Genomic DNA, 57,671 nt, shown 5'->3' with positions numbered 1-57,671 from the left:
AACGGACCATTACAACTTCGAGTTGCTCAATTTGCCAAAAGATCATCCTGCGCGTGATATGCAGGACACGTTCTATTTGACGGAGGAGTTGCTGCTGCGTACGCACACGTCGCCGATGCAGGTGCGGACGATGGAGCGAATGCGCGGCGAGGTGCCGATTAAAGTGATCGTGCCTGGACGCGTCTACCGCCGGGACGAGGACGATGCGACACACTCGCACGCGTTCACGCAGATCGAGGGACTCGTGGTGGATCGCGGCGTTCGAATGAGCGACTTGAAGGGTACGCTGGAAACGTTCGCCAAAGCGTTGTTCGGACCGAACCAGCAAGTGCGCCTGCGGCCGAGTTACTTCCCGTTCACCGAACCAAGCACCGAGGTCGACGTGATTTGCGTTCATTGCCAAGGGGACGGTTGTCGTGTGTGCAAGGGTACCGGGTGGATCGAAATCCTCGGCGCCGGGATGGTGCATCCGCGCGTTCTCGACATGTCGGGATACGACAGTCAAGTGTACAGCGGGTTCGCGTTTGGTATGGGCCCGGAGCGCATCGCGATGCTGAAATATGGGATTTCCGACATTCGCCTGATGTACCAAAACGATCTGCGCTTCTTATCGCAGTTTACTGGGGTGTAACCCATCGCCGTAACCCGGATTGACGGGAACAAGAGACGTGTGTGAGGAGTGGAAGCGTGAAAGTTTCCTATATGTGGTTAAGTGAATATGTCGATCTCGACGATCTTTCTCCACAAGCGCTGGCGGATCGACTGACCAAGGCCGGTCTTGCGGTCGACGGCGTCGAGTCGCGCAATCAAGGCGTTGAGGGCGTGGTGGTTGGCGAGGTGCTGTCGGTCGAGAAGCACCCCGACGCGGAGCGTCTGAACGTGTGTGCTGTGGATGCGGGTACTGGAGAAATTCTGCAGATTGTCTGCGGTGCGCCGAATGTTCGCGCGGGTATCCGGGTCCCGGTTGCCTTGGTTGGGGCCAAGCTGCCTGGGGACGTCAAAATCAAGCGCGCGAAACTGCGCGGCGTCGAATCCAATGGCATGCTTTGTTCGGCTGCCGAATTGGGTCTTGATACGCGCCTACTGCCGGCACACCAGACAACGGGTTTGTACATTTTGCCTGAGGGGACGCCGATTGGCACCGATATCGTGTCGTTGCTGCAACTCGACGACGCCGTGCTCGATGTGGACCTGACGCCGAATCGCAGCGATTGTCTGTCGATCCGCGGCTTCGCGTACGAGGTGGCCGCCATCCTGAAGCGGCCAACCACCTTCCCGACAACTGTCGATTCCTTGGAGTCAGACGGTCCGTCGCCACTCACCGTCCGCTTGGAGACAGACGGATGTTCGCGTTATGACGCGCAGGTGTTGGAGGGTATTGCGTCCAAGCCGTCGCCGCTGTGGATGCAGATGCGGCTGATGGCGATGGGGATCCGCTCCATCGATCTCGTCGTCGACATCACGAACTACGTCATGCTCGAGTGGGGGCAGCCGCTGCACGCGTTCGACGCCGACACCATCGCGGATTCGACCATCGTCGTGCGGCAGGCCCGCGAAGGCGAAGTTTTGGTGACGTTGGACGGCCAGAGCCGCACGTTGACCGGCGACATGATTGTAATTGCGGACCCAGACAAAGCGATTGGCCTCGCCGGGGTGATGGGTGGCGAAAACAGCGAGATTTCTGGGACAACGAAGCGCGTCGTGATCGAGTCTGCCCAATTTGCCGGCCGCGCCATCCGCAGGACTGGCCAACGTCTGGGATTGCGTTCGGAAGCGCAGCAGCGGTTCGAGAAAGGGATCGATCCGTCGGCGGTTCGCAACGCACTCGCCCGGGCGACGGAATTGCTCGTGCGATTGGCCGGCGCACAGCCGATTGGCTCCATGGTCACGGCTCATCGAGGAGACTTGCCTGCGACGGCGACCACGTCCGTTCGTTTTTCGCCCGATGCTTGTCGCGTTTCGCTTGGGCTCGATATTTCCGATGCCGACATGGCTGGAATTCTGGCAAGTCTCGGATTTGTGGTGACCATGCACAGCGACGACTGGACGGTTCAGGTGCCGTCTCGCCGACCCGATGTGGTCCTGCAAGCGGATCTGGTGGAAGAAGTGGCGAGGCTGTACGGTTACGACAACATTCCGTCGACTCATCTCGTTTTGCCCATCACGCCGGGGATGCGGGACGGCCGCCAGCGGTTGATCGAGCAAGTGAAAGACGTTTTGGTTGGGATAGGTTTGTATGAGGTTCGATCCTACGCCTTCACGTCGCCAGAAGCGCTTCGTCCGATGGGCATGAACGAGTCGCAGCCGCCGATCCCGCTCATGCACCCGATGTCCGACGAGCGTGGCGTCTTGCGCACGCATCTGTTGCCGTCGTTGGCGGAGATTGCGAAGCACAACCTCGCCCATCGCGTCGATGGCGGCGCCATCTTCGAAGTCGGTCGAACGTATCTCGCGGATGCGCTGCCGCTTACTAAGCAGCCGATCGAACGAGAGCAGTTCGCCTTGCTGTGGTTTGGCGAAACGGGCGAATCGTTGCGCGAGAAGTCGAGGCCGTACGATTTCTACGACGCGAAGGGCGCGATCGAGCGCGTTCTTGCGGCGCTTGGCGTCAAGGCGACGTTTGTGCGCCTGGAGCTGACGTGGCTTCATCCAGGGCGTTCGGCGCGCATCGTCGTGGGGGATGAGGAAATCGGCGTGATCGGCGAAATTCATCCGGCCATCGCCAACGACATGGGCGTGCCTGGCGGAATCTACGCGGAACTCGATGTGCAGCCATTGGTGAAGCATCGCACGATGGACGTCACTGTGGAGCCTCTGCCGAAATTCCCTGGATCCAGGCGGGATATCGCGCTGTTGGTGCAGCAGGAGGTACCTGTGGGCGAACTGCTGGAGACGATTGAGATGTCCGCGGCGTCGAGCGGGATTTTGACGGGCGTTCAGGTGTTTGATGTGTATATGGGTCAAGGAATTCCTGAAGGTCACAAGAGTGTCGCCATCGCATTGCACTTCCAGGATTCCGAACGGACCTTGACGGACGAGGAAATTGAAGACACCGTTCAGTTGGTTGTCACATCTGCGGCTGTCGCGCACGGTGCGCAACTTCGTTCATAGTGAAACGAAGACCGTTGCAGGAGATCAAGGTTGCAAAAGGGAATATGGAGCAGAAAGTTTCTGCTCAATTGGCTGACGGGAAAGGACGGAGCATAGATGGATGACCAATCAATCAATCGAGTAAAGGTAGTCATCCATGGCGTCGAGTACACCATACGCGGCTCAGCTTCCGAGCGCCACATCCACGAAGTGGCCAGGTTGGTGGATCAGCGCATGTCCGAAATTGCAGCGTCATCAGCCTACATGGATGAACGTCGAGTCGCTGTGTTGACAGCGGTCAATCTCGCCGACGAGTTGCATCGATTGCGACAGGAATACGAGGAACTGTTGGCCATGCTTGACGAGCGAACTCGAGGTGAAACGTCTACGTGAAGGGGATTGACACGCTCGATCTCATTTTTGCCGCGATTGTCCTGTTAGGGGCAATCAACGGCTATCGGATTGGTTTTGTACGCCAGGTTACGCGCTTGTTCGGCGCGGTTATCGCATATTTTGTTTCGTACTGGCTTCGGCCATATATCGCGCCAGTCATCCGGAATTTGCATATTGAAAATCATGTCAAATCGTCCGGCGTCGCTTCACTCGTGCTGGGCGATTTATCAGGAGCCATCGCGTTTGGGTTGGTGTTCCTGGTTACATTCTTGTTGCTTCGGTACGCGGCAGGGCTGTTGGACGCCTTGTTTAGTTTACCCGTTCTGTCGCTCGTCAATCGACTGGTGGGTCTAGTCGCTGGCGTTCTGCTCTCGGCCATTTTTGTGTACGTGGTTGCGTTAATTCTCCACTATGTCAACACGCCGGTCATCCAACATCAGGTTGCGCACTCGGCCATCGTGCACTGGTTGACCGGACAGAATGTGACCGCGAAGCTTGCGACATGGACTGCTTCGGCTCATGGACAACATGTGTAAAGGAAACTTTTCGGACAACCTATCGGATAACCGATAAAGAAGGACTGCCCTCGGGCAGTCCTTCTGTCCTGACATTCGATTAGTCATCGTGGCCGCGGGACTGTCTGAGCGTAGTTGGGACAAACAGGTCGATAATTCCGATGACAAGCGATGCCAAGAGAGCGCCAACAATGTTCGCGCGCATGCCCGGAACGAATAGCTGTGCCACGTAAATGACAATCGCGCCAGAGATAAAGCCAACGATGCCTCGCCCGTATGGCGATATGCGACGGCCGAAGATGGCTTCCATCGCGATGCCCAACAGCGTAATGACCACGGCTGCAAGGAGTGCGGACCAGAAGCCCATGACACCAAAACCGGGTACTAGATAGCCCACAAACATCAAGACAAGAGCGGATACGATGAAGCGGATGATATGACCAAGTACATGCATGCTTCAACCCTCCTCAATGCGTGTCTGATGGTATCGTTTCCGGATGCAGCGCGTCCGATGTGGTAAAATAGATGGGATTTTTGGAGTCATATTGATGATCATGGAGTGGACGAATGAACATACGAGCCCTGCAGGCTTTGGAATTTGATTATGTGCGCGAGCGCGTCGCGAAAGAGGCCATGTCCAGCCTCGGCAAACAAGCGGCCATGGCTATGCTTCCTTTTACGTCGATCGACGCGGCTGAACGTGAACTGGAAACTGTCGACGAAGCCCTTCGCTGCCTGCTGCGGGCAGGCGGGCCGCCGTTTGGCGGCATCACCGATATTCGAAACGATCTTCGGCACGCGCAAGTCGGCGGAACGCTGGGCGCGGATCGGATACTAGCCGTGGCGTTGTTCATCGCCGGTGGTCGCGCGTTCCGACAATATCTGGAGAATGCCGCGACCTTGACGGAGCTCGCGCTGCTGCCCGAGTTGGTTGAGCCGATGACCGACGCTCGCCGCACCGAGCAGGAAATTCGTCACGCGATTGGCGATGACGGCCAAGTGCTCGATCACGCCAGCGACGAACTGCTCAAGCTCCGCATCGAACGGCGCCGTCGCGAAGGCGAAGTGCGAACGGTGCTTGAACGTTTGCTGAGATCGCATCAAAAATTGCTCCAGGAACCCATCATCGCGATGCGCGGTCCATATTATTGCCTGCCCGTGCGCGTCGAAAACAAGAACATGATCCGCGGGATCGTGCGGGATGTTTCGTCGTCCGGATCGACTGTGTTCATCGAGCCGCAGGCGGTCGCAGACATCGGAGATCGCGTTCGAGAGATCCAGATTCTTGAGGAGCGCGAAATCGAACGCATCCTGTTCCGGCTCTCCGGCGTCATTGGCGAGGTTGCCGACGATTTGAAGGTGAACGTCGACATCCTGGAACGGATCGATCTCGTCTTCGCCAAAGCCGGATATGCCCGCCGCATCGACGCCAAGCGCCCGTTGCTCACGACGAACGTGTGGCGCCTGCGCGGTGCGAGGCACCCGCAGCTTTCGGCCGATGCGGTGCCCATCGATGTCGAATTGGGCGACGCGTACCACCTGTTGATGATTACAGGGCCGAACACAGGCGGCAAAACGGTTAGCTTGAAGACGGTTGGGCTCTTGACCTTGATGGCCAAGTGCGGCTTGTTCTTGCCCACGCGTCGGGAGAGCGAAATTGGGTTCTGCCGGGAAATCTTCGTCGACATCGGCGACGAGCAGAGCATCGAGCAGAGCCTGTCGACGTTCTCCTCGCACATGCGCAATATTATCGACATGCTGGCCCGGGTCGATCACGACAGCTTGGTCCTGCTCGACGAACTTGGCGCCGGCACGGACCCTGCGGAAGGATCCGCGCTCGCGATCGCCATTCTCGACAAGCTCTCGCGCATTGGCGCCCGCGTCATGGCGACGACGCACTACGCCGAGTTGAAAGGCTACGCGTTTGAAAATCCGGCCGCCATGAACGCAAGCATGGAATTTGACGTGGAAAGTCTGCGCCCGACGTATCGGCTGCTGATTGGCGTGCCGGGACGCTCCAACGCGCTGGCTATCGCGGAGCGGCTCGGCCTGCCTGCCGATATTCTGCGGGAAGCCCGGGAGCATGTCACGGAGACGAACATCCACGTCGAGGACTTGATTGGCAAGTTGGAACTCGCCAACCGCAACGCCGAAAAACTGCTGGCGGAGGCGGAGGCCGAACGGGATGCGGCAATTCGGATGCGCGACGAATGGGCGGCGAAGTCGGAACGCCTGGAGCGCGAAATCGAGGCGCTGAAGGAAGAGGCACGCAAAGAAGCTGCACGCATCGTCGAACGGGCACGGGAGGAAGCCGAGCGCATCATCCGCGAATTGCGCAGCATGCGAAACGCCGCCGGCGTCAAGGACCACGAGCTCGTGGAGCTTCGCAAAGGGTTCGAAGGGCTGGTGCCGGAGCGGGATCGGCCGAAAGCCAACTCGTCCCGCAAAGACAAACGTCAAACGGTCGCCGTCGGGTCGCGCGTGCGCGTGGTTTCGCTCGGTCAAAAAGGCGATGTCGTCGAGGTCTCGAACGATTCTTCGACCGCGACCGTGCAACTGGGCCTGATGAAGATGAAGGTGGACATATCGGACTTGGAAGTGCTGCAGGAGCGCGAGGAACAGGCCGCGGTTCGCCACTCCCGCCGCGGCGTTGCGACGAAGGACGTCCGCATGGAGCTGGACGTTCGCGGTGAATCCGTGGAAGACGCGATTCTGCGCATCGACAAGTACTTGGACGACGCCGTGGTCGCTGGCCTGTCCCGCATCGTGGTCATTCACGGCAAGGGCACTGGCGCGCTCAAGCACGCGATCCGGCGCCACCTGCAGGGCCACCCTCAGGTCAAGTCCAGCGAGCCGGGCGGCGCTGGCGAAGGCGGGGACGGAGCGACGATTGTCAGCGTGCGGATATGAGCGGTGGACTTGCCGCCGCTCCATCCAACTTAAAAACTCGCCTCAAGTTCGCTCACAAGGCTGCCGACGTAGGCGACCGCTTCGGAAATTGGTGCTGGCTTGGACATGTCCACGCCGGCCATTTTCATGAGGTCGAGCGGCGGCAGACTGCCTCCTGCTTTGAGCACCTCGATCCAGGTCTTCGCGGCAGGTTCGCCTTCTTCGCGAATCTTTTTGGCAATCAGGGTCGATGCCGTGAGACCCGCGGAGTACGTGTACGGATACAATCCCATGTAATAGTGCGGCTGGCGCATCCAGGTGAGCGCCGCGCCTTCGTCGATATGGACAGTATCGCCCCAGAAGCTGCTGAGAACTTCGCCCTTTTGTTCGGTCAACAGATTGGCTGTGATCGATTTGCCGGATTCGGCGAGTCGGTAGACGCGGCGTTGCAGTTCCGCTTCGAGTAGGTGCGTGACAAAGTTGTGGTAGTACGTGCCGAGCAGTTGGCCGATGACCCAACGGCGCATGCGTTGGTCGGACGTGTTCTTCAGGATGTGATCGGCGAGAAGCATTTCGTTGAGTGTCGACGGCGCCTCGATAAAGTACAGCGAGGGGCGCGTATTTGTCAGGCGCTGATACTTGTTTGCCAAAGCGAAGTGGCCTGCGTGTCCCAACTCGTGGGCCAACACGAACGCGCTGCGCATCGTGTCGCCCCAGGTGATGAGAATGTATGGGTGGACGCCGTACGGGCTCGAACAGAAAGCGCCGGTGCTCTTGCCGACGTTATCCAGGTAGTCGATCCAGCGGTTTTCCAGACCTGTTTTGATATTCGCCGCGTATTCCTCGCCGAGTACCTGCAGCGCGTCGAGAATCGTGCGACCCGCGTCCTCGATGCTCGTCTTCGGGCTGAAGGAGGGATCGAGGGGGATTTTGAGATCGCAAAACCGCATCTCGTCGAGCGCGAACAGGCGTTTGCGAAGGGCTGCCAAGCGGCGCATATGCGGCGCAAGTTCACGTTGAATGATGTCCAGCAAGTTGCTGTACATCTCCTCCGTCACTTTCTGCGGCTGCAGAAGCATCTCGGTCGTCGATGAGAAGTTGCGCAGCCGGGCCATGGTGATCTGACGATTGACTTCCTGGGCGTAGGCCGCCGCGAACGTGTGCTTGTATCGTTGCAGGGTTTGGACGAACGATGTGTACGCACTGCGGCGCAACGTGGTGTCGGGTGAAAATTCGTAAATATCTTCGTAGAGAGCGAACGACACAGGGTGCGACACGCCGTTGCTGTCGACGGCGGGATCGAACGACATGTCGGACAACTTGCTGCGTTGGTAGACGACGTATGGACCGCCGAAGACTCGGCCCAAGGCCGCGAGCGTGGCTTCCGTTTCCGGAGACAACATATGCGGTTTGAAGTCGATCACGTCGTTCAACAGATTGGCGAAGTCCCGCAGCTTCGGTTCGTTCGCGAGAAACGCTTGCAGGGTGGACTCTGGGAGCTGCGCCAGCTCCGAATCGATGAAAGAGAGCGTTTGTCCAACTTGTGCGGTCATCGCGGAGGATTGATCAGCCAGGGCCTGATTTGCGGGATTGGTTCCGTCCTCGGCACTGCGCAGCGAGGCGTAGGTCGTGACGCGGATCATTCGCACCTGCAAGTTTTCACGCGCCTCCAGGCACGCGAGCAGCGTGGTTGCGCTTTCTCCCAGCTTGCCCTGATAAGCCGTGACCTGTGACACATCGCGAAGGATGGCGTCCCGTTCGGATGCCCAGGCTTCGTCGCTTGGGAACAGATCGTTCAAATTCCACGTCAGTTCGGTTGGTACTTCGTGTCGTTGCCATCTCTCACTCATGTGTCCATCCTCCATCTGCGTTTCATCGTGTGTGGTGCTCACGGGCGCTGACTGATCAGCGCCCGCTGCCTCGACCGGAACTGTCCGTACCCGGACCGAGGCCTGGAATCCACGACTTCGCTTTGTTCGAATTCTGTTCTGTCGCGCCGTTCGTCATTCCGTTTTCATCCGACGCGCCGTTCGTCGAATTATGTCCGTCTGTCCCATTGTCGATCACGCCGTTCTGCGTGAGGACGTTGGAATCGTTGCCGAACAGATTGCCGCTGCCATTGTCGAACTCGTTCGACGTTCCATTGGTCGCGTTATTGCCTGTCCCGTTGTCAACCGGGTTCGGCGCAGGCAACTGCACTTCGACGACTTGGGACGCGGTGGACAAGGCCGTATTCGACTCCGCGAACACTTCGTAGTAGAGCGTGCCTCCATCCGCCGGCAGATTGGTATCCGTGTACGACGGTGTTTGTACGCTGCCAAGCTTCGTAAACGGCCCATCAGGCGACGTGGATCGATACACATTGTATTGTACCGCTTCGTCCACGGGCTGCCACGTCAGATCCACTTCGGTCCCGTCAAACGTCGCGGAGAGTCCGGTTGGCGGGTTGATTTCCGCCGGATTGGAGGCATCGGGCACGCTGCCTGCGTCCAGCACTTGGCCGCCGCGAGGATCGGGCTGCGTCGGCACCAGATACTGACTTTGATCCGTGATGCCTCCAGGAATCTTGTGGTCCCAATCAGGGATGCGATCCGTGGGCAATTTGATGAACACGCCGGTATGAACTTGCCAAGCTGGCGTTTTCGTCGTGGCCAAATATTTTTTGCCATCGATCACAACATATTTCGCTTCCACGTCGACATCGTCGTAGGTGGTTGGCTGCGTACCCTGAACATACGGTTCGGTGACGATGGAGCCATGCACAGTCGACAAGGACGTCGGCAAAAGTCCGCTCAACGAACTGACGTTGGCCGTGACGACGTCGCTCGGCTTCGGCCAAGGTGTCGTCGCCGGGGATTCCGCCAGGATGGGTTCCATAATGTCGCTCCAGAGGGTGAACTTCAAGTTGTAGTTTGCGGCATCGATCGGTTCGCGATAGTTGTAGCCCATCCAAATGCCCGCCGTGTATTGCTGCGTGTAGCCCATGAACCAGCCATCCGTCAGCGAGTCGGTCGTCCCCGTCTTGCCGGAGATGTATTGTCCCGGGAAATTCGCACCGACCATGGTCGCGGTTCCGCCTGAGTGATACAGAACGTTGTGCAGCATGCTCGTAATAATATAGGCCGTAGAGGGTGTAAACACCTGCTCTGTCTTGGGCGAAGCCTGATAAATCGGCCGGCCCGTCTGATCCTCGATGCGACTGATCATATAACTTTGATGCCATACTCCTTGGTTGGCAAACGTCGTGTAGGCACTTGTCATCTGTTCGACGGTCACGCCGTTGTCGAGGCCGCCGATCGCCGAGGCCAAATGGTTCTCGTCGTCCGCGACAATGGTCGGCTGGCCGTTGAGCGTCTTCGCGTCGGTGCCGAGACCCATCTTGGCCAGGTAGCCAAAGCCGACTTGCGGCGTGATCTCGTCGAGAATGTCGATGGCAGGCACGTTCCGCGACTCATACAAAGCTTCATCCGCCGTCATGAGACCGCCGAAGTCCGGTTCGTCGTCGTGTGGTTCATAATCCGCGCCTGACGTGGACGGAAACAGCGTCAGCGCGTCGTAGAGGATCGATCCCGCCGTCAACTTGCCCTGATCAATGGCAGGCCCATAGTCGAGCAGCGGTTTGATGGACGATCCTGGCTGCCGCGGAATGTCGGCGTGATCGATCTCGTCCTCCAAAAAGTTTCGACCTCCGCCAACCGCCAGAATGCCGCCCGTTTGGTTGTCGATCAGCGTAAAGCCAGCCTGATATTCGTCCTGAATGGTCTTGCCGTTGACCGTGATGGTCTTGTTCGTGCCCGCGAAGAGCGACTGGTTGGACAGGACTTTCTCGACGTCTTCCTGTTTGGAGAGATCGATGGTCGTATAGATGCGCAGCCCGGCCACCGGCAACGCGGATTCGGCGTCGTTGGCGTTGTCGTAGACGCCAGCGTTGACGAGCGCTTTGATCACACGAGGCTTGATTTCGTCCAACATCAGGTACGGATGCGCTGGCAGGCCATTTTCCGGCGCTTTGTGGATTTCTTTCAAGATATCGTAGTGATACGCCTCATTGTATTGAGCTTGCGTGATGAACTTGTCCGCCAACATCTGATTGAGTATGTAGTGCTGTCTGCTCAACGTGTGCTTTGGATACTCATACGGTGAAAAATACGAAGGATTGTTTGGCAGCGCGGCCAAAAACGTGGCTTCGGCCAAGTTGAGATTCTTCGGATCTTTGCCAAACAGAATTTCTGAAGCGCGTTTGACGCCATACACCGTCTCCGTACCCATGCGGCCCATATAGATCCAGTTCATGTAGTCGGTCATGATCTCGTCTTTGGTCAACTGATGGTTGACCTCGATGGCCAGAGCGATTTCCTGGATCTTGCGCTGCATGGTGCGCTGTTGTTCGGGAAATACGGCGAGTTTCACAGTTTCCTGTGTGATGGTGCTGGCGCCGCTTTCGATGGAATGACCAAGCAGATCCTGTACCATCGCGCGCGCCATCGATAGAGGATTGATGCCGATATTCGTAAAAAACGTCTTGTCTTCCGCTGCGATAAACGCGTTGACGAGGTCCGGCGAGACCTGTGACAAGCCGGAAATTGGCTGCCTGTCTCCGTCGCCCGAGAATTGTCCTATGACTCGTCCATTCCTGTCATAGACAACAGAGGGGGCAGAGTTGTTGACAAACGTTGCGGCACTCACCTTGGGCAAGCCCTTCAAGAGAGCGGAAACGTAGCCTGTACCTGCGGCTAAACCAAGGACGACCAAGCTGCCCACGCTGAACGCACCGATGCGAACAGCCCGCCAAAGGCGCGGATGTCCCTTCGCTTCCCGTTTTGCGGCTGGCGTTTGTGGGCGACCAGTCCGTATCACACGTGTGCGTTGGTCCACCCCATCACGTCTTTTGCGCATGCTGCCCCTCCTTCCGTCTCGAAAATTATAGCATACACCTGATTTCCCAACGTGAACGCTTTCTGAACACCGTCCACAAAAAGGACGGAAGCCAAGCGCTGTTTGTTACATTGACACGCCCAATGTCCTGAAGTTATATTGAGACAAATTGCATCCATCGATGCTCGTTGAAGCGGTTTTCGTAGGAACGGGAAACGAGTGAAGAGAGCCGGCGGTTGGTGCGAGCCGGTCCGTCCTGTCTCTGAAATTACACCCGTGGAGAGCGTTCGCCTGCGAGGCGAATCGGTCTAGTCCGTTACACTAGCGAAGTGGTCGCTCAAATCGCGAAGGTGGAACCATTGCGCGGTTTGACAGGCAATCAGGGTGGTACCGCGAGTGGCATCTCGTCCCGGAGTTTGGACGGGATTTTTTTGCGTCTTGGACGTGTGTAACGATTCCAGTGGGATCGCCGGCACCTCGGCCACAAGATGCTTCGAATGGCTTCTGATGTGACTTCTGATGAAAAAATGAAACAGAGATGTGGAGAGGATGATTGGCATGGAAGAATTGCAGTTGACACCTGAACAGGAAGCCGAAGTCGCTCGCCAACTGGACGTCATTCGCCGAGGCGTCGCAGAAATTGTGCCGGAGTCGGAGTTGGTGGAGAAGCTCCGTCATTCCGTCGCGACAGGCACGCCGCTTCGCGTGAAGCTCGGGATGGATCCGACTGCCGCAGACATTCACCTGGGTCACACCGTGGTCTTGCACAAAGTTCGGCAGCTTCAGGACTTGGGCCATCGGGCGCACCTCGTGATCGGAAATTTCACCGGTCGAATCGGCGATCCGACGGACAAGTCAGAGACACGCAAGCAACTCAGTGAAGATGAGGTGCAGCGCAACGCCCAAACCTATGTGACACAGGTGTACAAGATCTTGGATCCAAACAAGACCGATATCGTGTACAATGCCGACTGGCTCGGCCCGCTCAACTTTGCCGATGTGATCCGACTGGCGTCGACCTTGACCGTGGCCCGCATGTTGGAGCGCGAGGATTTTACGAAGCGGTTCCGGGAAAACCGACCCATCCACATTCACGAGTTTTTCTATCCTTTAATGCAAGCGTACGACTCTGTCCACCTTCACACGGATATCGAGCTCGGCGGTACGGATCAGAAGTTCAACCTGCTCATGGGCAGGACGCTGCAGAAGGAATTCGGAATGCCCATGCAAATTGCCATCATGATGCCGCTGTTGGAAGGACTCGATGGGGTTCACAAGATGTCCAAGAGCCTTGGCAACTACATCGGCGTCGACGAGTCGCCCAACGATATGTTCGGCAAAATGATGTCGATCCCGGACGATCTCATGTTCAAATACTACGAGCTGTTGTCGTTCCGGCGCACCGACGAGATCGAGGCGATGCGGTCGGCCGTTGCCAGCGGTCAAACCAATCCCCGGGACGTCAAGATGGCCTTGGCTGAAGAACTTGTCAATCGCTTTCTCGGACCGCAGGCCGTCAAAGACGCGGTCGCGCATTGGCACCAAGTGTTTCAATCTGGAGCCATCCCTGAAGATATCGAGGAAGTCCAGGTGCCTGCCGAACCGGTTTGGATCGTCAAGCTGCTTGTCGACTGCGGACTGGCCGCGAGCAACAGCGAAGCGCGCCGTTCGATTGGGGAAGGCGCAGTGAGGATCAACGGGGAGAAAGTGAAGGATGTCGATTTGAATTTCACGCCGGCCGACGGCGATGTGCTGCAACGCGGCAAGCGTCAGTTCAAACGTCTGCGGCTGCAATAGCGGCTGGCGGACCAGGTTGTCCTGCCGATTGGACATGACGGCGCCCCTCTGTGCGTACAGTGTGAACAGGGGGGAGCTATCATGGCACGCCGATTTGTGTCCAGACCAACGAGATCGATCCGATCCGCCCGCAGTGCCGGCCCGAGGCGGCGCCGACGCAATTGGATCGCGGTCGTGCTGATGTTTTTGGGTGTCGTCACCGGCATTCTCTTCTACATCGACTATCGGCTGCGCCCCATGGTGATTGCCACGTCGTCGACACTCGCCAAACGCATTGGATCGGAGGCCTTGGCGGAGGCGTTGACGGACGCGATCTCGCACTATCCCGACGCGCGGTCGCTCGTCGACACAGACCTTAGCCACCCTTCCCCGCGTGACACGCTCAGCGTCACGACTCTCGATATGGTGAAACTGACCGCGTTGCAGGGCATCGCCACGAGCGACGCGCAAAACCGATTGCGCGAACTGTCGACGCAGCGTCTTCGCCTACCCATCTTTCAAATGTTCACCGGATCCCTCTTGTCCGGCTACGCCATGACTGTTCCCGTTCGATTTTCCCTGCTCGGCTCCGTGCATTCGACTCTGGAGACAGATATCAAGTCCGAAGGCGTCAATCAAGTCGTTCACGTGATCTATTTGAATTTAACCGCCAACGTCATGGTCATGACGCCCTTGATCAACGTCCCAACCACCGTGCAGACCCGCGCACCCATCGTCTACCTTGTCATGAGCGGGCCTGTTCCAAACGCGTTTTACGGATCGAACGGGCAGCCAAACGTCACGGTGCCGCCACAGAGTTCCTCGTCGCAGAGCTCCCATTGAACCGTTCATACGTTCCGGCGAATCAGGTGCCGAGGGCCGCTTCATTGGCCGTCTCGGTCTGTGCCACTTCTTAGGCGGGCGCATATACTGTCGCAGTAGTTTGAGTGCCTTAGCCTAGGAGGGTTCCGTTTTGAAGAAATATGTGGTGAAACCTGGTGAGTCGCTCTATCAAATCAGCCGAAAAACCGGGGTCCGACTGCCGTTGTTGTTGGCTGCCAATCCGAACATCACGAACGCGAACGACGTGCTTCCGGGCACGACCATCGTCATACCCGAACTGGGGAAGCCTGCGAAGGGGCCGATCTCGAAATCGCATCCCAAGAAAAAATCGACCAGCGCTGCCAAAACTGCGGCCGCTGGAGCGGCTTTCTACAATCCGTCGACACCTTACTTCGGTTTCGTGTGGCCGCATCAGGTTCAGCCAGGCGAGACGTGGGACTCCATCGCGGAGAAGTACGGCGTCAGTCTCCAACAGTTGCAACATGTCAATCCACACCAATCCAATCCGCTCGCTCCAAATTCGATTGTGTACGTGCCTGCTACGGCCGCTTCGGGCATGCCGCAAGGAGCGGCACCAGGCTACGCGGGCGCGCCCAGTTATGGCGCGGCTCCGGGCGCCGATATGACACAAGGTTACGGACAACCAACGATTCCGCAAGCGCCAGGTGCTATCGTCGAAAATGGGTATGGGCCGCATACGCACAACCCCTATCGCTTGCAGGGCGGGACGTGGTTTGCTGAGGCTGACGACAACGATCCTTATTTGCGCTTCGAGGAACAGGATGGATCGGCACGCGACACGCGTTCCACCCCGAACGCCGCGGAGAGCGGCACGGCAGCGATTCCGCAGCAGGACGATGAAGGATGGTCGGCGCCATTTACCATCGACTTGAGTGAGGACTAACGCGGATGCTGGCTGACGCAACCTTCGTCGAGGCCATTGGGCAGTCGTACGACATTCGCGTCAGGGCGATCGTGCGCAAACGTTCGGTCATCGGTATCATCGCGGATCAGGGTCGTTACATCTGGAAACCGAGTCTCCCCGCCGACAGTGAGGCTCGGTTGCTCGCCCTGCGCAACATGAAGCGCGTGTATGAAACGACCGACGTTCGGTGCGCGCTGCCGCTGCCCGCCCGCGGGGGAACCATGTTGGTGAAGCTGCCGAATGGCGATCGCGGCTATTTGCAGCCGTGGATCGCAGGGCGGCACGTGCAGGTCGATCACGCTGTCGAGCGCTTGGCCGCAATGAGATCGCTCGCCGTCGTGCATGTGGCCGCCCAGCATTGCGGCCATCCCGGCTGGACCCAGTTGCGGCGTGGCACGCTGTTGCAGAAATTGCGGGCGAAAGAGCGTGCTGTGCTGCGGGTGTGGCCGCTTGCGGAAGAGGCGCAGCCGCTGCTTCGTCCCTGGCGATCCCATCTCGTCCGCTGGATGCAGGAGGTCCTGGATGACTACCAGTCCTCGCTGCCAAAGTCGGAAGCGGCATGGTTGGCGCGATCCTCGTTCTGCCACCGAGATCTCGCTCCGCACAATCTGTTGGTCGACGAGCGGGGGAGGATCGGCTGGATCGATTTCGATCACGCCGGATACGACGACATCCTGTCGGATCCCATCCAGTTCATGAGCCACGCGATGTTCCTCGCGAACCTGTCGGAAGACGCGTATTGCGACATGTTGGACACCTATGTGGCATGCGCGAATCTGTCCGCGGATCAGAGGGTGCTCCTGTTCCGGCTCGCCGAGTGGCCGGACATCTTGGTCCGGACCATCCTCGAATGGGTCCGCGGTGGTTGTCAGAAGGCGGGAGAAGCGAAGCTGCTCTACGCGCTCATGTGTGAGCGGCGGAGAAGGCGATATCACCAAACGCTCGCGATGTGACAAGGGGGCTCGAGGCAAGGTCGAGCCCTTTGTTTTCATCCGCCTGAAATGTATACTGATTTGGAGTATTGTACGGTCAATGGAGGAATTGTTTTGTCGACTCATGTCCACAAGGTTGCCATGGCCCAGTTTTCGCCCGTACTCGGCGATGTGGGCGCAAATTTGGACAAGCACCTTTCGTACGTTCGCGAGGCTGTGGAGGCTCGCGCAAAGATACTGGTCTTTCCTGAACTCGGACTTACCGGTTATCAGACGCAGGACCTGACGCTGGAAGTCGCGCGGCCCGTCCATCACCCGGAGATTCAACTGCTGGTCGACGCGAGTCGCGAGATCGATATCCTGTTTTCCTTCGTCGAGGAAGCGGAGGATTACCGATTCTACGTGAGCGCGGTGTACGCTTCCGGCGGATCGATTCTGCACATCCATCGCAAGGCGTATCTGCCGACGTATGGCATGTTTGACGAGCGCCGCTATTTCGCAGCGGGCGACTCGTTCGAGACGTTTCGAACGGCGCTTGGGAAAACGGGTGTCATGATCTGCGAAGACGCGTGGCACCTGTCGTCGCCCTACCTGCTGGCGATGAACGGAGCGACTGTGGTCTTCGTGCCTGCGTCGAGTCCATGGCGCAACGCCATGGCGGCGGAGGATCTAGGTTCGCACGCGTTTTGGCGTCAGTTGCTGCAGACGTACGCGCAGCTCCTGGGGCTGCACGTGGTGTTTGTCAACCGCGTCGGTTACGAAGACGGCGTGCACTTCTACGGCGGAAGCGGAGTGGTGGGGCCGGACGGATCGTGGATCGCGCAGGCGAAGTCGAATGAAGAGACCTTGGTGTTCGCCGAGATCGACGTCCGGGCGACGCGACGGGCTCGCTATACGACGCCTCTTGTCCGGGATGAGCGCATGGATATCGTGAAGCGGCAACTTGACGGGATACTGCGGAGGGGGTCGACACATGCGTGAGTCGGTAGCTGCTGCGCTGCAGGTCAATGAACCGTTGACCACATCCATTCTCGAAGGTTTTCTGCGGGAAGAGGTCCAGAAATCCGGATTCCACAAGGTGTTGTTCGGACTGTCCGGCGGTATTGATTCTGCCCTGTCCGCGTATCTGGCGGCACGGGCGCTCGGACCCAACCACGTGCACGCGGTGTTGATGCCGTATCGAACCAGCAGTCCCGCAAGTCTCGCCGACGCCATGGAAGTGGTGAAGGACTTGGGGATTCCGCACACGGTCGTCGACATCAGCGGATCGGTCGACGCGTATTTCGCTCAGATGGACGACAAGCTGGGCGAGCCGGCAAGCCCGCTGCGGCGAGGCAATCGAATGGCTCGCGAGCGGATGTGCACACTGTATGATTTATCTGCCGCACAGGGCGCGTTGGTGGTGGGGACGAGCAACAAAACCGAGCTGCTGCTCGGCTACGGCACGCAGTTCGGGGACATGGCGAGCGCGCTCAATCCTATCGGAGACCTGTACAAGTGCCAGGTCCGCCAATTGTCGGCATACGTCGGTGTGCCAAAGAGTATTCTCGAGAAGGCGCCAAGCGCGGATCTCTGGGAAGATCAGACGGACGAGAATGAACTCGGGTTCACGTACGACGACGCCGACGAGATCCTCTATCAATGGGTCGATTTGCGTTTGTCTCCCGCCGAGATCGTCGAACGCGGCGCGGATGCAAAGTTGGTCGATCACATTGTCAGGAGGGTCCAACGCAATCAGTACAAGCGCAGGCTGCCAATCATCGCGAAACTGTCCAGTCGGACCATCGGGATCGACTTCCGATATCTGCGCGACTGGGGACTGTAACCGAGACTCGTCCGAGGCGGGCGAGCATATCACGATGTTGCAAAGGGTTGAAACGCATGTCTGGACATTCCAAATGGCACAACATCCAGCGACGTAAAGGTAAACAAGACGCTGTACGCGGACAGTTGTTCACGAAATTATCCAAGGATATCTATCAGGCTGCGCGAGAAGGCGGCGGTAATCCAGACACAAACTTTCGTCTGAAGACGGCGATTGAACGCGCCAGGGCGAATAACCTGCCGGCTGAAAATATCGCGCGCACCATTGCCAAGGCGACGGGGACGCTCGAAGGCGTTACGTATGAGGAATTATTATATGAAGGATTTGGTCCGCACGGGGTCGCGCTTTTGATTGAAATCGTCACAGACAACCGCAACCGCACCGCTGCGGATGTACGTCACATCTTTCGGAAGCGCGGGGGCAGCTTAGGGGAGTCGGGATCGGTCGCCTGGATGTTTCAGAGGCAGGGCCAAATCACGGTGACCAAGGACGGGATCGACGGCGAAGAGCTCATGATGGCGGCCATCGACGCTGGCGCGGAAGACGTGGTGGAGCGCTCGGACGATTATCTGATTGTCACGCAGCCGGATCAATTTGTCGCGGTTCGCCAAGCCATCGAAGATGCCGGGATCGCGTACGAGGAGGCGGAGTTGACGTACGAAGCGGCAACGAAGCTGGAACTCTCCGAAGAGGCGATGGACGAGGTGTACGATCTCGTCGAAGCCTTGGAAGAGTACGACGACGTGCAAACGGTCTACACGAACGTACTTTTCCCGGAAGACGATGAAGACGACTGACCAGGTGGCGTTGATGGTTGAGGCATGGCCGAGACATGGTTGTATAAGTTGAACTTGGCGGCACACACTACCCTTGTACGCTAGTCCGCAGGACCATAGCGAAAAGGGTGAGGAAAGTGATGACGGTACGGTCAGTACGTGCAACCACCATAGCACAGTGTCTCTGGCGGATGGTGTTCGCGTCGCTATGTGTCGCCGTCCCTTGGTTGTCCATTCATGCGACGATCTCGGCGCAGACAATGACGGTTCCGGAAAATAGGAAACCATCGACGAGCGCACTGTTCGTCACGGAGGACAAGAACGGGGATGTGACACTGGAAGAACACCGTATCCGTGACGACGCAGTCGTACTACTGAAGACAGACTATTCTGCGTGGACGCTGAATGTCCCGTTGTCGTATTACTTCATGGAGCCGGTGTACGAGCGGCACGTTGAAACAACCGATGAAACGCGCCTCGGCGTGTAGTCGAATACCGTTGAAGAAACTTCGGCCGCTGCGTCGCGAGACTCCGAGAAATCGGGAACCTTGCGCTGCAGCGGCCGTGTCGTGATGCCTATGGTGACGGCGGAGGTTATTTGCCGATCCGCTGTCTGCGTCTCCTGGTAATCGTGTCAAACGTCACAGCCAACAACAGGATGCTTCCTTCGACGAGGTATTTTGTACTCGAAGGCGCACTGAGCAAGTCCATGCCGTTTTCGATGCTGCCAATGACGAGCGCTCCGGCCAAGGCGTTCCAAATGCTTCCGCGACCGCCAAACAGGCTCGTGCCGCCAATGACTGCGGCTGCGATGGAGTCCATCAACAGATCCCCGCCGCCAGCCTCGGTCGTCGATGAACCTAAGCGAGACGCGCCAATGATGCCGCCAGCCGCGCCAAGGACGCCGCTGAGCGTGAAGATGATGATCTTCATTTTCCGCACATTGACGCCCGCGCGGCGCGATGCTTCGACATTGCCGCCAATGGCGTACAGATGTCGGCCAAACGAAGTGGTTTGCGTCAGAATTGCGAATCCAGCGACGAGGATGAACAAGATGAGCCCAGCCACCGGGATTCCGTTGTACGAGTTGAGCACGTAGACCACGATGCCAATGCCAATCACGACGGCGACGATGCTTCCTATCGTCTTGGAATGACTCGGCAGCGTCAGTCCCATGCGCTTGCGGGCCGCCCGGTTATGCAGGACGCTCCATGCGTACAGCACGACGACGACAGCGCCCAGCACCCAGCCTTCCCAACGCCCCAGGTATGCGGACGCGATTCCCAGCAGCGTGTTGTTGCTGATTGGGATGGTGCCTTCTTGCCCGAGCAGCACGAGAATGAGCCCCTGATAGCCCAATTGCCCGGCCAATGTCACGATGAGAGCGGGAACGCCGATGATGGTGACCCAAAATCCTTGGAATAGTCCCAATGCCGCGCCGACCACCAAGGCTGCGAGAATACACAGGTAAGGATTGACGCCGTTTGCGGAGAGAAGGCCAAGGATAGAACCGCAGACCCCGCTCAACGCTGCGACGGACAAGTCGATTTCAGCAAGTAGCAAGATAAACGTCTCGGCGATGGCGAGTGTGCCAATTTCGGCCATCTGCAAGACGAGGTTCGACAGGTTGCGGCCGCTCAAGAAGTTCGGGTTGATGATCTCGAAAATCACCCAAATCAGGAGTAGCGAAAGGAGAACGGGCAGCAGAGAGAAATCTCCACCAATGACTCGGTTGATGAGTGACGAACTTTTCGGCGCTTTGTTGCCGGTGATAGGTGGTTGTGCTGATACGCCTGTACTCATTGGGAAACGACAGCCTCCTCTGATGCGCCTGTAATCGCTGCGATAACCTGTTCAGGTGTGACTTCGGATCGAATGAATGACGCGACGGATCTGCCGAGGCGAAGGACGATAATTCGATCAGCGATTTTGAACACGTCGCTCAAGTTGTGGGAAATGACCAAGACGGCCTTGCCCGTCGTTTTCAATCTCAGGATGAGGTCCAATACCGCTTTCTGCTGCGCGACGCCGAGCGCCGCGGTGGGTTCGTCCAGCATGACTAACTTCGATCCCCACAAAACCGATCTCGCGACGGCCACGGTTTGCCTCTGACCGCCCGACAAGCTCGCCACCTGCGTCGTCAGCGGCGGCAGGTTAATGCCGAGTTCTTTGAGAACAGGGATAGCCCGCTGTTCCATTTCGTTTTTGTTCATGACTCGAATGAGGCCGGGTATCAAGGTCCGGGTAATTTCCCGACCAAGGTATAAGTTGGAGACGATATCAAGGTTGTCGCACAAGGCCAGATCTTGATAAACCGTTTGAATGCCCAGTTTTTCGGCCATGGATGGAGAGGTCAATTTGACACTTTCGCCTTCGAATACGATCTCGCCTTCGTCTGGCTGTTCAACACCCGCGATCATTTTGATGGTCGTCGACTTCCCCGCGCCGTTGTCGCCAACGAGCGCCACGACTTCTCCTCTGGCAACTTCGAAGGTGACGCCGGCAAGCGCTTGCACTGCGCCAAAACGCTTTGTGATATTGCGCACTTCAAGGACGTTTTCTCCAGATTTTTCTCCCATGACAGAAATCCCCTCGCTTAAAAGAAGAAAGATCGAGGGGCACCCTGTGCGCGTGCCCCTTCTTGCTGTTCAGCGGCAACTTACGACGTTTTACCGGGGTTCTTGATGCGTGCCCAAGTGGTGTAGTGATCTTTGATCACCGTGCTTGCCACGTTGGCTTTGGTTACGACCACGGGCTTCAGCAGAACGGAAGGAACGTTTTCCATACCATTCTGGGTTGTGCCGTTCACCAAGCCTTTCGGTGGCTGCGATCCGGTTGCCAAAGCCACGGCGAGTTCAGCAGCGGCTTCCGCTTCCTTCGGAACGGCCTTGTACACCGTCATCGACTGCGTGCCTTGGTAATAAATCCGATTCAGGCCGGCGTCGGTCGCGTCCTGTCCGGTGACCGGGATGTTTTTGGTGCTGAGGTGTTGCTCGTTCATGGCCTGGATGCACGCGCCAGCCAGGTCGTCATTGGCCGCCAGGATCGCGTCGACTTTGTTGTTCAGTTTCGTGAGCGCCTGTTCCATCTCGCGCTGGCCAGTCGATGGATCCCAGTTTGGCGTGTAGGTTTGGTAGCCCAACTTCAGCTTGCCGCTGTTGAACAGCGGTTGTAGAACTTCGAGCGCGCCCTTTCTGAACAGGACCGCGTTGTTGTCGGTTTGCGCGCCGTTGATCATGACCACCGTGCCGCCCTTTTTCGTGTGGTCGGCAATCCATTTACCTTGCAGCTCGCCTACGAGCTCGTTGTTGAAAGAAACGTAGTAGTCCGGTTTAGAATCTTCGATCAGACGGTCATAGGCGATAACCTTGACGCCTGCTTGTTGTGCCTGTTTCACAATTTGAGCTGCGGCGACGCCGTCAATCGGATCGACGACGAGCACTTTGGCGCCGTTCGAGATTGCGCTTTCCGCTTGCTGCAGCTGGGTGTTGGTGTCGCCTTGCGCGTTTTGGTAATCGACAGTGGCATTCGGGTCGAGCTTCTTGACGTCCGCCGTGAAGTCTGGCTTGTCTTCCGTCTCATACCGCGGAGAAGACGTCGTGTCAGGCAACAGCAAGGCGATGGTGACTTTCGCCGTCGACTTTGCGCTGACTGTCGAAGTCAGGCTGGCGATCCCGGAGGTCAGCATGGTGGCCGCGAGGGCGACTCCGGATAGTGCAGCTCCTTTTTTCTTCCAGTTGATAGCCATTCTTGTGTATCCTCCCTTGTATCGTGCTCAATTTTGGAGTATTGCGAGTTTCTATTTCGCGTCTTTCGTCGCGACAACAAATGGACTGAACCCAGTTGCGCCACGCATACCCCCATCTCCAGCAAGTTTTTCTGATATGGTCCCGCAAGTCGCGAAACTCGTCGACGAGTCGATGCTGCCTTGCGAAACTTGCACGCAGTGGCCTTTCAACGACGATGTTGCAAAAGGCGCACTACGAATGCTGGTGTTCACAAAGTTTATCAACACAACAAAGTGATACTTAAAAATTGAATACATAAACTAAGTTGCGGGTGTGGTTGAATTTAAACAAAGTATTTTTCCATAGTAAGCGGATTCATCGCTTCCGACAGCCACAATATTATCCTAAGTTGCGATTGTGTCAAGATGTGATTTTTATCTTCATTTACGTGATAAACGATCTTTTTCGCGTGGAAGTCCCGCAGCCATCGACAAGAGTAGGAGATTTCGGCTCGATGACGAATCCATAGAGCAGAGGGGAGAATCGCTTTATGCGGGTACTCGGCATTGACCCGGGGCTGGCTCGCCTCGGCTATGGCGTCGTCGATGTACAGGGGAGCCAACTTCGCTGCGTCACGTACGGATGCATCGAGACTGAGCCGGACGTGATGTTGGCGGATCGACTGTTGGAAATCCATCGACGCTTGGAAGATTTGTTTCGACAACACCAGCCAGATGTGATGGCGGTGGAGGAATTGTTTTTTCATCGCAACACGACGACGGCGTTTACGGTCAGCCAGGCTAGAGGCGTCGTCTTGCTCACAGCGGCGCAATGCGGCACGCCTATCGCCGAATATACGCCGATGCAAGTCAAACAATCGATCACAGGCTATGGCCGCGCGGATAAGCTGCAAGTGCAGCAAATGGTGAAGATTTTGCTGGGACTTCCCGCGTTGCCGAAACCGGATGATGCCGCGGACGCGCTGGCAGTGGCCATTTCGCATGGTCACGCGGCGCCGCTGGAGAAGTACGGGGTGTCGACGGTCGCAGAACGGCGAACAGGGTGGAACTGGGAGAGAGGTGCGAGGCGATGATCGTCTTCCTTCGAGGGCGTTTGGCTGCCCGCGGCCCAGGTTATATCGATCTCGACGTCCACGGCGTCGGCTACCGCGTCTATGTGACGGATGAAACGTCGGCAGCGATAGCCCATGATGGCGAAAGTACCGTGTACACGTATCAGCACGTGCGGGAAGACGGCGTTTTTTTGTACGGATTTTTGCGGCCTGAGGAGCGGGCCGTGTTCGAGAAGTTGCTGCTCGTTTCCGGCGTGGGACCGCGTCTTGCGCTCGGGATCCTTGGCGCGATTTCGGCGGAGGCTGTCGTGACCGCCATTCAAACGGAGGACGCGAATCTGCTGTGCACCCTTCCTGGCGTGGGAAAGAAGACAGCACAACGGATGATTCTCGACTTGAAGGATAAACTCGGCGATTTGCCGCTTGACTGGAATGGTATCGTCCGCGGCGCGTCCGCGCACCCGCAGGGACCTGCGGACATGCAGGACGATGTGATCACGGCGCTTGTCGCGCTCGGCTATCGGATGCGCGAGGCGGAACAAGCTGTTTCGGCGGTCTTTTCGGAGAACAGCGACCTCACTGTCGAAGCGGCTGTAAAAGCGGCTTTGGCTTGGCTGTACGTCCACCAGCAAGACGCTTGATGGACAGCTGGCGATGGCCGCTGTTGAGATACAGTGGATGGTTTGCATGAAGGTTTGGATGTTGGTTTGGACACAAGCAATGGGTTTGTGTATGGAGGCAAGCTATGGATGATCGGATTGTTTCTGCCGAATGGAGTCGCGAAGATACAGCGCTTGACTCCATTCGTCCGCGCTTTCTGGACGATTATATCGGGCAGCGCGCGGTCAAAGAAAATTTAAAGATATTTATCCAGGCGGCGCGTGAACGCGGAGAATCGCTGGATCACGTCTTGCTCTACGGCCCCCCAGGACTCGGCAAGACTTCGCTCGCCATGATCATCGCGAATGAACTCGGTGTTCACATCCGTGTGACGTCCGGCCCTGCCATCGAGCGCGCGGGCGACTTGGCCGCTCTGTTGACCAATCTTCAGCCTGGCGATGTGCTGTTCATCGACGAGATTCATCGACTGTCGAGATCGGTCGAGGAAGTGCTTTATCCCGCCATGGAGGATCACGCGATCGACATCATGATTGGCAAGGGGCCGTCGGCGAGATCGGTGCGCCTGGATCTGCCGCCGTTCACGCTCGTTGGCGCGACCACGCGGGCAGGGTTGCTGTCGGCTCCGCTGCGGGATCGATTCGGCGTTATTTTGCATCTTGATTACTATCCTGTGGACGAGTTGTCGGAGATCGTTCGCCGGAGCGCGGAGATTTTGCAAATCGCGCTCACGCCGGACGCTCAATTTGAGATTGCGCGGCGCGCGCGCGGCACGCCACGCATCGCCAATCGCCTTCTGAAGCGGGTTCGGGATATTGCGCAGGTAGCTGGATATGGCATGATAGATGAGAGAGCGGCCGCAGAGGCGTTGGGGCGTCTCAACGTCGACGAGTTAGGTTTGGACGCGGTGGACGAACGTATCTTGCTGGCGGCCATCGACAAATTTGCCGGGGGACCGGTCGGCCTGGAGACGCTGGCTGCGGCCATCGGTGAGGAATCCACCACCATCGAAGACGTCTACGAGCCCTATCTGTTGCAGATGGGACTGTTGCAGAGGACGCCGCGAGGGCGAGTGGCAACTCCAACAGCGTATCGACATTTTGGTAGAAAAATGCCATCATCGGAATAGGATAGGAATAGGATAGTAGAGATGATTGATTTTGAACGGAGAACCACCGCCATTTCGGACCGATGTACCCCCGAAAAGCGAGCGGATTGAACGAATGGATGAGGGAGAGGTGGAAGCGTGGGCGTTTTGCCGTTTCGGGCTCGTCGCGAAGATGATCGAAACGAATTGGCCCGTTTGCTCCACAGTGCGAGATCGGGTGATCCGGAGGCGCGAAATGATCTCATTTCGGCCTACATTCCGTTTATTCTGCGCATTGCCTCGCAAACGACACGCAGATATATCGATCCCGGTGTTGACGACGAATACAGCATTTCGCTCTCTGCTTTCAACGAGGCGATCGATCGTTACCAGGAAGACAAGGCAGCATCGTTCCTGACATTTGCGGAAACGGTGATCCGACGGCGCCTGATCGACTTTTTCCGATCACAGCGCCAGCACAAAGGCAAGCAGCTTCCGTGGAGCGAGTTCGATGTTGTCGACGACGATGACAACCACACGTCCAACTGGGTAGAGGTCAGCACTTCTCTGGAGATTCACCAGCAGCAAGAAGAAGCGTCGATGCGGGCGTTGGAGATTCAGGAGTATTCGAATTGTCTTGCCAAATACGACATGACGTTTGCGGAACTCGTTGAAATTTCCCCAAAGCACGAAGATGCCCGTCGAAACGCGTTCGAGTGCGCCAAGGTGATTCGCGAAGACCCATCTCTGCTGGAATATGTCGAACGCCGACGCGCTCTGCCCTTAAAGGCGTTGGAAGAACGCGTTCACGTGTCCAGAAAGACGTTGGAACGACAGCGTAAATATATATTAGCCATTTTGGTGCTGATGACAGGTGATTTTCCCTTGCTGAAGTCGTTTTTGATGAATGGGGAAGGGGCGGTTCAACGATGACTCGACGCGCAGATGAAACAGCTATCGTCATGTCCATCGAAGGCCACGAGGCAATTGTGATGACGCAATCTGGCCTGTTTGAGCGTATTCGCGTCCCAAGCGGTGTTTCCATTGGAGACACGGTTCCTTGGAAGTCGTTTCAGGATGATCGCTTTTTTAGACCAGTGAAAATTCGTCGACGGGCCCTGCAACGACTTTCGTCTCGTTGGGGCCTGATTGGAGCCGCGGCTGTGGTCGTGGTCGGTGCCCTGATTGCCACCTCCGTGGCGACTAACTCGAGCAAAAATGTCTACGCATACGTGTCGTTGGACGCCAACGGGCAAATCGCGTTCGATGTCAATCAACACATGCGTGTAGTCGACGTCCACGGGTTGAACCAAGTGGGCAAGCAGACCGTCTCCAATCTCCAACTCCAAGGAGCCTCGCTGCAGTCCGCAGTGGACGACGTGGTATCGAAGCTTGCGACGAACAAACTGCTGCCAAGCCACGACACCATCGTCGTAACGGCCGCTTCGGCGACCGACAACTCGAGTGCGCACACCGTGGAGACCACCGCAGTGACGGCGGTTCACCAAGCTCTACAAGGTTCCGCGCAGCCGGACTCCATCGACGACAGTGTGTACAGCATGGATGTGCCCCGTCAGGTGTGGATGAAAGCTGAAGATGAGCATGTATCGCCGGGGCAATACGCGACCTTCCTGTTGGCTCAGCAAGTGGGCGTTCCTGTCAAACTCGCCGACTTAAACTCGTCCAATCTGCAGACGGTCTTGGCAGAAGCGCACGATTTGCATACGGCCCTGACCGGTCTCAATACCGGCAACTACGATCAAGTCGCTTCCATCGTCGAAGGCGCGATTGGCGCGGCATCTTCCCAAACGGGCCCGGCGGCGGCCAACCAGTCGTAAGGGCGGGAGCGCCTGGCGGAGGGGGATGGCTAGCGGGGGATGGCTCTGGGGCAAATAAGCCACCCCTGGCGGCTTAAACGTGTCGAATCGTATGATATGTCGCAAATAAGCGGCCGTGGGCGGCTTAAGCGGCTCGAAACGCGCGTGATCGGTGCGATGTCGAGCCGATAAGCCGCTTTTGGCCGCTTAAATTTGTGCATTCGACGGGTTTCCTGCAAATAAGCGTCTGTGGACAGCTTAATTGGCACCAGGGTGGCCCGAAGCCTGCGCGATCGGCCCGGCATAGTCGAGAAGGCTGGCTGGTGGTTGGCTGGCCAGCCGGGGGCGGGGATGGCTCTGGGGCAAATAAGCCGCCCCTGGCCGCTTAAACGTGTCGAATCGTATGATATGTCGCAAATAAGCGGCCGTGGGCGGCTTAAGCGGCTCGAAACGCGCGTGATCGGTGCGATATCGAGCCGATAAGCCGCTTTCGGCCGCTTAAATTTGTGCATTCGACGGGTTTCCTGCAAATAAGCGTCTGTGGACAACTTATTTGGCACCAGGGTGGCCCGAAGCCTGCGCGATCCCGCTGCCTCACCCGCTCACCCACTCGCCCCGCCATCCCACGCGTGCTCCCTTTTGTATTCGCCCGAGGACTCAGTATAATGATAAGGTTGTCTGTATGATCGAGTCGAAAGGATGGATGTTCGGATGCGGCTCGAAGAGTTCGATTATGACCTGCCGGAGCGACTCATTGCGCAGGTCCCATTGGATGTTCGGGATCAATCCCGATTGCTCGTGGTCGATCCCGTCGAACAATCGCTGCACCATCGAGTGTTTGCCGATATTGTCGATTATCTGGAACCGCAGGATGTGCTTGTTCTGAACGATTCTCGCGTGCTGCCGGCGCGGTTGTTTGCGACCAAGGTGGATACCGGGGCGAGGGCGGAAATTCTTCTGTTGCGGCCTTCCGGGGACGATCCTCAGGTGTGGCAGGCATTGACCCGCCCGGCGAAGCGTCTTCGCCGCGGTACGCGCCTGCGCATCGGAGAAGAGCGAGACGGCGTGGAAATTGAAATCGTCGACACGCATGAAGAGGGGGTTCGATCCGTTCGATTTTTGACGGAGGAGCCTGTCGAACAAGTTGCTGACAGGCTGGGGCAAATGCCGTTGCCGCCGTACATCCACGAGGACCTGCAGGAGAAGGAGCGGTACCAGACGGTGTACGCGAAGACGACCGGATCGGTTGCGGCTCCAACTGCGGGGCTGCATTTCACCACAGCTTTGCTGGATCGCATTCGGGACAAGGGTGTACAGATTTGCCACGTGACCTTGCACGTTGGTTTGGGGACGTTTCGGACTGTCCAGGTTGAACATGTCGAGTCCCATCGGATGCACAGCGAATGGTACGAGGTTGACGAACGGACGGCGGAAATCGTCAATGAAGCGCGTGAGCGCGGCAGCCGAGTTGTGGCTGTGGGCACGACAGCGCTCCGAACGTTGGAAAGCGCGGGTGCCAGTGGGCGTTTGTTGGCGCAGCGCGGGGAGACGGACATCTTTATTTATCCGGGGTATCAGTTCCGGATTGCGGATGCGTTGATCACCAACTTTCATCTGCCGAAATCGACGTTGTTCATGCTGGTGTGCGCTTGGTTGGGCACCGATTTTGCAAAAGAGGTATATCGGCAGGCGGTCGAGGCCGAATATCGGTTCTTCAGCTTTGGGGACGCCATGTTCATTGCAAGGAGGGCACATCTTGACGCACCCGGTGACGTATGAATTGTTGAAAACCTGTTCGCGGTCCAAGGCTCGCCGTGGACGGGTCCACACGCCGCATGGAACCATCGAAACGCCCGTTTTTATGCCTGTCGGAACGCAGGCATCGGTGAAGACGATGGCACCATGGGAATTGGAGGAGCTAGGCGCGGGCATCATTTTGTCCAATACATATCACCTGCATCTCCGACCAGGCGAAGAGATTGTCCAACAGGCCGGGGGGCTGCATGGGTTCATGCAGTGGAGCGGCGCTGTCCTGACGGACAGCGGCGGCTTTCAGGTGTTCAGTCTCGCAAGTTTGCGTAAGATTACCGACGAAGGGGTCGCCTTTCGTTCGCACATCGACGGGAGTCCGCGCTTCTTTTCTCCTGAGACCGTCATGGGGATCGAGAACGCCTTGGGCGCCGACATCATCATGCAGCTCGACGAGTGTCCACCGTATCCGGCGAGCAGGGAGTATTTGCGGACGTCGCTGGATCGAACGCTCGCGTGGGCTGTTCGCTGCAAAGAGGCGCACCGTCGCAAGCATGATCAGGCCTTGTTCGGCATCGTCCAAGGCGGTGAACACCTGGATCTGCGACGAGAGGCCGCGGAACGCTTGGTTGAACTGGATTTGCCGGGTTACGCGATTGGCGGCCTGAGCGTTGGCGAGCCGAAAGGGTTGATGTACGACATTCTCGAATATACGACGCCGTGGCTGCCTGCGGACAAACCTCGCTATTTGATGGGGGTAGGCAGTCCGGATGACCTGTTCGAGGGCGTTGAGCGCGGTATCGACATGTTCGATTGCGTACTGCCGACCCGGATCGCCAGAAACGGCACCGTCTTCACCAAGCGCGGCAAGCTGGTCCTCAAGCACGCGCGATATCGCGACGACTTTGGACCGATGGATGAACATTGCTCTTGCCGCGTCTGCAGGACGTTCTCACGGGCTTACATCCGGCATCTGCTCAAAGCGGATGAAATCCTTGGCCTGCGGTTGACGACCTACCACAACGTGCACTTTCTGCTGCGCCTGATGGAGGACATCCGCAAAGCGATTGAGGACGATAGGTTTTTGGAAGTCAAGCGAGAATTTTATGAATCGTATGGTTATACTGGACAGCGAGAGGACGTGAGAGATTGAAGGGTGGAAGCAGCTTATTATTCCTTGTCATCGTGATTGTCGTGTTTTATTTTCTGATGATTGTCCCGCAAAGGCGTCAACAGAAAAAACGGCAAGACATGATGAAGCAGCTTGAACCAGGTGTGCGCGTGATGACCGCATCCGGTCTGTATGCAGAGATCGTGGAGACCCACGGTGACGTCGTCGTAGCGCGCATCGCCGAGGATGTCGAGGTAGAGATGGACGCGCGGGCGATCGTTCGCGTCGTTGAAAGTCCCGAGGAAGACGAATCGGACGACGAACCGACGGAAAACGAAGATGGGCATCCGCTTGGCGCTCCAGACGAGTATGAAGATGACTCGGAAGACGACGAGGCAGAGAATGGTGAAGAAGACGAGGAAGACGAAGAGTCCAGTGAAGCGTCTCGTCAGTTCGACGAACAATTGAAGCGCCATAGTGAATAAGTTCGCTGATTGCGCATGACGGCGACGGAGGATACGGCCGAGTTGCGCAAGGAACTGGACGCAACCTGGACGTAACATTGAAAAAACGGCAATGCCAGCGGTTGTTCATGCCGTGCGGCGTTGCCGTTTCGCGTTCATTTGCGTTCAATGGGCTCTTTCAGCGTGTGGACGTGCCAATCATTCCGCCGAACGCGCCGATCACGGCCATGAGCAGGACGCGAAAGAGGCCGCTCGCATCCATCGTGAACGTATTGTAGACGAACAATCCGATAGAGATCATGAATAGCGCGTACAGCAGCCCCGTCAGACCGCCGTGGAACCAACCACGCGACTCCACCTGCCGCGCGGCGGCGATACCCCCGAAAAGCACCGCGAAACAGTGCGTGATATAAGCCGCTACAGTCACGCCGCCTGCCTGAAGGCCACCGTATTGGGCGAGCAGGAACACAATCAGAGTCCCAATCAGGGCGATGAACAGTCCCCACAGACAGCCATATACCACCGGGATCGAACGCAGCGTGATGGAACGGTTGGAAGAATTTTGAGGCATCCTATTCACCTCTTGTACAAGTTTTGCTAATCTTTATTCAATGATTCAGATGAATATGAACTTGTGATACGATTGAGGAACTAAGTGGTCGGAAAATGTTAGCAACCAGCGAGGCGGTGTCGATCCCGCGGCTGGATTCGATACGTAAGGCGGGTGGGCTAGGTGGAACAAAGCGTGCTGCGCAGACAGACGACGTATAGCCTGTCCGTGGGCTTTTTGGGATTGTTGCTGGCTCTGTGGGAGATTCCACAATTGCTTCACTCCAATTTGCTGGTTTTCGCCGGACTGGCCGTGCTGGCGATTGGGTTGGAGTGCCTGCCCATATCGCTGCGGCAAAATTTGTCGTCCGTCGTTCCCGTGATTCCCCTCAGCGCCATCGCGGTCTATGGATCGGCGCAATCCGTGTGGGTGGTCGTCGTCGCCGCGCTCGTATCGCCATTGGTCCTGCGCGACTGGAATTGGATTACCGCTGTTTTCAACGCCGGGCAATACGCGCTCAGCGCAGGAATGATGAGTTTCGTTTTCCGGGAGATGCACCAAACGTCGTCGGACAAGATGCAAGGTCCTCTCTTGCTGGATCTCGCAATGGCCGCGGTGGTGTTTCTCATATTCAATCACTTGTTTATTCACATCCTGAAAATACTCGGCAATCAATGGATGGTTTCGATGGCGTTGTCGGCCTTGGCAGTCGATGCGGCAAATCTCACCCTTTGCCTGCCGTTCGCGTTTCTGGTCGTCGCGGTGAGCCCGGTCGACGCTTGGCTGGGGCCTGTGGTGCTGATCCCTATCGTAGTGCTGGCGTATATGCTGCGAAGCCACCGGCGGACCCGCGAATTGCAACTGATTCATCAGGCGACCATCCAGTTGACCAGCGAATTTGATGTTCAAACCATTGCCGATGCGTCTGCCAGCATCACGAAAGAGATGACATTGGCCGACGTGGTTGTGATCTTCCTGCTGGACAGAGACGGACACACGCTCATCCCGAAGTCGGTGTTTCCCACTGAATACGCCGGCCTGGTCCCAAAGGAAGGGCTTGTCGACACCGATGGCGGTGTGATCTGGAGCACGATTTACGAGAAGCGGATCGTCAGCGTTCCGGACGTGCGCAAGGATGAGCGCGTCCGTGTGCTGGACGGACAGCCCTCGTTTCTGAGCATGGCCATCTTCCCGATGCACACCCACTCCTCGGTAACGGGGGCAATCGTTTGTTACGCAAAACATCCGAGAGCCTTTTCCTACGTCAACGATTATATGATGGTGCTTGCGAACCAAGTGTCTGTACTCTTTGACAACGCGAGGCTCTACGCGGAGTTGGAGGAACGGACGCGGCGCGACGCGGCCACAGGCTTGTTCAACTACCGATTCTTTTACGAGGAATTGGCGCGGTCGGTGGATCGATCCAAGCGGGAACATGTCCCTGTTTCCGTCGTGATCGTGGATGTGGACTTTTTCAAGAAATTTAACGATACGTATGGACACTTGGCAGGCGACGCGGTGCTGCGCGAAGTGGGCCGGCTGTTGCAGCGGCATTGCCAGGACATCGGCGTCGCCGCGCGTTACGGCGGGGAAGAGTTCGCACTGCTGCTCGACATCGAGCCGACCGAAGCATACCAAGTGGCTGAAACGATACGCCAAGAAGTGATGAAGATGTCGGTCAACTTTCAGGGATATCACCTGCAGGGCATTACGGTCAGTATCGGGATTGCGGGTTGTCCCAAGCACAGCGAGTCTGATCGGGATCTGCTGCTGAAGGCGGACAGCGCGATGTACTGGGGGGCCAAGCAGCGCGGCCGCAACCGGACGGCCATGTATTCTCCAGAGTTCGACGCGCAACTGTTTGTGGACGAGTTGACGGGATTGTATACGCACCACCTGATGAACATTCAAGTGCGCGAAACTATATTGTCCGGGGTTTCAACATGGGGCGTCATTTGTCTCGATATTCAGCAGTTTGGCCAAATCAACAATACCTTTGGTTTTTCTGTGGGTGATGCCGTGCTTCGGCAAACAGGCGCTACGCTTCGTCAATCGTTGCGGCACACGGAACTTGCGTGTCGGTATGGCGGCGACGAACTATTGGTGGTGCTTCCGGACGTCTCGGACAGCGAACTTGAAGCGGTGTACGACAGACTGGTGTCGGCGCTGTCCTTACACCGTTACCATGTTTCCGAAAATGTGGTGTTGTCGCTGCATACGCATTCCACCTATCGCCTGTTCACTGAAATTTCGGATGCGGCCGAACTGTTCAATCACGTCGCGGAGGTCTTCACGACGATGAAACGCGATGTCGAGCGCACGATGGCTTGACAAGCATAGCTGGTCTTTGGCAACGCATGATTTTCCGTTCAAGTAGGTCATACTACCTGCTTGGAGGGGATGGATGTGGCAACTGAAGCGCTTTGGCAGTTTCCAATAAGAGTCCTCGCGTTATACCTGATGGTCATGGTTGCGCTCAGGGTGATGGGGAAGCGCGAGATCGGCCAGTTGTCCGTGTTCGACTTCGTCGTCTCCGTGATGATTGCGGAACTTTCCACCCTCCCGATGGAAAATGCCGATGTCCCTCTCTATCAAGCCGCCATCGCCATCGGATCGCTCGTGTTGTTTCAAATCGTGGTCGCCATTCTGCAGATCAAGAGCCACCGCTTTCGACACCTCGTCGACGGAGAACCGACGATTTTGATTGAACATGGCCAGGTGAAGGATCGCGCAATGCGGCGCATGCGCTACTCGATGCACGATCTGCTGACCCAGCTGCGCGAGAAGGGAATCTCGAATATCGCAGATGTCGAATTCGCTGTTCTCGAAACGTCGGGGCAACTCAGCGTGTTTCCTAAGGCCGAGGCGCGCCCCGTGTCTGCCCGCGACATTTCGCTTCGGGTGACGCCGGAAGTGATTCCGATGCCGCTCGTGATCGATGGACGGGTGGTGCAGAAGACATTGCGCATCTTGCAACGGGATGAAGCATGGCTGCGGGATGAACTGCGGCGCCGCGGCTACACCATCTCGGAGATCTTTTACGCGACCGTGGACGCAAACGGCGCGATTTGGATCGATCCACGCGACGACACGCAATCGTAACGTGCGCAAATACGGAATCTGACATCCGGATGTCGCACTCAGACGGCAAACGGCATCCATTTGACGATGCGCGCCAAGGCAGGGCCAAACCGCGGGATGCGTGCGACGGATCGACTGGTCAACACGCGAAGCGCGCAGAGCAACGCGAAGTACAGGATGAGTCCGCCAATCAGCGCGAGCAGCAAGCTGTTCGACGACGGAACGGCCGTCCGAATGGTGATGAGTTTCATATACGCAAACATACATACCGACGCGATCGCGATCCGGCCGAGCGACTGCAGCCGCACGCTGAAGCCGATGTACCGGATCACGAACCACAGACTCAGGAGCGTCGACAGCGTGAACGAGAAGGCCGTCGCCATGCTGACGCCGAGGATGCCAATGGTGGGCTGCGCGGCGAGGACGACAATCAACAGCAGCTTCAGCACGCCGCCGATGATCGAGTTCATCATGGCGATTCCAGCTTTGTTCAACCCTTGCAAAATGCCCGTGAGCGGCGCCTGCAGGCAAAGCAGAAATTCGAACGGCGCCATGACGGCCAGAATCGGTCCGACGTGGGCTTCTTTGTAGATCGCCAACGTGATGGGGCCCGCAAACATTGTCAGAACCACGGACGCTGGAAACGAGACGATGGCTGTCGCAGTAAAGCTTTGCGACAGACGCTTGCGAATGCGAAACAGTTCGCCAGCCGCCGCGGCTTCCGATACGGCGGGTACGAGGTTGGTGGCGAGCGACGATGTGATGACGGTTGGAAAGACGAGCAACGGGATCGCCATGCCGCTGTACAACCCGTACATCGCAGTCGACTGGGACGTCGCGAATCCAGCGTCTTGCAGCGCGCGCGTCACCAGGATAGGTTCCGCCGCGAACAGCAGTGACCAGATCAGTTTGCTCATGGTGACGGGTAGCGAAATTTGGCCGATGGAGCGGACGGTTTGGCGGATCGATTCAACCGATCTGTTCCACGGCGCGTCCGGCAAAATTTGATCCAGCCGACCACGCCGTCGCTGCTGCAGGATCATCCACAGCAGGCCAGACAATTCTCCGAGCACCATGCCCATCATGGCCGCCGCTGCCGCGTAGGCCAAGGAGAATCGCACGAAATACGCGGCCAGGAGCCAGATGCTCACGATGCGAACCGACTGTTCGAGAATCGACGCCCAAGCCGTCGGACTCATGTCCTGCAAGCCCTGGAAATAGCCGCGATACAGGCTCGATATCGCGATCACGCCGATCACAGGGATCATGGCGAGGAAGACAGGGTACGCGCGCGGATCGGTCAACCAGCGGGTCTCCACAATGTGTCGCAGCAGGTACAGGGCGATGGTGCAAATCATGGACATGGAGACGACGCACACGGTGCTGATCCGCATGACTCGTCTGACTTTCGCTTTGTCGTTCTGCGCAACGGATTCTGCGACCAACTTTGGAATGGCCAGCGGGAAGCCAAGTGTGACGAAGGTCAAAACCAGGCCCAAAATGGGAAAGACGAGTTGAAACAAGCCCATGCCTTGGGCGCCAATCATCCGAGTCAGGAAGATGCGATAGACGAATCCCATGATTCGTGTAATCAATCCTGAAATCATGAGTACGAGCGCACCATGAAGGAATGTTCGGCGATTCATTGGGTCACGCTCCCTGTCGTATCAAGCTGAGTCGACGGACATGTACTCTATTGGTTATGCTCGGAGAGGTTAGGGTAGTCCTAATGGATACAAGTCTCATGATCCGACAGAGGAATTCGCCGATTTTGGTGGAAAGATAGATAGCTTGGAATGAAGGGGATGGGGACCCGTGAGCATCTTGGATGAACCGCACCTGCGTGCGCATCGGCAAGCTATCATGGATCTGTGCCAGGCGAAGATCGAAGAGTTCGCGCTGCTTGGTTACGGGCAGGTGTCGCTCGAAGATTTTTGGACGTACATTTCGACCAAAGTGAAGCCGGATGTGCAATTGCATCAATTGGTCGAGTGTATTTTGTCGGCCCGAATCACAGACTACATGAATTACCAGACCATTGCGGCGTATAAGAGCAGCGAGCTGCCGGGACCGTAGGCGAAGCCGCGTCGGATTTCGCAGTTTGACGGCTTTTTTTGTCGTTGCGTATACTAGACGTGTTATGCCAAGTTTGGAACGGTTGTACACCCACATGTTGTAGACTCGCCTGGATATAGAGACGATGGGCGCGGGTGTGTCAGGTGACTAAGGAGGACAAGCTATGAAATGGGGACGCTTTCTAGCGTTCTTGCTGATGGCTGTCGTGATCGTCGGACTGACGGCGGGCACGGTAACGACCATCTGGAAGTCGATTCCATTGGGACTCGACTTAAAGGGCGGCGTGGATTTGCTCTATTCGGTAGAGACGCCGAAGGGCCAGTCGCTCTCGACGAGCGCCAAGCAAGCGTTGTTAAAGGCGGTTGAGTTGCGGGTCAATTCGCTCGGCGTGTCTTCGCCTATTATCGATTTGGAAGGCAAGAACCAAGCCGGACAGGACCAGATTCGCGTGCAGGTGGCAGGCGTCAAGAACCAGCAGGAAGCCGAGCAGATCATCGGCGCGACAGCGCAGTTGGCGATTTACGGCAGCGCGACGATGGACAAGAAGACTGGACAGCTTGTGCCTCAAGGTAAACCGCTTGCGACAGGCGCGGATTTGAAGAGCAACGCCAAGTGGGTCGTGGACCAGGAAACCGGTCAGAACGCCGTGGCGATTGAGTTCAAGAACGCGCAGAAGTGGATTAACATTACCGACAAGTATGTCGGCAAACAGATTTATGTCTTTCTCAACGGGCAACTGTTGACGGATCCCGTGATCCAGGAAAAGATGTACAACGGACAGAGTGAAATTTCCGGGGGCTCCTTGTCGACGCCGCAGGCATGTATGGCGTTGGCCAGCGAGTTGAACGCGGGCGCCTTGCCGTATCCGCTGCATTTGGAGAGCTTGACCAGTGTAGGGCCGACCTTGGGGCAGACGAGTCTGCAGCGAACGATGGTTGCAGGTCTGGTCGCCATCATCATCATCTTTGTATTCATGATATGGGTGTATAGACTCGCGGGGCTCATTGCCGATCTCGCTTTGGTGGCGTATGGCTATGTCACCCTGCTGGTGTTTGACGGACTGCACGTCGTCTTGACGTTGTCAGGTTTGGCGGCGCTCATCCTCGGTGTCGGCATCGCCGTTGACGCCAACATCATCACGTACGAGCGCATCAAGGACGAGATGCGAAACGGCAGGAGTCTGAAGTCTGCTGTCAAAGTCGGGAACCGAAACGCGCTCCGGACGATTATCGACTCCAATGCGACGACGTTTATCGCAGGCGCCGTCATGTACTTCTTCGGCGGACAAGGCGACGTGCGGGGATTTGCGGTCGCGTTGATGGTCAGTATCATCGTCAGCCTGATCACGGCGGTGTTGTTGAGCCGGCTGATGCTGTTCTCGTTCACCAACTCCAACGTCGTTCGGCGGCCGTGGTGGTATGGCGTGGGGAAAGGAGTGCTGAAAGAGCATGAAGCCAAAGTTTGATATCGTTCGCCTCAGCAAGTGGTTCTTTCTCCTTTCCAGTGCCATTACCGTAGCCGGATTGATCTTCTTTGCGGTGTTTGGTTTCAATTTAAGCACCGACTTTAAGGCGGGATCGCGAATTCAGTTTCAAGTCAATCAGAAGGTCGATGATACGAAGGTTCGGCAGATGTTTCAGTCAGTTGGATTGAATATCGGGGATACGGGGTTGACCGTCGGCGGCATCGCGAGGAATGTCGCGATTGTGACATTGCCCGGCCAGTTGACGCCGCATCAGATCCAGGAGATTCAGAACGCGGAGCATAAATATTTTCCAGATGCGAAGCAAGGCATTCAGGTCGACACAGTGGATCCGTTCGTCGCCCAACAGACCGCGCACAAGGCGGTTTGGGCCATTCTTGCCGCCGCGGCGTTCATCGTGATCTACGTCGCGATTCGCTTTGAATTCCGTTTTGCCATTGCGGGCATCATCGCGCTCCTCCACGACGCATTCATCGTCCTTTCGGTATTTGTGCTGTTCCGAAGGGAAATCGATCTCACGTTCGTGGCGGCATTGCTGACGATTGTCGGATATTCCATCAACGACACCATCGTCATCTTTGACCGTATTCGCGAGAATCTGAAGATTGATAAGCCGAAGGATGTCGAGAGCCTTCGCGAAGTGGTCAACAAGAGTTTGTGGCAGACCATGGCGAGGTCCATCAACACCGTCTTCACCGTCTTGGTTGCCGCGGTCATTCTCTACTTCTTCGGAGGCGTGTCCATCCGGAATTTCACATTCGCGTTGATCATAGGTCTCATCAGTGGCGCTTACTCATCCATTTTTATCGCGAGCCCGATTTGGGTCGCTTGGCGCAGCAGGTCTCTGCCAAAGAAGACCGTGACCGACGAAGTCGAAGTCGTGTGACGTTCGTTACAAAACAGACGAGCGCTCCTTTGGGGCGCTCTCTTTGCTTCAGTGTGTTCAGTCAGAGAGCGAAAGTGAGGCGATGACTTGATGGCAGATGCCGCGAACGCCGCCAGTCGCGGAACTCGAGCGGCCTACACGAATGCCGTGCTCAATGTTCTGTTGGCGGCGGCAAAGGGTATCGTCGGCGTCATCGCGTCCAGCGACGCTTTGATTGCGGATGCCGTCCACTCCGCCTCGGATCTCGCCGGCTCCGTCGCCGTCATTATCGGATTGCGCATAGCCAGCAAGCCGCCCGATGAGGATCATCCATACGGGCATGGCAAGGCGGAGCTCCTGGCCGCGACGATTGTCGCAGGTCTGCTCGTGGCGGCGTCCATCGAGGTCGGCATATCGTCCGTGACCTCGTTCTTTCATCCACCGAAAACGCCGGACATGGTGGCCGCGTATGTGGCGTTGATCGCCATTGTGGTCAAGGAATTTCTGTTTCGCTACAACTATCGGCTGGGCAAACAGATGATGAGCAAGAGCCTGATGGCACAGGCTTACGATCACCGCTCGGACGTGTATTCGTCGCTGGCTGCCCTCGTCGGTATTCTGCTGTCGATTGTGGGCCGTCGGCTCGGCGTGCACTGGTTGATGTACATGGATGCGGCCGCTGGCACGTTTGTCGCCTTGCTCGTTCTGAAGATGGCCATCGATATCGCCAAGGACGCCTTGCGCCCTCTGATGGACAGAGTCGTGCTGGAGGAGGAGAATCTGGCGCCATACCGTCAGCAGGTGGAACAGATTGAAGGTGTGTGCGCTATTGATGAACTGCGTGTGCGCGATCACGGCCAATACGTGATCGTGGATATCGAAATCAGCGTCGATAGCCGGATTACCGTGGCCGAAGGCCACGACATCGCGGCGGAGGTCCGTCAGGTGTTGCGAAGTCAGTTTGAGCGAGTGCAGGATGTCTTCGTTCATGTCAATCCGTACGACAAGACATCCGACTGAAGGTTTGGTTTGACAGGGAAAGGGTTGGAGACGTGTGAGCAACGATGTACCACTATGGCGTGCGGCGGACGTCTCTGCGCAAGACGTTGATCAACTGGTCGCAGCGCTGGACGTTCCAGAGCGTGTCGCGCGTTGGTTAGTGGCGAGGAATATCCGCAATGTCGAAGAAGCCAGGCGGTTTTTGTTTTGGCGGGAGCAATTGTCCGATCCGTTCGCGTTTCACGAGATGAGGCAGGCGGTGGATCGGATCCATCGGGCGATTCGGGAGAAAGAGACAATCGTGATTGTCGGCGACTATGACGTCGACGGGGTGACCGCGAGCGCGATCTTGGCGAGCGAGTTGGACGCGAGGGAAGCCATCTGGCACTGCGTCATTCCTGAGCGGGTCAACGACGGTTACGGTTTGAGCGTCGATCTCGTCCACCGCGCGAACGATTTGGGCGCAGAACTGCTGATCACGGTCGACAACGGCATTCGCGCGGATGATGCCGTCGCCGCGGCGATCGAACTGGGGATCGACGTGGTCGTGACAGATCACCATGAACCTGGGGACAGCACGCTGCCCACATGTACAGCCGTCGTGCACTACACGCGCCACGAGCATCCGGAAGACGCCATCGTGCTGTCTGGCGCCGGTGTTGCCTGGAAACTGACGCAGGCTATGGAATTCGCGCATCCACGAACGCCTGCCACAGGGTCGAACCAACTCCACGAAGATTGGCTGTTGGGCCTCACGGCGCTCGGGGCTGTGAGCGACATGATGCCGATGCGTGGCGAGAACCGCCGGATCGTCCGGGAAGGCCTCGCCGCGTTGCGGCGCTGTCAGCAACCCGGCTGGCTCTTGCTCTGCGAGCGCGCAAAGGTGGGCGAGCGCGAGCTGTCGGTGACCGATGTATCTTGGAAGATCGCGCCGCGGTTGAATGCCGCTGGGCGAATGGCCCATGCGGAAACCGCGTTTCAATTGTTGATGGCGAAACAGCGGCGCGAAGCGGTGGTGCTTGCCGACGAGATCGAACGGTTGAATGTGAACAGGCGCAAGGCGACCGAAGAGGCCGCGACGGAAGCGATTGCGCAAGCGGCGATCCACGGCGCGGATGGACGTCCGAAGGGCATCGTCGTCAGCGGACCTTGGCCGCTCGGTGTTGTCGGCATCGTCGCTGCCAAGTTGGTCGAAAAGTTTGGTTGTCCAGCCATCGTGTTCTCCGATCTCGACTCGCAACCGATTTTGCGCGGTTCGGGACGAGCGCCTGGCGGCATCTCGCTGCACGGCATCGTCGAGCGTTGTTCCCAATGGCTCCATCATTTCGGAGGGCACGACGCGGCGATTGGCTGCGGGATCGAACGGAGTCATCTCGACGCCTTTCGAGCGGCGTTTCAAACAGCCATCGAGACGGCCGCCGCGATGCAACTGGCGGAACAGCCGAAAGCGGGAGACAGCGCAGCGACTGAACCGCTCGCCGATGATTACCTGCCGCTGGAATTGGCGACGCTGGAAACACTGGACTGGGTTGCACGATTTGGACCGTACGGGCCCGATAACGAGCCGTTGCGGTTCTTTCTTGGTCCCATCTCGATTTCTCAAGTAACGCCGATGGGCAATGGTTCGCATCTGCGGCTGAGGGTTGCGGAGGGTGCGGTTGAGCGCGATCTCGTCTGGTTTCACGTTCCCGAGTCGATCGCTGTGAGAATTGAGCGCGGCAGGGATTACGCGTTTGTTGTAGAAATGTCAGAGAATCTCTGGCAGGGAAAAAGGCAGTTGCAACTGCGTGTCATCGACGGATGGAAACTGTCAGGATCCTTGTCGCGAAACGATTTTGCGGACGTGTACCGATCCCTTCACCAGTCAGGTCGTCTCCAGGTTCCACAAGCGCATTCGACAGCGGATGGAGACGATCCGACGAAATTGGGACTCATTCTAGATACTTTTGTCGAACTAGGATTTGCCGCGTGCGCGGAAGGTGCGTATCATGTTGTAAAGAGCAGAAAGCGCGACCTTCGGGACGCGCACCGCTATCAATTGCATCTTCGTACAAGCATGGTTTCTTTGCGAGACGATACCGCGAAAGATGAGTCTAACATCGACTGACTGTGCCGCCAAATGGATGCGGCACAGTTGTACGGCAAGGTATAGATAGACGCACAGGGATAGAGGAGAGACAAGAGTGACCATCAACTATCAGAGTTGGATTCGCGACATTCCAGATTTTCCGAAGCCGGGCATCCTGTTTCGGGACATCACACCGCTTCTCGGCGATGGCCAAGCGTATCAATCCGCTATCGAGACTTTGGCGGGCAGCGTGCGTGCCTGGGGAGCAGACGTGATTGCGGGTCCTGAAGCGCGTGGATACGTGGTCGGAGCACCGCTTGCAACGCGTTTGGGCCTCGGATTCGTACCTGTTCGTAAAAAGGGAAAATTGCCGTATCGAACGGTATCGGTGACCTATGATTTAGAGTATGGCCAGGATACTTTGGAAATTCACGAAGACGCCATTCTGGAAGGACAGCGTGTCGTCGTTGCAGACGATCTGCTGGCTACGGGCGGCACGATGCAGGCCACGGTGGCTCTCATCGAAAAGCTGGGTGGACAAGTTGTCGGCGCCGCCTTTTTCATCGAATTGATGGCATTGCACGGGCGTTCGCGACTTCGTGGAATGCCCATTCGGACGTTGGTTCAATATGATGAGTGAACAACCGCTACAAAGGGGGTGGAGCGGCGTGGCTGAACAGACCATCGATCTTCTCTGTGAGAAACTCTCGAGCTATTGTAATGAAAGCGAATTAGCGAGTGTGCGGGAAGCGTATGAATTTGCCAGTCGGGCGCACGCGGGTCAGACGAGAATGTCTGGCGAACCGTATATCATACACCCACTGGCGGTAGCGTTCATTCTGGCCGATTTGCAGCTCGATGCGACTGGGATCATCGCCGCTCTGCTGCACGATGTAGTGGAAGACACATCCGTCACGGATTCCAGCATCGTGCAGCATTTCGGTGCCGAAGTAGCCGCCCTCGTCGATGGTGTGACGAAGTTGAAACGGATTCGCTTCGACTCGCGCGAGGAGCAGCAGGCGGAGAATCTTCGCAAGATGTTCATGGCGATGGCCCGGGATATCCGTGTCCTCATCATTAAACTGGCGGATCGACTGCACAACATGCGGACGATCCGCTACCAAACACCCGAAACGCAAACGAGGAAGGCGCGTGAAACGCTCGAAATCTTCGCGCCGCTCGCGCACCGCCTGGGCATCAACACCATCAAATGGGAACTGGAAGACATTTCGTTGCGGTATTTAAATCCGCAGCAATATTACCGAATTGTCAACCTGATGGCCCGCAAGCGCCAAGAGCGTGAGCAGTTCATCAATGGCGTGATGGAACTGTTGCGTGAGAAGCTGGACGAATTGAATCTGAAAGCGGAAGTCAGCGGTCGAGCAAAGCACATCTACAGCGTCTATCGAAAGATGACCACTCAACACAAGGAATTTAATGAAATTTATGATTTGTTTGCCATCCGCGTGACGGTCGAGAGCATCAAGGACTGCTATGGCGTCCTGGGCGTTGTGCACACGATGTGGAAGCCAATGCCTGGTCGTTTTAAGGATTATATCGCGATGCCGAAAGCGAATATGTACCAGAGTCTGCATACGACCGTGATCGGTCCGAACGGCGAACCGCTTGAGATTCAGATCCGAACGTGGGAAATGCACCAGACCGCCGAGTACGGTATTGCGGCGCACTGGGTCTACAAGGAAAACGGTCCGCAACGGGCAGAGGACGACTTCGCCAAAAAACTGGCTTGGTTCCGCGAGGTACTGGAATGGCAGCAGGATTTCCGCGATGCGCAGGAATTCATGGAGACGTTGAAGATCGATCTGTTCTCTGATCAGGTATTCGTCTTCACACCGAAGGGCGACGTCATCGAGCTCCCGGCTGGATCGGTGCCCATCGATTTTGCGTATCGCATTCACACCGATATCGGCAATCACTGTATCGGTGCAAAGGTAAACGGCAAGATGGTGCCGCTCGATTACCGACTTCGAACCGGCGATATCGTGGAAGTGGTGACTTCGAAACATTCCTACGGGCCGAGTCGAGACTGGTTGAAAATCGTTCAGTCCTCGCAAGCCAAAAGCAAGATTCGGCAATGGTTCAAGCGTGAAAAGAGAGAGGAAAACGTTGCGCGAGGCCGTGAGAATATCGAGCGTGAGATCATTCGTCAACGCCTCGATCCGAAGCTGCTGATGTCGCCTTCCGGTATCACGGAAGCCATGCACAAGTTTTCGTTCACACGTGAGGACGATTTGTATGCCGCCGTGGGTTACGGCGGTTTGAGCGCGGCCCAAGTTGTCACGCGTTTGGTCGAAGCGCATAAACGGACGCTGGAGGAAAAGCCGGTCGATTCGATGTCCATCACCAAGTCGGCGCCGAAACCGTCTGACACGGGCGTTCGTGTGAAGGGCGTCGACAACTTGTTGATTCGGTTCGCGCGTTGCTGCAATCCAGTCCCGGGTGACGAGATTGTCGGTTTTATCACACGTGGCCGAGGCGTATCGGTTCACCGAGTCGATTGTCCGAATGTGGCCGCGCTCACAGCGGAGGAAGCGCGGACATTGGAAGTCGAGTGGGCGACGAACCGCGACTGGTCGTACAACGCCGAGATCGAAATCACAGCGTTGGATCGACATGGGCTGGTGAACGAGGTGTTGAACGCGGTTGGTGAGACGAAGACGGAAATCACGGCTGTGAGTGCACGGGCCGACGCGAAGAAAGTGGCACATATTCACATGAGTATTCGGATTCGGAATTTGGATCATCTTCGGACCGTCGTCGAGCGCTTGAAGCGGTTGAAAGACATTTACAGCGTTCGCCGCATCGTCCAATAGCCAAGTGGTTCAAAATTCTAGTGGAGATGGGGAAGGCGGGTAGCAACTTGCGTATCGTTGTACAGCGGAGCGGACCAGCGAAGGTTGAAGTGGAAGGACAAACGGTCGGTCAAATCGATAGAGGCATGGTGTTGCTCGTGGGAATCGGGCGTGAAGATACCATCAGCGACGCCGAGTACCTCGCCGACAAGGTTGCGAGCCTGCGGATCTTCGAAGATGACGAGGGCAAGTTGAATCGCGATATTCGGGAATCGGGCGGATCCGTACTTTCTGTCAGTCAGTTTACGTTGTACGGCGACGCGCGCAAGGGCCGGCGGCCGAGCTATGCGATGGCAGCTTCACCCGATGAGGCGAAAGCCCTGTACGAGGCGTTTAACGGGTTGCTGGCGGAGCGGGGAATCCACGTTGAAACAGGCGTATTTCGAGCGATGATGAACGTGCATTTGGTGAACGACGGTCCCGTGACCATCCTGCTCGACAGCAAACGAGGATTTTGACGTTTTCTGCGGGACTGTATTGTGTGAACGCGCAAATTCGAACGGGGTATAACGCCGCTTGGGCGTAGTGAAGACTATGCTCGGAGGAGATGCCAATGCACAACCACGAAATTCACGCGTCTCACACTTGCTTCGCCTGCGGTCACACGATGGGCTGGGCTGGCGACATTTACGGAGGAATTGTGGTGGCTCACGGCAATGAAGTCGGGGCCGATGTGAGCGTGATTGGATCGGACCCCACGTACGTGCATATGGCCATCCAATTGCAATGCCCAGAATGCGGAGCCGTGAATCAGTTCAAGGGCCGACATCCGAAGCAAGCGTGATTATGGACACTGGCACGTCTCCAAATAGACCCATTGGGCCAGCCGCTCACAGGCGCGGCGGCATGCCCAGTGGGTCTTTTGTCATGGCGTCTTCCATCGCCTGGTGATAGATGTCGGAGAAACCCTTCCAAGTACCCGTCGCTTTGCCGAGTTTCACGTCGAAGCTTTGACCCGCGTCTCCGATGCGAGCCGCGCGTACGTGAAGGAGCCCGAGGTGGTCGCGAAGTTGTTGTGTGAAGTGCGCGATCGGAAGCTGTACGTCGTTCAAGACGAGGATCAAGAAATCACTTGCGCCCATCCGGATGCCGATACTGTCGTGAATGGTGTGCGTGGAGAGGAACTGCCCGAGGTAACTCATGGCATATTCCCCTTCCTCCAACTGCATTTTTGCAAAATCGCACACAGACACGTACACCGCCGTCACCACGTCGACCGGGTGAATGGGGCGGCGCAGCATGTTGGACAAGAAGGTGGACGGCTCGTCCGCGTGCAGCAATTCCAACAAGAACCCCCGTGAATAGAGCTTTGTTCCGGGTTCGACGTATACCGTTCGCAAGCGGGCGTCTTCCAGGAAAGACGCGTACAAGGCGTCTGCCAACCGGGTTGCAACGCGCCAAAGCGTAGCGCGGTCTTCCTCAAAATAGACGTTCTTATGAACGGATTGCACCGACAACAGGCCAAATACCTCATGGCCTCGGATAAGCGGAACGCGGATGATCGATTGAATTCCCTCCGCGCTCAATTCGTAGTCCTCCGCAAATTCAGGATTGCGCAGGATATCTCCGCACATCGAGGGCTGATGCGTCTTGCGAAGGTAGGATAATCCACTGTGCGCAAGCGGCAGCAGCGTCCCGACCGGTCGCGCAGGCACGTCGTCGCGTATGGAAGCTTCGTGGACGCTGAAGTATTCGTCGTCCGGCGCGGCGAGTTCGACGCTGAGACGGTCGTAGGGCATTCGATCCACGAGCGCGTCCGTCAAGTGCGACACGATTTCGTGAAGCTGCGGCCTGCGGTTCACGTGCTGGCTGATTCGATCCAGCCATTCAAATTCATGGAGACGAACAGCGAGTGTGCCTTCGTCCTGCCCGATGGTATGCGCATTTCTGTATTGTGGCGACACTACGAACGAGGCCACGCGGAACGACGAAGGAGGTACAGGTTCCCCGAACAGATAACCTTGAATTTCGTCGCACATGCTGTCGCGCAGAAAGTCAAATTGTTGAACCGTCTCCACGCCTTCCGCCACGACGTTGAGGTTCAACGATTTGGCCAGTGAGATGATGGCGCCAATCACCGGATTTTGATTGATGGATCCTTGAATGCCAGCCGTGAACGAACGATCGATCTTCAGCGTGTGAACAGGGAATCGAATTAAGTAGTTGAGCGAAGAATAGCCGACGCCGAAGTCGTCGATGGCCGTGCGCACGCCGAGATCGCGTAGTTCGTGCAGCACGTGTACGGCGTGATCGACATCGGTCATCGCGGTTCGCTCCGTGATTTCCAGTTCCAGCAGCGTCGGATCCATGCCAGTCTCGTTCAGCACATTCCTCACGAGGGCCGTGAAGGACGGGTGAAGAAACTGGCGACTGGACACGTTCACGCTCATGCGCACACGGTAGCCGTCACGCAGCCAACTGCTCCCTTGGATACAAACCGCTCGCAGGACATATTCGTCGACCGGAAGGATCAAATCGCTCGATTCGGCGATGGGAATAAACGATTGCGGCGGAATTTCGCCGAGTTCGGGATGACGCCAACGGCACAACGCTTCAGCACCGACGACTTGCATCGATTTGGTCTGGATTTTCGGTTGATAGTAAATTTCCAAATCGGAATTGCGCAACGCCGATCTCAGCAGTGTTTCCACCACGAGCGGCGACATGCCATCAGTCGACTCGTCGACATCCTCGCAGATTTGGTTTCGGCCCTGTTCTTTCGCCGTGCGCGAAGCGGAATCGGCACGTTGCAGCAACTGCTCGCAATTGAACGCGCGGGCGTCGTCGAACGCGATCCCGATGCTCGCCGTAACCACGACTTCCGCACCGCTGACGCGGTACGGTTCGGCCAATTTGTTGCGAATTCGTTCCGCGAGCGCGTGCACGGATTCATTGTCAAAATGAAACAACGCGATTGCAAACTCGTCCCCGCTCAACCTGCTGACGAGCGCATCCTGGGGCACTTCCTGAACGAGGCGGCCAGCGGCTTCCCGCAGAACCAAATCCCCGTTCGAGTATGTAAAATTGTCGTTCACCAGTCTGAATCGGTCCAAGTTCACAAGCAACACGGCAGCCGAGGAAGCATTTGGCATCATGTGTCCAGCCGCGTACAAAAATTGGCTGCGGGAGAGCAAATTCGTCAATGCGTCGCGCTGAGCGCCCAGAAATTCACCGGCCACGAAGTCACCGCCCATGGAATCAACGTACAAGATGTGGTAACGGATCGGATAATATCCCAACTTCGGATTCGACGCGGCAAGTCAAATCTCCTCTTTGTTCGACAGTGAACCTCACATGCAAGACTATTCTGCCGCAGATTCGGCGTGTTTGCCGACAACGACAAAGAGAATCGGAGAGACCATGCTGGTCACAATCGCGACGAGGATGACTGCGTCCGCAAACTGTTGGGAGAGTGCGCCGATGCGTACGCCCATCTGTGCCGCGGCGGCGATGAGGCTGAGCCGGGCGGACAGGAGAAAGCCCGCTGCGAAGGCGTTGCGAAGGCCGAAATAGGGGATCAACTGCATGGCCGGGATGAGCTTGACGGCAAATGCGATCCCGACGAGCACTGGAATCCACAGCAATGTTTCGGAGAGAGCCAGACCGTGGAAGTCGAAGTCGAGTCCGACGGAGATGAAGAACAGAGGGATAAAGAATCCATAGCCGATCCCGTGGCTGTAATCGCGAAGTTTGTCCTTGAAGGCGAAAGGCATCGCGGAAACCATCATTCCCACTAAGAAGGCGCCAAGAATTGGTTCGGCGCCCGTCGAGTCGGCAAGCGCCACCGTGATCGACAGAAGTGCGAGAATGGCGCGGACACGGAGCTGCGCATCACCCGCCAGTCGGCGCATGCCCGGCACGCGTTGAATGGCTCTCAACAGAACATATACCATCGCGGCGAACGGAATGATGGCAAGCGTCATCAGCACATGCCCGAAGCTGCTGTCCGTGCGTGTGCTGACGAACAGTGAAATCAGGAGCATGGTGAGAAAATCGGCGATGAGCGCGCTCGTCAGAAGCGTTTGGCCAAACGGTTTGTCGAGTACATGTGTCTCCTCCAGCACCGGGAGAATGACGCCGAGGGAGGTGGTGGCAAACAGCAGGGTGAGCATGTAGGGATCGATGGTGGATGAAGTCAGGTGGACCACGAGGAACGAGATACCGAATGTGAGCAGCAGGGTGCCGGTAAATGTAGCGAGTCCGAGATACAGCGCAGACGGAGCATCCCCTTTGTGGCGTGACGGGCGCAGTTTGTGGATGTCGACCTCCATGCCCGAGATGTACATCAGAAAGAGCAGCCCAAAGTCGGCCAGATGGTTGAGCCAAACGGTCTCCGACTGCGTCATCGGGACTACGCGAGATTGCATGACCATGCCGAATATCATGTAGGATACAGTCGTTGGAATTCGCAAGAGCGGAATTTTGCTGAGCAACGTGCTGAATCCGAACGAAGCGGCGAGGACCAATAAAAATAGAAAGAGTGTGTCGTTCACGAAAGCACCCCCACCAGTCCAATATATGGCCGCTGGGACAGGCTTATGACCGACTCGACGAATCTATCGAAGCAATGTGTAAACTTGCTGACCAATGACTAGAATCGTGACGCCAATGAAAATCGGACGAACGTATTGGGAGCCTTTGCGGATGGCGAACCGCGAACCGATGAACGCCCCAAACATCATGCATACGCCGAGAATCAGGCCCGCCTCATAGCGCACCGCGCCGACCCACGCGAAGGCGATCAAGGCGCCAACGTTGCTTGCGAAGTTGAGTGTTCGGGCGTTTCCACTCGCTTGCAGAAAATCAAAACCAAGCAGAACGAATCCCATCATTAAGAAAGAACCCGTGCCTGGACCGAAGAATCCGTCGTAAAAACCAATCACACTGGCGAATGCCGCGGTCCAAAGGTAGGCATGTGGACGCAAGCCTTCTGGACGCGCGTGCAAGCCCAAATTCTTTTTGAATACGGTATAGGCCGCGACGATGATGAGCATCACCAGGACGAACGGTCGCAAAAACGACGACGGAAGATGGTGAACCACGACGGCCCCGACCGCCGCGGACAGGACGCCAAGCGGAAACAGCGGACCGACGAGGCGAAAACTCACTTTTCCGGATCTCAAGTACGAAACGGTGCTCGTCACGGCCGACATCGTTCCGGCTAATTTATTCGTCCCCAACGCCATCGAGGGCGGAAGGCCCAAAAAAAGGAGGGTTGGCAGTGAGACGAGTCCGCCGCCGCCGACGGTCGCATCGATAAATGCGGCGACAAATCCGGATATGGCGAGTATTGCGATATGCATAACGGAAAGATGAAACAATGCTGTCGGCTCCTTCGTCCGTGTACCGTATTCAGTTGACTCTCAATTGACTTATTGTACAGCCCGATCCGATCTGGCAGCAATCCCCGTACAGACTCCTGCCAACCACCCATGTCCTCATATTCTGTTCCCTATGAGGGCATCTTTGTGGATGGTGAGGTGATATCATTGCGCAACAAACATCTGCGCAACAAACATCGTTCTTCCATCCGCGCCTGCACGCGAATGGGTATCACTGTGCTCGTCGCGGGTCTTACGACGATGTTCAGCGGGTTCATCGCCAACACGGTGCAGGCGAAACAAGAAGCGCAGCAGAAAGTGTTGTACTTCACGTTTGACGATGGTCCGGGCGCATTATACACGCCCCAAATTCTCGATGTATTGCGGCGTGAGCACGTTCACGCGACGTTCTTTGTGCTCGGTTCTCGCTGCACGGAACTGCCTGACGTGATGAAACGGATGCAGCGTGAAGGCCACGAGATCGGTAGTCACGGCTATGATCACCGCAATCTCGCTCACGTGCCGGAGCACGTGATCCGAAGTGAAGTGCAAATGGCAGACACTGCGATTGTGCAGGTGACGGGCAAAAAGCCGCGGTATTTTCGGCCAGCGTATGGTGCAATCGATAGAAGGGAACTTCCTATGATTCTCCAAATGGGGCATCCTGTGGTGTTTTGGACGGTCGATTCCCTGGATTGGAAGGCGACTTCTGCAGCCAGCATCATTCATGAAGTCAAGACTTGGGCTCGGCCGGGATCGATTGTCCTGTTTCACGATGGCGTCAGCCAAAGCCGTTACACGGTACAGGCCTTGCCAGTGCTGATTCGATATTATCGTACTCAGGGCTATGTGTTCAAAGTGTTGTAAACAGCCGATACGCCAAGCAGTCACACCATGACATGTGCGCAAAAATTGGTTTTTGATGGATCACGGCTTGGCAAGTTCTTGTTCTGTTACAAAAATGATTGGGTTTTCCTCTACCGCAATCCCTGTTAGACTCATTCACTGTAGCCGCACGAGATGCAGGCTCACCGAAATCTGTGCGAGAGCCGCGGCACACACGCCGCTCCGAATTGTCTTTCGAGAACGAAATCGGATCTGCGACGATCCGAAACGCCAATCGTCCCCTGTCTTCGCATACGGCGGTTGCGATTGATGGTCCGATTTCGCTCATGAAACACGTGAGATGCTCTCGCATTCCTACCCATGTCAACCAATTCTAAAGGAGTGTTTCAATGCGTATATCGCGTGCCATGATGGGTGTTGTCGCGGGCGCCGCAATCTGGGGATTGAGTTCCGCCGCCGCTTTGGCTGATACGGTCACAGTCCTACCCGGCGAATCGATGTGGAGCATTTCGCAGGAGGATGGTATCCAGTTGCAATCGCTGCAGGACGCGAATCCAAGTGTCAATCCGAACTGGATATTGGCCGGAACACAGCTGAAGTTGCCCAGTTGGTTTGAAGCGTACGATACGCCCGGCAACTTGTACTGGCTGGGGCAGGTCATCAACGCCGAGGCCGGCGGGGAATCGCTGCAAACGCAAATTGCTGTCGGAGATGTCATCATGCATCGCATCCAGTCTGGCCAATACGGCGGCAACAGCGTCTATGACGTCGTGTTCGGGCGGGAAAACGGTGTTTATCAGTTTTCGAGTGTCGCGAACGGATATATCTATCATCCGGCAAACGCCTCCAGCGTTCAGGCGGCAAAAGACGTGCTGCAAGACGGCACCGACGAAGTGCCAGGCGCATTGGTCTTCTATAATCCTTCGCAAACGTCAGCAGGCAATTGGGTTTGGTCGCAGCCGACTGTTGCCACTATTGGCAACTTGACCTTCGCGAAGTAATACCGGACGTATACAACGAAATACCTGTTGGAGGGCGAGATCGCGTACGAGACGCGGTTTCGTCCTCTTTGCTTCAGGGCGCAGGGCGCCCAGTTTGTCAGGCCTCGGAGCCTGATGGCCCTGGCGCTGTAACGCCGAGTCTGCTGATCAATATTTTGGCTGCGTTCGATAAATGTGCGCCTTCCTTATAAACAACCGCTGGTTCATAAGCCAAACTCGATCCTTCGATGGCAATGGCAGCGAGATCGTCATGAGGGATGAGCGACAGCACAGATTTGGGCAATATGGTCGATCCGAATCCTGCATGGATGAGTCGGAACAGCAACGTCGAGTCGTGACATTCGCAAACGATATTGGGTCTGTCGCTGAAGCGATGCAGTTCATCCACGATTTGGTTGTAAATACCGGTTCCGTAGACGGGTCCCAGAAGGACAATGGGTTCTTGAACGATGGTCTCCATATGAATAGAATCGACAGATACGTCCGCCGTCTTTTTCATGGTTACAAACACAAACGGGTCGGGTTGCATTCGATGAACATGGGCGTGGGGGATGCGCACGGGGATGTTCGTGATGGCTACCTCGATGGAACGGCTGTCGAGCAGTTCCTGAAGTCTGTCGGGTTCGCCTTCCCAAATTCTGTACGTCAGACGGGGATACGTCTTTCGAAGATACGTCAGATGATCCAACAACATCGGTGCCGAATAGAGGGTGGTACCGACACTGAGCATGCCGTGTACGCCTCCGCCAAGTTCCTGCACTTCCACGACCATCTCGTCGAACATTTTGAGCAGATCGACTGCCCGCCGATACAGCGAAACCCCTTCAGCCGTCAATGTGACGCTCTTTTTTCCTCGTTCAAAGAGTACAACGCCAAGTTCCTGTTCTATGATTTTCAGCTGCTGACTGAGCGGCGGCTGTGCGATATTCAAGCGTTTGGCTGCCGCTGTGATTTGTCCAGTCTCTGCCACAGCGACAAAATACCTCAATTGCCGAAGGTCCATGAACGTGTCTCCCATAACCATATGACATAATCATACGATATTCGTATGATAAATAGATTAAACAAATATTTTTGATATCCTTCTGGGTATACTACACTTGCTTCGTCACGAATTCAAATTCCTATGCAGATGGGGGAGAATCTTGAGAATCGTCGTCGGTATTACAGGCGCTACGGGGGCAATATTTGGTGTCCGCATTCTGGAAGTCCTCCACTCTGCAGGTGTCGAGACACATCTTGTGTTGTCTCCCTGGGCAAAAACAACCATCCCGTACGAGACAACCTATTCGGTAGAGCGCGTGCAAGCGTTGGCGAGTTACAACTACTCGCACAAGGATCAGGCTGCAAAGATATCAAGCGGATCGTTTCCAACAGATGGGATGATCGTCGCGCCCTGCAGCATGAAAACATTGGCTTCCATTCGCGTTGGACTCGCGGATAATTTGATAACTCGGGCAGCCGACGTGATGTTAAAAGAACGCAGGAAGTTGATTCTTTTAACACGCGAAATGCCATTGAGCACGATTCATCTGGAGAATATGTTGGGTCTCTCCCAAATGGGAGCTGTGATTTTCCCACCCATGCCGGCCTTTTACAACCAGCCGGAAACAATCGATGATATGGTGAACCACATCGTTTTCCGCGTCATGGACCAAATTGGCTTGCCCCAGAGCGAAGCGAAGCGGTGGGAAGGGTTTAAGAATCGAAAGAATACTGGAGGGGCCATTCATGGCGTATAGGGACTTTCGCGATTTTCTCGAGACCTTGCAGAAGGAAGGTCAACTCTTGACGATTGAAGACGAAGTGATGCCCGAACCAGATTTGGGATCAGCCGGACGTGCCATCAGCAACGTCAGTGATCAAAGCCCCGCGCTCCTGTTCACGAATATCAACGGGTATCGCGACGCGAGGATTGCCATGAATGTGATCGGATCGTGGCCGAATCATGCGCTCATGATGGGACTGCCAAAAACCACGCCGGTGAAAGAACAGTTCTTTGAATTCGCCCGTCGCTGGGAGAACTATCCGGTTCCAGTCAGACGCGAGGCGAGTGCCCCGTTTCAGGAGGTCGTCGTCGACGGGAACGTCAATTTGTTTGACCTATTGCCTTTGTTTCGCCTGAACCAATATGATGGCGGCTTCTACATCGACAAGGCGTGTGTGATATCGCGCGATCCATCCGATCCGGAGCATTTCGGCAAGCAAAATGTCGGTATCTATCGGATCCAGGTGAAAGGTAAAGATCGTTTGGGCATTCAGCCGGTTCCCCAACACGATATCGCGATTCACCTTCGACATGCCGAAGAGCGCGGTGAAAATCTGCCCGTCGCACTTGCGATTGGTTGCGAACCGGTGATCACGACGATGGCTGCCGCCCCCATCGCGTACGATCAATCTGAATACGAAATGGCAGGGGCTATCCAAGGTGAGCCGTACCCGGTATTCACCTTGCCTGGCACCAATTTGGATGTTCCTTGGGGCGCTGAAATTGTGCTCGAAGGTGAAATTCTCGCCGGCACGCGCGAGTTTGAAGGCCCGTTTGGAGAATTCACCGGGCACTATTCGGGCGGGAGAAGTATGCCCGTGATTCAAATTCATCGGGTGTATCACAGAAAAAATCCGATTTTCGAACATCTCTACATTGGCATGCCATGGACCGAAACGGACTACATGGTAGGCATCAACACCTGTGTCCCGATTTATAAGCAGCTCAAAGACCTTTTCCCAGATGAGATCGTTGCCGTGAACGCCATGTACACCCATGGACTCGTCTGCATTGTGTCGACCAAAAAGCGCTACGGCGGCTTTGCGAAAGCGGTCGGCATGAGCGCCATGGCGACAAGGCACGGCCTGGGGTACTGCAAACTCGTGATCCTGGTCGACGAGACGGTCGATCCGTTCAACCTCCCGCAAGTGATGTGGGCGCTGTCGACGAAAATGCATCCTGCGCACGACGTCATCATTCTGCCCGATATGTCCGTCCTGCCGCTCGATCCCGGCTCAAATCCAGCCGGCATCACGCACAAGATGATTCTCGACGCAACCACACCAGTGGCGCCTGAGACGCGCGGTCACTACTCGCAGCCATTGGATGCGCCGATCGCGACGGAGAAATGGGAGAAGATATTCCAGGGTTTATTGAACAAACAGTAAGCGGCATGCGCGAAGGAGCGTGTTTGATATGAGCACTTGTCCACGATGCGACTCGAAGGAAGCTGGCAAGGTTTCCGATTCTCCAGTTTCGGGAGCATGGACCATTTACGCTTGTCCAGTCTGCTTTTATACATGGCGGTCCAGCGAAGACCCGAAATTTACGTCGTCGTCGTTGTACAACCCAGACTTTAAGGTGAGGCAAGCGGATATTCCAAAGGCGATCCATGTGCCCGAGATTGCACAGCGCAAGTAATTCGTGCATGGATCGCGCAGGGGGCTCGTCATGTTTGGCAATTTGACCGAACTCCCATCCAATTTGATCGCGTTTTTGGATGGGAGAAACCTCGAGGAGAAGCAGCATGAAGCCATGCTGCTGCTGACAGTCACCGAAGACTTCTGGCCGCATTGCGCCATGTTGAGTGTCGGTGAAGTTGTGGCAATGGACGAGTCGACGTTGCGAATCGCCATCTGGCCGACATCGACCACAACCGCCAACATCCTGCGGACGGGACGGGCCACACTGGTTGTCGTGAACGACGGTAAGGCATACTACATCAGACTCGCGCTGAAGTCGGGACGAACAAGCGAGGAGACGAAGTACCATCTCGTTCACTTCGATGCGATGGTCGATGGAATTCGCGAAGACACAGCGAAGTATGCGGAGCTGCTCGGTGGAGTTCGGTTTCAGTTGAACGATCCGTCCGACGTGATCGCCCGTTGGAACGAAACCATATCTGACATTCGGCGAGATCGGTAAGACGAGACACATCCCAAATAACAAAGATTAGGCGGTGTTTTTGATGACAAACGAACCTATTGTCGTTCATTCGTTTATCAATGGGCAGAGCTTCGAAACTGCCAAGCGCTATTCCCGCGAAAATCCGACGAACCCAGACGAGATTGTCGGATACGCCCCAGTCAATACGCGCGAAGATACCATTCGTGCCATCGATGCGGCTCACGAAGCATTCTCCTTCTGGAGATGGACGTCACTCGACGAACGGATCGAACGAATGGAACGCGCGATCCAAAAGCTGAAGGACGCGACACCGGAATTGGCTCGTCTGCTTTCGCGCGAGCATGGTAAAGCGCTGTACGATTCCGAGGGCGAGTTCGGCGTATCGTTCATGTGGATGGACTATGCCTGCCAGACGGCCAGAGAAGTTCTGAGTGACGACGTCGAAGAACACGACGGCGGAAAGACGATTATCTCGCATGACCCGATGGGTGTCGTTTCGGCGATCACGCCCTGGAACTATCCCATCTCCTTGTCGACCATCAAGATTGCGCCCGCCATCTTGGCAGGCAACACCGTCGTGCTGAAGCCCAGTCCTTTCGCGCCGTTGACGGTTACGAAAGTCGTGGAGATCATCGCTGGCGAGTTTCCTCCAGGCGTTCTGAACATCGTCCACGGCGATGCTGATGTGGGTGTTGAACTCACGTCGAATCCGAAGGTCGCCAAAATCGCATTCACGGGTGGCACGAATACCGCAAAGTCGATCATGAAAGCGGCCGCCGACACGATTAAGCACATGACCCTGGAGCTTGGGGGTAAAGACGCCGCGCTGATTCTTCCCGATTTCGACGTCAACGACGAACGGGCGATGCGGCGGATCGTCATCTCGAACTTCCTGACCGCCGGGCAAATTTGCATGATCGCAAAGCGGGTGTATGTTCATCGGTCCATCTACGATCAATTCGTCCAAAAGTACATCGAAGCGGCAAACAAATGGATTCGAGTCGGCGATCCGTTCAATCCAAATGTGACCATGGGGCCGGTGAACAACCTCAGACAGAAGAAGTACGTGCAAAGTCTGGTTGACGACGCCAAGAGCCGGGGTTGTGAAGTGATTCCGCTCGGGCAGATCCTCGACAAAGACGTGTTCGAGAAAGGCTACTTCTTGCAGCCCACGCTGGTCCTGGGTGCGGGTTACGACGATCCCATCGCGGTGGATGAACAATTTGGTCCGACCGTGCCGATCATGCCGTACGATGACGAAGAGCAGGGCATTGCGCTGGTGAACAACAGCATCTATGGGCTCACGAGTTCGGTATGGGGAGAACAGGAGCACGCCATCCGAGTCGCCCGCCGTGTGGAAGCGGGCACGACCATGATCAACACAGCGGCCGTTCAGGGACTCGATGTTCGTTTTCCGTTCGGCGGTGTCAAGCAATCCGGAGTCGGACGCGAGTACGGCAAGGAAGGGATCTTGGGTTACACCGAAACGCACGTGATCAATGTGCCCAAGAACTTGGAATTGCCGTATATTCCGGAATAACCCTGAAGCACGGCGAACGGCGATCATTACAACACCAATGCGTTATTCGCCCGTTCGAAGGCGAGATTTGCGCAACGGATCGTCAAGGGGTGTCCCGGGGCGGGGCCAATCCATTGGAGGTCGCTTGGGAGGTCGCTGTGAGCACCTTCGCGCTTCCCGTAGCGAGTTCTTTTCAGAGGTTTACAACGGTAAATAACACAGCAAATGGGGCGCAAATTTGCATAATATGGAATAGTGCATCGAGTCAGGATCACAAACCGGATCGAAACAGCGGTTTTCGGATGCGAGAAATTGATGTATGGACACGTGTAGCGGACAAAAGTACCGCTATGCGGGTGCGGGAGGGCCGGATGAGCTGAGTGAGCGTCGCCATAGCGGACAAAAGTACCGCTATGCGGGTGCGGGAGGGCCGGATGAGCTGAGTGAGCGTCGCCGTAGCGGACAAAAGTACCGCTATGCGGGTGCGGGAGGGCCGGATGAGCTGAGTGAGCGTCGCCATAGCGGACAAAAGTACCGCTACGCGGGTGCGGGAGGGCCGGATGAGCTGAGTGAGCGTCGCCATAGCGGACAAAAGTACCGCTATGCGGG

The 57,671-nt window shown here is 56.5% G+C and carries 51 protein-coding genes (1 of these 51 running past the window's edge); 39 read left to right on the top strand and 12 right to left on the bottom strand.

The features are described 5' to 3' along the window. From pheS to AAC01S_RS04870, 4 genes are all read left to right on the top strand, one after another. Window positions 1-631, top strand: partial view of a phenylalanine--tRNA ligase subunit alpha gene (gene pheS / locus AAC01S_RS04885; protein ID WP_067619818.1) — the 3' portion only. Its footprint begins 404 nt before the window's first position; 631 of the gene's 1,035 nt are visible here — the last part of the coding sequence; its start codon lies beyond the left edge, outside the window; the stop codon is at window positions 629-631. Between the two features lie 56 nt (window positions 632-687). After that, the gene (gene pheT / locus AAC01S_RS04880; protein ID WP_067619652.1) at window positions 688-3,111 is read left to right on the top strand and encodes a phenylalanine--tRNA ligase subunit beta; all 2,424 of its coding nucleotides are present in this window, start codon (window positions 688-690) and stop codon (window positions 3,109-3,111) included. A gap of 96 nt (window positions 3,112-3,207) precedes the next feature. Next, on the top strand, window positions 3,208-3,483 hold the full coding sequence (locus AAC01S_RS04875) for a cell division protein ZapA (protein ID WP_067619649.1): 276 nt from the start codon (window positions 3,208-3,210) through the stop codon (window positions 3,481-3,483). After that, window positions 3,480-4,019 carry a CvpA family protein gene (locus tag AAC01S_RS04870; RefSeq protein ID WP_067619646.1) on the top strand — a complete coding sequence of 180 codons (540 nt, stop codon included), beginning with the start codon at window positions 3,480-3,482 and terminating at the stop codon, window positions 4,017-4,019. The genes AAC01S_RS04875 and AAC01S_RS04870 overlap by 4 nt, the downstream gene beginning before the upstream one ends. A gap of 79 nt (window positions 4,020-4,098) precedes the next feature. On the opposite strand, the gene AAC01S_RS04865 is transcribed toward AAC01S_RS04870, so the two are convergent. Further along, on the bottom strand, window positions 4,099-4,452 hold the full coding sequence (locus AAC01S_RS04865) for a phage holin family protein (protein WP_067619643.1): 354 nt from the start codon (window positions 4,450-4,452) through the stop codon (window positions 4,099-4,101). A 113-nt stretch (window positions 4,453-4,565) separates the two neighbouring features. Between AAC01S_RS04865 and AAC01S_RS04860 the strand changes: the two genes are divergently transcribed. Continuing rightward, the gene (locus AAC01S_RS04860) at window positions 4,566-6,908 is read left to right on the top strand and encodes an endonuclease MutS2 (protein ID WP_067619641.1); all 2,343 of its coding nucleotides are present in this window, start codon (window positions 4,566-4,568) and stop codon (window positions 6,906-6,908) included. Between the two features lie 29 nt (window positions 6,909-6,937). Here AAC01S_RS04860 and pepF read toward each other — a convergent pair whose 3' ends face one another. After that, a complete protein-coding gene (gene pepF, locus AAC01S_RS04855; RefSeq protein ID WP_067619638.1) occupies window positions 6,938-8,737 on the bottom strand; it encodes an oligoendopeptidase F in 1,800 nt (599 codons plus the stop codon). Between the two features lie 55 nt (window positions 8,738-8,792). Further along, entirely contained in the window at window positions 8,793-11,783 is a 2,991-nt protein-coding gene (locus AAC01S_RS04850) for a transglycosylase domain-containing protein (RefSeq protein WP_083511521.1), read from the bottom strand. 537 nt (window positions 11,784-12,320) lie between these two features. Here AAC01S_RS04850 and tyrS point away from each other — a divergent pair. From tyrS to AAC01S_RS04810, 8 genes are all read left to right on the top strand, one after another. Next, a complete protein-coding gene (gene tyrS, locus AAC01S_RS04845) occupies window positions 12,321-13,559 on the top strand; it encodes a tyrosine--tRNA ligase (RefSeq protein ID WP_067619813.1) in 1,239 nt (412 codons plus the stop codon). A gap of 81 nt (window positions 13,560-13,640) precedes the next feature. Next, on the top strand, window positions 13,641-14,381 hold the full coding sequence (locus AAC01S_RS04840) for a sporulation protein YunB (RefSeq protein ID WP_245630086.1): 741 nt from the start codon (window positions 13,641-13,643) through the stop codon (window positions 14,379-14,381). 130 nt (window positions 14,382-14,511) lie between these two features. Then, the gene (locus tag AAC01S_RS04835; RefSeq protein ID WP_067619635.1) at window positions 14,512-15,285 is read left to right on the top strand and encodes a LysM peptidoglycan-binding domain-containing protein; all 774 of its coding nucleotides are present in this window, start codon (window positions 14,512-14,514) and stop codon (window positions 15,283-15,285) included. A gap of 5 nt (window positions 15,286-15,290) precedes the next feature. Then, a complete protein-coding gene (locus AAC01S_RS04830; RefSeq protein WP_067619632.1) occupies window positions 15,291-16,259 on the top strand; it encodes a phosphotransferase in 969 nt (322 codons plus the stop codon). 93 nt (window positions 16,260-16,352) lie between these two features. Beyond that, window positions 16,353-17,219 carry a nitrilase-related carbon-nitrogen hydrolase gene (locus AAC01S_RS04825; protein WP_245630085.1) on the top strand — a complete coding sequence of 289 codons (867 nt, stop codon included), beginning with the start codon at window positions 16,353-16,355 and terminating at the stop codon, window positions 17,217-17,219. Beyond that, window positions 17,212-18,063, top strand: coding sequence for an NAD+ synthase (locus tag AAC01S_RS04820; protein WP_067619628.1), 852 nt, complete (start codon window positions 17,212-17,214; stop codon window positions 18,061-18,063). Before AAC01S_RS04825 ends, AAC01S_RS04820 begins: the two co-directional genes overlap by 8 nt. Before the next feature lie 56 nt (window positions 18,064-18,119). After that, window positions 18,120-18,860: a YebC/PmpR family DNA-binding transcriptional regulator gene (locus AAC01S_RS04815; RefSeq protein WP_067619625.1), complete on the top strand. Its 741-nt coding sequence runs from the start codon at window positions 18,120-18,122 to the stop codon at window positions 18,858-18,860. A 119-nt stretch (window positions 18,861-18,979) separates the two neighbouring features. Then, the gene (locus AAC01S_RS04810) at window positions 18,980-19,327 is read left to right on the top strand and encodes a hypothetical protein (RefSeq protein WP_157071045.1); all 348 of its coding nucleotides are present in this window, start codon (window positions 18,980-18,982) and stop codon (window positions 19,325-19,327) included. Window positions 19,328-19,433: 106 nt separating this feature from the next. Here AAC01S_RS04810 and AAC01S_RS04805 read toward each other — a convergent pair whose 3' ends face one another. From AAC01S_RS04805 to AAC01S_RS04795, 3 genes are all read right to left on the bottom strand, one after another. Beyond that, complete coding sequence (locus AAC01S_RS04805; RefSeq protein ID WP_067619619.1) at window positions 19,434-20,642, bottom strand: sugar ABC transporter permease; 1,209 nt, start codon at window positions 20,640-20,642, stop codon at window positions 19,434-19,436. After that, complete coding sequence (locus tag AAC01S_RS04800; RefSeq protein WP_067619616.1) at window positions 20,639-21,418, bottom strand: ATP-binding cassette domain-containing protein; 780 nt, start codon at window positions 21,416-21,418, stop codon at window positions 20,639-20,641. The genes AAC01S_RS04805 and AAC01S_RS04800 overlap by 4 nt, the downstream gene beginning before the upstream one ends. An 80-nt stretch (window positions 21,419-21,498) precedes the next feature. Continuing rightward, the gene (locus AAC01S_RS04795) at window positions 21,499-22,587 is read right to left on the bottom strand and encodes a sugar ABC transporter substrate-binding protein (RefSeq protein WP_067619613.1); all 1,089 of its coding nucleotides are present in this window, start codon (window positions 22,585-22,587) and stop codon (window positions 21,499-21,501) included. 530 nt (window positions 22,588-23,117) lie between these two features. Between AAC01S_RS04795 and ruvC the strand changes: the two genes are divergently transcribed. From ruvC to yajC, 8 genes are all read left to right on the top strand, one after another. Further along, window positions 23,118-23,660, top strand: a complete 543-nt coding sequence (gene ruvC / locus AAC01S_RS04790; RefSeq protein WP_067619610.1) for a crossover junction endodeoxyribonuclease RuvC — start codon at window positions 23,118-23,120, stop codon at window positions 23,658-23,660. Then, on the top strand, window positions 23,657-24,280 hold the full coding sequence (ruvA, locus tag AAC01S_RS04785) for a Holliday junction branch migration protein RuvA (RefSeq protein WP_067619608.1): 624 nt from the start codon (window positions 23,657-23,659) through the stop codon (window positions 24,278-24,280). Before ruvC ends, ruvA begins: the two co-directional genes overlap by 4 nt. Window positions 24,281-24,384: 104 nt before the next feature. Further along, window positions 24,385-25,386, top strand: a complete 1,002-nt coding sequence (gene ruvB / locus AAC01S_RS04780) for a Holliday junction branch migration DNA helicase RuvB (protein ID WP_067619605.1) — start codon at window positions 24,385-24,387, stop codon at window positions 25,384-25,386. 117 nt (window positions 25,387-25,503) lie between these two features. Continuing rightward, window positions 25,504-26,277 (top strand): RNA polymerase sigma factor SigI, encoded by a 774-nt coding sequence (gene sigI / locus AAC01S_RS04775; protein ID WP_067619602.1) that lies wholly within the window; start codon window positions 25,504-25,506, stop codon window positions 26,275-26,277. Then, a complete protein-coding gene (locus tag AAC01S_RS04770) occupies window positions 26,274-27,182 on the top strand; it encodes an anti-sigma factor domain-containing protein (RefSeq protein ID WP_067619599.1) in 909 nt (302 codons plus the stop codon). The genes sigI and AAC01S_RS04770 overlap by 4 nt, the downstream gene beginning before the upstream one ends. 690 nt (window positions 27,183-27,872) lie before the next feature. Then, complete coding sequence (gene queA / locus AAC01S_RS04765; RefSeq protein WP_067619595.1) at window positions 27,873-28,940, top strand: tRNA preQ1(34) S-adenosylmethionine ribosyltransferase-isomerase QueA; 1,068 nt, start codon at window positions 27,873-27,875, stop codon at window positions 28,938-28,940. Continuing rightward, window positions 28,918-30,063 carry a tRNA guanosine(34) transglycosylase Tgt gene (gene tgt / locus AAC01S_RS04760; protein WP_174520823.1) on the top strand — a complete coding sequence of 382 codons (1,146 nt, stop codon included), beginning with the start codon at window positions 28,918-28,920 and terminating at the stop codon, window positions 30,061-30,063. The genes queA and tgt overlap by 23 nt, the downstream gene beginning before the upstream one ends. Then, window positions 30,060-30,506, top strand: coding sequence for a preprotein translocase subunit YajC (gene yajC, locus AAC01S_RS04755; RefSeq protein ID WP_067619591.1), 447 nt, complete (start codon window positions 30,060-30,062; stop codon window positions 30,504-30,506). The genes tgt and yajC overlap by 4 nt, the downstream gene beginning before the upstream one ends. Before the next feature lie 157 nt (window positions 30,507-30,663). Here yajC and AAC01S_RS04750 read toward each other — a convergent pair whose 3' ends face one another. After that, complete coding sequence (locus AAC01S_RS04750; protein WP_067619588.1) at window positions 30,664-31,056, bottom strand: TIGR04086 family membrane protein; 393 nt, start codon at window positions 31,054-31,056, stop codon at window positions 30,664-30,666. A gap of 162 nt (window positions 31,057-31,218) precedes the next feature. On the opposite strand from AAC01S_RS04750, the gene AAC01S_RS04745 reads away from it, so the two are divergent. After that, on the top strand, window positions 31,219-33,366 hold the full coding sequence (locus tag AAC01S_RS04745; RefSeq protein ID WP_067619585.1) for a sensor domain-containing diguanylate cyclase: 2,148 nt from the start codon (window positions 31,219-31,221) through the stop codon (window positions 33,364-33,366). 75 nt (window positions 33,367-33,441) lie between these two features. Then, the gene (locus AAC01S_RS04740; protein ID WP_245630084.1) at window positions 33,442-34,137 is read left to right on the top strand and encodes a DUF421 domain-containing protein; all 696 of its coding nucleotides are present in this window, start codon (window positions 33,442-33,444) and stop codon (window positions 34,135-34,137) included. Window positions 34,138-34,175: 38 nt separating this feature from the next. Here AAC01S_RS04740 and spoVB read toward each other — a convergent pair whose 3' ends face one another. Then, on the bottom strand, window positions 34,176-35,762 hold the full coding sequence (gene spoVB / locus AAC01S_RS04735) for a stage V sporulation protein B (RefSeq protein WP_067619582.1): 1,587 nt from the start codon (window positions 35,760-35,762) through the stop codon (window positions 34,176-34,178). 169 nt (window positions 35,763-35,931) lie between these two features. Between spoVB and AAC01S_RS04730 the strand changes: the two genes are divergently transcribed. The 9 genes from AAC01S_RS04730 (at window position 35,932) to AAC01S_RS04690 (ending at window position 45,264) form a co-directional block, all read left to right on the top strand. Continuing rightward, complete coding sequence (locus AAC01S_RS04730; protein ID WP_245630083.1) at window positions 35,932-36,192, top strand: post-transcriptional regulator; 261 nt, start codon at window positions 35,932-35,934, stop codon at window positions 36,190-36,192. A gap of 163 nt (window positions 36,193-36,355) precedes the next feature. Further along, on the top strand, window positions 36,356-37,657 hold the full coding sequence (gene secD / locus AAC01S_RS04725) for a protein translocase subunit SecD (RefSeq protein WP_067619579.1): 1,302 nt from the start codon (window positions 36,356-36,358) through the stop codon (window positions 37,655-37,657). Further along, window positions 37,641-38,561 (top strand): protein translocase subunit SecF, encoded by a 921-nt coding sequence (gene secF / locus AAC01S_RS04720; RefSeq protein ID WP_067619576.1) that lies wholly within the window; start codon window positions 37,641-37,643, stop codon window positions 38,559-38,561. Before secD ends, secF begins: the two co-directional genes overlap by 17 nt. Window positions 38,562-38,651: 90 nt before the next feature. Continuing rightward, window positions 38,652-39,560 carry a cation diffusion facilitator family transporter gene (locus tag AAC01S_RS04715; protein WP_067619572.1) on the top strand — a complete coding sequence of 303 codons (909 nt, stop codon included), beginning with the start codon at window positions 38,652-38,654 and terminating at the stop codon, window positions 39,558-39,560. 34 nt (window positions 39,561-39,594) lie between these two features. After that, window positions 39,595-41,646, top strand: coding sequence for a single-stranded-DNA-specific exonuclease RecJ (gene recJ, locus AAC01S_RS04710; RefSeq protein ID WP_067619569.1), 2,052 nt, complete (start codon window positions 39,595-39,597; stop codon window positions 41,644-41,646). An 82-nt stretch (window positions 41,647-41,728) separates the two neighbouring features. After that, a complete protein-coding gene (locus AAC01S_RS04705; protein WP_067619791.1) occupies window positions 41,729-42,247 on the top strand; it encodes an adenine phosphoribosyltransferase in 519 nt (172 codons plus the stop codon). Between the two features lie 28 nt (window positions 42,248-42,275). Further along, entirely contained in the window at window positions 42,276-44,441 is a 2,166-nt protein-coding gene (locus AAC01S_RS04700) for a RelA/SpoT family protein (protein ID WP_174520822.1), read from the top strand. Between the two features lie 47 nt (window positions 44,442-44,488). After that, on the top strand, window positions 44,489-44,938 hold the full coding sequence (gene dtd, locus AAC01S_RS04695) for a D-aminoacyl-tRNA deacylase (RefSeq protein ID WP_067619566.1): 450 nt from the start codon (window positions 44,489-44,491) through the stop codon (window positions 44,936-44,938). A gap of 95 nt (window positions 44,939-45,033) precedes the next feature. After that, the gene (locus tag AAC01S_RS04690; RefSeq protein WP_245630082.1) at window positions 45,034-45,264 is read left to right on the top strand and encodes a hypothetical protein; all 231 of its coding nucleotides are present in this window, start codon (window positions 45,034-45,036) and stop codon (window positions 45,262-45,264) included. 46 nt (window positions 45,265-45,310) lie between these two features. On the opposite strand, the gene AAC01S_RS04685 is transcribed toward AAC01S_RS04690, so the two are convergent. The 3 genes from AAC01S_RS04685 to AAC01S_RS04675 form a co-directional block, all read right to left on the bottom strand. Beyond that, window positions 45,311-47,659 carry an EAL domain-containing protein gene (locus AAC01S_RS04685; RefSeq protein ID WP_157071044.1) on the bottom strand — a complete coding sequence of 783 codons (2,349 nt, stop codon included), beginning with the start codon at window positions 47,657-47,659 and terminating at the stop codon, window positions 45,311-45,313. Between the two features lie 123 nt (window positions 47,660-47,782). After that, window positions 47,783-48,973 (bottom strand): cation:proton antiporter, encoded by a 1,191-nt coding sequence (locus AAC01S_RS04680; RefSeq protein WP_067619560.1) that lies wholly within the window; start codon window positions 48,971-48,973, stop codon window positions 47,783-47,785. 63 nt (window positions 48,974-49,036) lie between these two features. Beyond that, entirely contained in the window at window positions 49,037-49,801 is a 765-nt protein-coding gene (locus tag AAC01S_RS04675; protein ID WP_067619557.1) for a sulfite exporter TauE/SafE family protein, read from the bottom strand. 147 nt (window positions 49,802-49,948) lie between these two features. Here AAC01S_RS04675 and AAC01S_RS04670 point away from each other — a divergent pair, with 147 nt between their 5' ends. Together AAC01S_RS04670 and AAC01S_RS04665 are read left to right on the top strand one after the other, a co-directional pair. Continuing rightward, window positions 49,949-50,668, top strand: coding sequence for a polysaccharide deacetylase family protein (locus AAC01S_RS04670; protein ID WP_067619554.1), 720 nt, complete (start codon window positions 49,949-49,951; stop codon window positions 50,666-50,668). 368 nt (window positions 50,669-51,036) lie between these two features. Continuing rightward, on the top strand, window positions 51,037-51,648 hold the full coding sequence (locus tag AAC01S_RS04665; protein WP_067619551.1) for a cell wall hydrolase: 612 nt from the start codon (window positions 51,037-51,039) through the stop codon (window positions 51,646-51,648). Window positions 51,649-51,745: 97 nt separating this feature from the next. Here AAC01S_RS04665 and AAC01S_RS04660 read toward each other — a convergent pair whose 3' ends face one another. Next, on the bottom strand, window positions 51,746-52,651 hold the full coding sequence (locus tag AAC01S_RS04660; protein WP_067619548.1) for a LysR family transcriptional regulator: 906 nt from the start codon (window positions 52,649-52,651) through the stop codon (window positions 51,746-51,748). 142 nt (window positions 52,652-52,793) lie between these two features. On the opposite strand from AAC01S_RS04660, the gene AAC01S_RS04655 reads away from it, so the two are divergent. The 5 genes from AAC01S_RS04655 to AAC01S_RS04640 are packed head-to-tail and all read left to right on the top strand — an operon-like array spanning window position 52,794 to window position 57,083. Beyond that, window positions 52,794-53,390, top strand: coding sequence for a non-oxidative hydroxyarylic acid decarboxylases subunit B (locus tag AAC01S_RS04655; RefSeq protein ID WP_067619545.1), 597 nt, complete (start codon window positions 52,794-52,796; stop codon window positions 53,388-53,390). Further along, the gene (locus AAC01S_RS04650) at window positions 53,380-54,804 is read left to right on the top strand and encodes a non-oxidative hydroxyarylic acid decarboxylases subunit C (protein WP_067619542.1); all 1,425 of its coding nucleotides are present in this window, start codon (window positions 53,380-53,382) and stop codon (window positions 54,802-54,804) included. Before AAC01S_RS04655 ends, AAC01S_RS04650 begins: the two co-directional genes overlap by 11 nt. A 28-nt stretch (window positions 54,805-54,832) precedes the next feature. Continuing rightward, window positions 54,833-55,057, top strand: a complete 225-nt coding sequence (locus AAC01S_RS18630) for a non-oxidative hydroxyarylic acid decarboxylases subunit D (protein ID WP_083511516.1) — start codon at window positions 54,833-54,835, stop codon at window positions 55,055-55,057. Window positions 55,058-55,087: 30 nt separating this feature from the next. Beyond that, window positions 55,088-55,561: a pyridoxamine 5'-phosphate oxidase family protein gene (locus tag AAC01S_RS04645; RefSeq protein ID WP_067619538.1), complete on the top strand. Its 474-nt coding sequence runs from the start codon at window positions 55,088-55,090 to the stop codon at window positions 55,559-55,561. 43 nt (window positions 55,562-55,604) lie between these two features. Beyond that, window positions 55,605-57,083, top strand: a complete 1,479-nt coding sequence (locus AAC01S_RS04640) for an aldehyde dehydrogenase family protein (protein WP_067619535.1) — start codon at window positions 55,605-55,607, stop codon at window positions 57,081-57,083. Window positions 57,084-57,671 lie beyond the last annotated feature (588 nt).

The sequence above is a fragment of the Alicyclobacillus acidiphilus NBRC 100859 genome, from assembly GCF_001544355.1.
GTDB classification, from domain to species: Bacteria; Bacillota; Bacilli; order Alicyclobacillales; family Alicyclobacillaceae; genus Alicyclobacillus; species Alicyclobacillus acidiphilus.
The sequence above is the reverse complement of the archived record's forward strand: the minus strand, read 5'-3'. Positions and strand labels throughout refer to the sequence as shown.

Excerpts from the sequence above, each read along its gene's own strand:
- AAC01S_RS04875 (WP_067619649.1), top strand. The coding sequence starts at position 3,208 with ATGGATGACCAATCAATCAATCGAGTAAAGGTAGTCATCCATGGCGTC.
- AAC01S_RS04865 (WP_067619643.1), bottom strand. The coding sequence starts at position 4,452 with ATGCATGTACTTGGTCATATCATCCGCTTCATCGTATCCGCTCTTGTC.
- AAC01S_RS04860 (WP_067619641.1), top strand. The coding sequence starts at position 4,566 with ATGAACATACGAGCCCTGCAGGCTTTGGAATTTGATTATGTGCGCGAG.
- pepF (WP_067619638.1), bottom strand. The coding sequence starts at position 8,737 with ATGAGTGAGAGATGGCAACGACACGAAGTACCAACCGAACTGACGTGG.
- AAC01S_RS04850 (WP_083511521.1), bottom strand. The coding sequence starts at position 11,783 with ATGCGCAAAAGACGTGATGGGGTGGACCAACGCACACGTGTGATACGG.
- tyrS (WP_067619813.1), top strand. The coding sequence starts at position 12,321 with ATGGAAGAATTGCAGTTGACACCTGAACAGGAAGCCGAAGTCGCTCGC.
- AAC01S_RS04840 (WP_245630086.1), top strand. The coding sequence starts at position 13,641 with ATGGCACGCCGATTTGTGTCCAGACCAACGAGATCGATCCGATCCGCC.
- AAC01S_RS04830 (WP_067619632.1), top strand. The coding sequence starts at position 15,291 with ATGCTGGCTGACGCAACCTTCGTCGAGGCCATTGGGCAGTCGTACGAC.
- AAC01S_RS04820 (WP_067619628.1), top strand. The coding sequence starts at position 17,212 with ATGCGTGAGTCGGTAGCTGCTGCGCTGCAGGTCAATGAACCGTTGACC.
- AAC01S_RS04815 (WP_067619625.1), top strand. The coding sequence starts at position 18,120 with ATGTCTGGACATTCCAAATGGCACAACATCCAGCGACGTAAAGGTAAA.
- AAC01S_RS04810 (WP_157071045.1), top strand. The coding sequence starts at position 18,980 with ATGACGGTACGGTCAGTACGTGCAACCACCATAGCACAGTGTCTCTGG.
- AAC01S_RS04805 (WP_067619619.1), bottom strand. The coding sequence starts at position 20,642 with ATGAGTACAGGCGTATCAGCACAACCACCTATCACCGGCAACAAAGCG.
- AAC01S_RS04800 (WP_067619616.1), bottom strand. The coding sequence starts at position 21,418 with ATGGGAGAAAAATCTGGAGAAAACGTCCTTGAAGTGCGCAATATCACA.
- AAC01S_RS04795 (WP_067619613.1), bottom strand. The coding sequence starts at position 22,587 with ATGGCTATCAACTGGAAGAAAAAAGGAGCTGCACTATCCGGAGTCGCC.
- ruvC (WP_067619610.1), top strand. The coding sequence starts at position 23,118 with ATGCGGGTACTCGGCATTGACCCGGGGCTGGCTCGCCTCGGCTATGGC.
- ruvA (WP_067619608.1), top strand. The coding sequence starts at position 23,657 with ATGATCGTCTTCCTTCGAGGGCGTTTGGCTGCCCGCGGCCCAGGTTAT.
- ruvB (WP_067619605.1), top strand. The coding sequence starts at position 24,385 with ATGGATGATCGGATTGTTTCTGCCGAATGGAGTCGCGAAGATACAGCG.
- AAC01S_RS04770 (WP_067619599.1), top strand. The coding sequence starts at position 26,274 with ATGACTCGACGCGCAGATGAAACAGCTATCGTCATGTCCATCGAAGGC.
- queA (WP_067619595.1), top strand. The coding sequence starts at position 27,873 with ATGCGGCTCGAAGAGTTCGATTATGACCTGCCGGAGCGACTCATTGCG.
- AAC01S_RS04750 (WP_067619588.1), bottom strand. The coding sequence starts at position 31,056 with ATGCCTCAAAATTCTTCCAACCGTTCCATCACGCTGCGTTCGATCCCG.
- spoVB (WP_067619582.1), bottom strand. The coding sequence starts at position 35,762 with ATGAATCGCCGAACATTCCTTCATGGTGCGCTCGTACTCATGATTTCA.
- secD (WP_067619579.1), top strand. The coding sequence starts at position 36,356 with ATGAAATGGGGACGCTTTCTAGCGTTCTTGCTGATGGCTGTCGTGATC.
- secF (WP_067619576.1), top strand. The coding sequence starts at position 37,641 with ATGAAGCCAAAGTTTGATATCGTTCGCCTCAGCAAGTGGTTCTTTCTC.
- AAC01S_RS04715 (WP_067619572.1), top strand. The coding sequence starts at position 38,652 with ATGGCAGATGCCGCGAACGCCGCCAGTCGCGGAACTCGAGCGGCCTAC.
- AAC01S_RS04690 (WP_245630082.1), top strand. The coding sequence starts at position 45,034 with ATGCACAACCACGAAATTCACGCGTCTCACACTTGCTTCGCCTGCGGT.
- AAC01S_RS04665 (WP_067619551.1), top strand. The coding sequence starts at position 51,037 with ATGCGTATATCGCGTGCCATGATGGGTGTTGTCGCGGGCGCCGCAATC.
- AAC01S_RS04660 (WP_067619548.1), bottom strand. The coding sequence starts at position 52,651 with ATGGACCTTCGGCAATTGAGGTATTTTGTCGCTGTGGCAGAGACTGGA.
- AAC01S_RS04650 (WP_067619542.1), top strand. The coding sequence starts at position 53,380 with ATGGCGTATAGGGACTTTCGCGATTTTCTCGAGACCTTGCAGAAGGAA.
- AAC01S_RS18630 (WP_083511516.1), top strand. The coding sequence starts at position 54,833 with ATGAGCACTTGTCCACGATGCGACTCGAAGGAAGCTGGCAAGGTTTCC.
- AAC01S_RS04645 (WP_067619538.1), top strand. The coding sequence starts at position 55,088 with ATGTTTGGCAATTTGACCGAACTCCCATCCAATTTGATCGCGTTTTTG.
- AAC01S_RS04640 (WP_067619535.1), top strand. The coding sequence starts at position 55,605 with ATGACAAACGAACCTATTGTCGTTCATTCGTTTATCAATGGGCAGAGC.